The 57,671-nt window shown below is 47.6% G+C and carries 44 protein-coding genes (1 of these 44 running past the window's edge); 11 read left to right on the top strand and 33 right to left on the bottom strand.

Annotation, left to right across the window (positions count from 1 at the left end; translation table 11 throughout):
* Together KVT36_RS03315 and KVT36_RS03310 are read left to right on the top strand one after the other, a co-directional pair.
* Positions 1 to 1,832, top strand: the 3' portion of a protein-coding gene (locus KVT36_RS03315; protein ID WP_217602081.1) for an FUSC family membrane protein. The gene continues 382 nt to the left of window position 1, outside the view; the window shows 1,832 of its 2,214 coding nt (coding positions 383–2,214); the start codon falls outside the window, past its left edge; its stop codon occupies positions 1,830 to 1,832.
* Positions 1,833 to 1,906: 74 nt separating this feature from the next.
* Entirely contained in the window at positions 1,907 to 2,086 is a 180-nt protein-coding gene (locus tag KVT36_RS03310; protein WP_217602080.1) for a DUF3606 domain-containing protein, read from the top strand.
* On the opposite strand, the gene bshC is transcribed toward KVT36_RS03310, so the two are convergent.
* On the bottom strand, positions 2,075 to 3,694 hold the full coding sequence (bshC, locus tag KVT36_RS03305; RefSeq protein ID WP_217602079.1) for a bacillithiol biosynthesis cysteine-adding enzyme BshC: 1,620 nt from the start codon (positions 3,692 to 3,694) through the stop codon (positions 2,075 to 2,077). The genes KVT36_RS03310 and bshC overlap by 12 nt on opposite strands.
* 283 nt (positions 3,695 to 3,977) lie before the next feature.
* Between bshC and KVT36_RS03300 the strand changes: the two genes are divergently transcribed.
* Positions 3,978 to 4,994 carry a glycosyltransferase family 4 protein gene (locus KVT36_RS03300; RefSeq protein WP_217602078.1) on the top strand — a complete coding sequence of 339 codons (1,017 nt, stop codon included), beginning with the start codon at positions 3,978 to 3,980 and terminating at the stop codon, positions 4,992 to 4,994.
* On the opposite strand, the gene KVT36_RS03295 is transcribed toward KVT36_RS03300, so the two are convergent.
* The 3 genes from KVT36_RS03295 to KVT36_RS03285 form a co-directional block, all read right to left on the bottom strand.
* A complete protein-coding gene (locus KVT36_RS03295; RefSeq protein WP_217602077.1) occupies positions 4,978 to 6,444 on the bottom strand; it encodes a glycoside hydrolase family 130 protein in 1,467 nt (488 codons plus the stop codon). The genes KVT36_RS03300 and KVT36_RS03295 overlap by 17 nt on opposite strands.
* A gap of 150 nt (positions 6,445 to 6,594) precedes the next feature.
* A complete protein-coding gene (locus KVT36_RS03290) occupies positions 6,595 to 7,866 on the bottom strand; it encodes a glucose-1-phosphate adenylyltransferase (RefSeq protein WP_217602076.1) in 1,272 nt (423 codons plus the stop codon).
* A gap of 165 nt (positions 7,867 to 8,031) precedes the next feature.
* Entirely contained in the window at positions 8,032 to 9,462 is a 1,431-nt protein-coding gene (locus tag KVT36_RS03285; RefSeq protein WP_217602075.1) for a glycogen synthase, read from the bottom strand.
* A gap of 76 nt (positions 9,463 to 9,538) precedes the next feature.
* Here KVT36_RS03285 and KVT36_RS03280 point away from each other — a divergent pair, with 76 nt between their 5' ends.
* Both KVT36_RS03280 and KVT36_RS03275 read left to right on the top strand, forming a co-directional pair.
* A complete protein-coding gene (locus KVT36_RS03280) occupies positions 9,539 to 10,444 on the top strand; it encodes a DUF72 domain-containing protein (protein WP_217602074.1) in 906 nt (301 codons plus the stop codon).
* A gap of 151 nt (positions 10,445 to 10,595) precedes the next feature.
* Positions 10,596 to 13,526: an FAD-binding and (Fe-S)-binding domain-containing protein gene (locus KVT36_RS03275; protein WP_217602073.1), complete on the top strand. Its 2,931-nt coding sequence runs from the start codon at positions 10,596 to 10,598 to the stop codon at positions 13,524 to 13,526.
* A gap of 6 nt (positions 13,527 to 13,532) precedes the next feature.
* Here the strand turns inward: KVT36_RS03275 and KVT36_RS03270 are convergent, their stop codons facing one another.
* Positions 13,533 to 14,489, bottom strand: coding sequence for a glycosyltransferase family 10 (locus KVT36_RS03270; protein ID WP_217602072.1), 957 nt, complete (start codon positions 14,487 to 14,489; stop codon positions 13,533 to 13,535).
* A 91-nt stretch (positions 14,490 to 14,580) separates the two neighbouring features.
* Here KVT36_RS03270 and KVT36_RS03265 point away from each other — a divergent pair, with 91 nt between their 5' ends.
* Complete coding sequence (locus KVT36_RS03265; RefSeq protein WP_217602071.1) at positions 14,581 to 15,894, top strand: PA2928 family protein; 1,314 nt, start codon at positions 14,581 to 14,583, stop codon at positions 15,892 to 15,894.
* A gap of 41 nt (positions 15,895 to 15,935) precedes the next feature.
* Complete coding sequence (gene idi / locus KVT36_RS03260) at positions 15,936 to 16,448, top strand: isopentenyl-diphosphate Delta-isomerase (RefSeq protein ID WP_217602070.1); 513 nt, start codon at positions 15,936 to 15,938, stop codon at positions 16,446 to 16,448.
* Positions 16,449 to 16,523: 75 nt separating this feature from the next.
* Here idi and KVT36_RS03255 read toward each other — a convergent pair whose 3' ends face one another.
* Complete coding sequence (locus KVT36_RS03255) at positions 16,524 to 17,405, bottom strand: inositol oxygenase (RefSeq protein ID WP_217602069.1); 882 nt, start codon at positions 17,403 to 17,405, stop codon at positions 16,524 to 16,526.
* Positions 17,406 to 17,818: 413 nt separating this feature from the next.
* Positions 17,819 to 19,450, bottom strand: coding sequence for a sodium/sugar symporter (locus tag KVT36_RS03250; protein WP_217602068.1), 1,632 nt, complete (start codon positions 19,448 to 19,450; stop codon positions 17,819 to 17,821).
* 113 nt (positions 19,451 to 19,563) lie between these two features.
* On the opposite strand from KVT36_RS03250, the gene KVT36_RS03245 reads away from it, so the two are divergent.
* A complete protein-coding gene (locus KVT36_RS03245; protein ID WP_217602067.1) occupies positions 19,564 to 20,601 on the top strand; it encodes a DUF2157 domain-containing protein in 1,038 nt (345 codons plus the stop codon).
* A 98-nt stretch (positions 20,602 to 20,699) separates the two neighbouring features.
* Here KVT36_RS03245 and KVT36_RS03240 read toward each other — a convergent pair whose 3' ends face one another.
* The gene (locus tag KVT36_RS03240; protein WP_217602066.1) at positions 20,700 to 21,641 is read right to left on the bottom strand and encodes a terpene synthase family protein; all 942 of its coding nucleotides are present in this window, start codon (positions 21,639 to 21,641) and stop codon (positions 20,700 to 20,702) included.
* Between the two features lie 677 nt (positions 21,642 to 22,318).
* Between KVT36_RS03240 and KVT36_RS03235 the strand changes: the two genes are divergently transcribed.
* Positions 22,319 to 22,792, top strand: a complete 474-nt coding sequence (locus tag KVT36_RS03235) for a GAF domain-containing protein (RefSeq protein ID WP_217602065.1) — start codon at positions 22,319 to 22,321, stop codon at positions 22,790 to 22,792.
* 28 nt (positions 22,793 to 22,820) lie between these two features.
* Here KVT36_RS03235 and KVT36_RS03230 read toward each other — a convergent pair whose 3' ends face one another.
* Positions 22,821 to 24,338, bottom strand: coding sequence for a gliding motility-associated C-terminal domain-containing protein (locus tag KVT36_RS03230; RefSeq protein WP_217602064.1), 1,518 nt, complete (start codon positions 24,336 to 24,338; stop codon positions 22,821 to 22,823).
* 328 nt (positions 24,339 to 24,666) lie between these two features.
* Here KVT36_RS03230 and KVT36_RS03225 point away from each other — a divergent pair, with 328 nt between their 5' ends.
* The gene (locus tag KVT36_RS03225) at positions 24,667 to 25,362 is read left to right on the top strand and encodes a tyrosine-protein phosphatase (RefSeq protein WP_217602063.1); all 696 of its coding nucleotides are present in this window, start codon (positions 24,667 to 24,669) and stop codon (positions 25,360 to 25,362) included.
* On the opposite strand, the gene KVT36_RS03220 is transcribed toward KVT36_RS03225, so the two are convergent.
* From KVT36_RS03220 to KVT36_RS03140, 17 genes are all read right to left on the bottom strand, one after another.
* Complete coding sequence (locus KVT36_RS03220) at positions 25,359 to 26,918, bottom strand: glycosyltransferase family 39 protein (RefSeq protein WP_217602062.1); 1,560 nt, start codon at positions 26,916 to 26,918, stop codon at positions 25,359 to 25,361. The two genes, KVT36_RS03225 and KVT36_RS03220, sit on opposite strands and share 4 nt — an antisense overlap.
* 65 nt (positions 26,919 to 26,983) lie before the next feature.
* A complete protein-coding gene (locus KVT36_RS03215; RefSeq protein ID WP_217602061.1) occupies positions 26,984 to 28,114 on the bottom strand; it encodes an aminotransferase class I/II-fold pyridoxal phosphate-dependent enzyme in 1,131 nt (376 codons plus the stop codon).
* Positions 28,115 to 28,152: 38 nt separating this feature from the next.
* Positions 28,153 to 28,770 carry an acetyltransferase gene (locus KVT36_RS03210; protein ID WP_217602060.1) on the bottom strand — a complete coding sequence of 206 codons (618 nt, stop codon included), beginning with the start codon at positions 28,768 to 28,770 and terminating at the stop codon, positions 28,153 to 28,155.
* Positions 28,767 to 29,381: a sugar transferase gene (locus KVT36_RS03205; protein ID WP_217602059.1), complete on the bottom strand. Its 615-nt coding sequence runs from the start codon at positions 29,379 to 29,381 to the stop codon at positions 28,767 to 28,769. Before KVT36_RS03205 ends, KVT36_RS03210 begins: the two co-directional genes overlap by 4 nt.
* A complete protein-coding gene (locus KVT36_RS03200) occupies positions 29,368 to 30,633 on the bottom strand; it encodes a glycosyltransferase family 4 protein (RefSeq protein ID WP_217602058.1) in 1,266 nt (421 codons plus the stop codon). Before KVT36_RS03200 ends, KVT36_RS03205 begins: the two co-directional genes overlap by 14 nt.
* Positions 30,630 to 32,525, bottom strand: coding sequence for an alginate lyase family protein (locus tag KVT36_RS03195; RefSeq protein WP_217602057.1), 1,896 nt, complete (start codon positions 32,523 to 32,525; stop codon positions 30,630 to 30,632). The genes KVT36_RS03200 and KVT36_RS03195 overlap by 4 nt, the downstream gene beginning before the upstream one ends.
* Positions 32,522 to 33,640 (bottom strand): non-hydrolyzing UDP-N-acetylglucosamine 2-epimerase, encoded by a 1,119-nt coding sequence (gene wecB / locus KVT36_RS03190; protein ID WP_217602056.1) that lies wholly within the window; start codon positions 33,638 to 33,640, stop codon positions 32,522 to 32,524. Before wecB ends, KVT36_RS03195 begins: the two co-directional genes overlap by 4 nt.
* Before the next feature lie 12 nt (positions 33,641 to 33,652).
* Positions 33,653 to 35,824, bottom strand: a complete 2,172-nt coding sequence (locus KVT36_RS03185) for a bi-domain-containing oxidoreductase (protein WP_217602055.1) — start codon at positions 35,822 to 35,824, stop codon at positions 33,653 to 33,655.
* Positions 35,825 to 35,833: 9 nt separating this feature from the next.
* Complete coding sequence (locus tag KVT36_RS03180; protein ID WP_217602054.1) at positions 35,834 to 36,850, bottom strand: glycosyltransferase; 1,017 nt, start codon at positions 36,848 to 36,850, stop codon at positions 35,834 to 35,836.
* A gap of 28 nt (positions 36,851 to 36,878) precedes the next feature.
* On the bottom strand, positions 36,879 to 37,808 hold the full coding sequence (locus KVT36_RS03175) for a glycosyltransferase family 4 protein (RefSeq protein WP_217602053.1): 930 nt from the start codon (positions 37,806 to 37,808) through the stop codon (positions 36,879 to 36,881).
* Between the two features lie 165 nt (positions 37,809 to 37,973).
* Positions 37,974 to 39,194: an O-antigen ligase gene (locus tag KVT36_RS03170; RefSeq protein ID WP_217602052.1), complete on the bottom strand. Its 1,221-nt coding sequence runs from the start codon at positions 39,192 to 39,194 to the stop codon at positions 37,974 to 37,976.
* Position 39,195: 1 nt separating this feature from the next.
* Positions 39,196 to 39,846, bottom strand: a complete 651-nt coding sequence (locus KVT36_RS03165; RefSeq protein ID WP_217602051.1) for a hypothetical protein — start codon at positions 39,844 to 39,846, stop codon at positions 39,196 to 39,198.
* Between the two features lie 355 nt (positions 39,847 to 40,201).
* Entirely contained in the window at positions 40,202 to 41,767 is a 1,566-nt protein-coding gene (locus KVT36_RS03160) for an oligosaccharide flippase family protein (RefSeq protein ID WP_217602050.1), read from the bottom strand.
* A 21-nt stretch (positions 41,768 to 41,788) separates the two neighbouring features.
* Entirely contained in the window at positions 41,789 to 43,108 is a 1,320-nt protein-coding gene (locus KVT36_RS03155) for a nucleotide sugar dehydrogenase (protein WP_217602049.1), read from the bottom strand.
* A gap of 21 nt (positions 43,109 to 43,129) precedes the next feature.
* Complete coding sequence (locus KVT36_RS03150) at positions 43,130 to 45,523, bottom strand: tyrosine-protein kinase (RefSeq protein WP_217602048.1); 2,394 nt, start codon at positions 45,521 to 45,523, stop codon at positions 43,130 to 43,132.
* A 3-nt stretch (positions 45,524 to 45,526) separates the two neighbouring features.
* The gene (locus KVT36_RS03145; protein WP_254639825.1) at positions 45,527 to 46,234 is read right to left on the bottom strand and encodes a polysaccharide biosynthesis/export family protein; all 708 of its coding nucleotides are present in this window, start codon (positions 46,232 to 46,234) and stop codon (positions 45,527 to 45,529) included.
* 176 nt (positions 46,235 to 46,410) lie between these two features.
* Positions 46,411 to 48,336 carry a nucleoside-diphosphate sugar epimerase/dehydratase gene (locus tag KVT36_RS03140; protein ID WP_217602046.1) on the bottom strand — a complete coding sequence of 642 codons (1,926 nt, stop codon included), beginning with the start codon at positions 48,334 to 48,336 and terminating at the stop codon, positions 46,411 to 46,413.
* A gap of 1,064 nt (positions 48,337 to 49,400) precedes the next feature.
* Between KVT36_RS03140 and KVT36_RS03135 the strand changes: the two genes are divergently transcribed.
* On the top strand, positions 49,401 to 50,423 hold the full coding sequence (locus KVT36_RS03135) for a GntR family transcriptional regulator (RefSeq protein WP_217602045.1): 1,023 nt from the start codon (positions 49,401 to 49,403) through the stop codon (positions 50,421 to 50,423).
* A 21-nt stretch (positions 50,424 to 50,444) separates the two neighbouring features.
* On the opposite strand, the gene rhaM is transcribed toward KVT36_RS03135, so the two are convergent.
* From rhaM to KVT36_RS03100, 7 genes are all read right to left on the bottom strand, one after another.
* Positions 50,445 to 50,756: an L-rhamnose mutarotase gene (rhaM, locus tag KVT36_RS03130; protein WP_217602044.1), complete on the bottom strand. Its 312-nt coding sequence runs from the start codon at positions 50,754 to 50,756 to the stop codon at positions 50,445 to 50,447.
* Between the two features lie 129 nt (positions 50,757 to 50,885).
* A complete protein-coding gene (locus tag KVT36_RS03125) occupies positions 50,886 to 51,476 on the bottom strand; it encodes an LUD domain-containing protein (RefSeq protein WP_217602043.1) in 591 nt (196 codons plus the stop codon).
* Positions 51,473 to 52,843 carry a lactate utilization protein B gene (locus KVT36_RS03120; protein ID WP_217602042.1) on the bottom strand — a complete coding sequence of 457 codons (1,371 nt, stop codon included), beginning with the start codon at positions 52,841 to 52,843 and terminating at the stop codon, positions 51,473 to 51,475. The genes KVT36_RS03125 and KVT36_RS03120 overlap by 4 nt, the downstream gene beginning before the upstream one ends.
* Before the next feature lie 109 nt (positions 52,844 to 52,952).
* Complete coding sequence (locus tag KVT36_RS03115) at positions 52,953 to 53,687, bottom strand: (Fe-S)-binding protein (protein WP_217602041.1); 735 nt, start codon at positions 53,685 to 53,687, stop codon at positions 52,953 to 52,955.
* Positions 53,688 to 53,847: 160 nt separating this feature from the next.
* Positions 53,848 to 55,224 (bottom strand): FGGY-family carbohydrate kinase, encoded by a 1,377-nt coding sequence (locus KVT36_RS03110; RefSeq protein WP_217602040.1) that lies wholly within the window; start codon positions 55,222 to 55,224, stop codon positions 53,848 to 53,850.
* A gap of 212 nt (positions 55,225 to 55,436) precedes the next feature.
* On the bottom strand, positions 55,437 to 56,711 hold the full coding sequence (locus KVT36_RS03105) for a TIM barrel protein (protein ID WP_217602039.1): 1,275 nt from the start codon (positions 56,709 to 56,711) through the stop codon (positions 55,437 to 55,439).
* Between the two features lie 173 nt (positions 56,712 to 56,884).
* On the bottom strand, positions 56,885 to 57,671 hold a 787-nt coding region (locus KVT36_RS03100; RefSeq protein WP_217602038.1), incomplete at its 5' end, for an SDR family NAD(P)-dependent oxidoreductase.

Genomic DNA, 57,671 nt, shown 5'->3' with positions numbered 1-57,671 from the left:
TGGGCGATCCGCAGGAAAACCTCACAGAAACCCTGCGCTACAGCGGGCTGGTGCTGCTGGGCGGCCTGTGGCATGGGCTGCTTGCACTGGTGCTTTGGCAAATACGCCCTTACCTGAACGTACAGCAAACATTAGGGGAATGTATACTGGAAACAGCCCGCTACCTGGAGCTGCGCGCCGGTTTTTATATAAAGGATACGGATCTTGATGAAACGTATAAATCTGTACTGGAACAGCAGGTGCTGGTAAATGAAAAACAGGAAGCCGTACGGGAGCTGCTGCTCAAAAGGCGCTCAGCCCAGCAGGGCACCAGTACCATCAGCAAAAGCATGGTGCTCATTTTCCTGGACCTGGTAGACCTGCAGGAGCAGATCATGGCCTCGCAGATCGATTATAAAGCGCTGCAACAGAACTTCGGGGAACAAAATATCCTGGAAAAATTCCACCACCTTATCCTGGAATATGCACAGGAGCTGAAAGATATAGGCCTGGCCGTTATGGCCGGGCAGCGTTCCATGCCCCGCGCCAACCTGCGGCACGAAATTGAAAAGGTACAGCAGGCCGTTGGGGAGATCCGTAAAACCCTGCCCACCCTGCGGGAGCGCACCCGCCTTATTACCCTCACCAACATTCTGGACAACCTGCAGGATATGGCAGAGCGCATGTACAACCTGCACCGCCTTACCCGCCTGGAACGCCTGAAAGATACTACCATTGACCCGCGGTTAGAGCTATCCCGCTTTACCACCAGCAACCGGTACGATTTTGAGACCTTCCGCGATAACCTTACTTTTCAATCGCACATTTTCCGGCATGCCGTACGCGTAAGCCTGGCTACTGTAACAGGTTATATACTGGGATTGCTGCTGCACCTGGACCGCGTGTACTGGATCCTGCTCACCATAGTGGTGATCCTGAAACCAGGTTTCGGATTAACGAAGTCACGCAGCTACCAGCGTATAATCGGTACCGTTATAGGGGCTTTGTTTGCTATAACCGTATTATTGCTTACCAACAACCCCACCACTATTTTTATTATTATGCTGGTGTGCATCCTGGGCGCTTATACGTTTATGACGTACCAGTACACCATCAGCGTGATCTTTACCACCCCCTTTGTTATTTTCCTGCTGCATTTCCTGCACCCTGCGGATCTGCGGTATGCCACCCAGCGGGTGCTGGATACCTTTATTGGCGGCAGCCTGGCCTTTGTGGCCAACCTTACCCTGTGGCCCAGCTGGGAGCATAAGTACCTGCCCAGCTATATGGAGAAAATGATAACGGCCAACAAACAATATTTTGAGCAGGTTATAAAGCTCTACACCAATCTGCAAATGTCCGTTACAGAATACAAGCTGGCCCGTAAAGACACCTATGTACATACCGCCAACCTCATGGCCGCCTTTCAGCGTATGCTGAGTGAACCTAAGAGCCAGCAGAAAAATAATTCCAAACTGTACCATTTTGTGGTATTGAACCACACCCTTACCTCCCGTATTGCTGCGCTGGCAGCCTATGGTTTGGGCCAGGGCGTGCGTTTTCCGCGCCCGGAATACCAGCTGATAGCCCATTACCTGCTGCAGTACATGGAGCAGATCATACAGCTTACCCAGCAACCCGGCGCAGCTCTGCCCGAACTCCCCGGCAATATTGAAGCCTTTGAAACACTGGATATTCATGTGGAAAGCCTTATCCAGCAACGGCAAACAGAGATCAACCAGGGAAAGGGGGAAACGCCGGTACGGGATGAGATGCTGGAAACCAAACAGGTGCGCGACCAGCTGCACGGTATCCTGGTGGTGCTGAAGGATATGAAAAAAGCTATGAGCTAAGCGTTGTCATCCGCAATCCGCAGGCATTGTATTTGTACGTTTACAGGTATTCAACAACCTAAAAAGAACTGATCATGCCTGACAATAATCCCACAAGTTTCCAGGATCTTAAAATTATTGATCCCCTGAGGGATGACCATGTGGAATACCTTTCAGAAGAGCTGAAGGTTACCAAGGAAGAGATCCTGAAAACAATAAACGAGGTAGGTGAAAAAAGGGAAGATATTGAGAATGCCATCCGGTCAAGGCAATAGCTCCTTATTATCCTGTTCATAAATGATCTGCAGCTGGTCCGATAAAGGCTGCATATTAGCCAGTATCCTGTCAAACAGTGCGCTGCCTTCATGAATATACCAGGGCATAAAGTTCTCTTTGCGCTCCTGCAGGGAATTAGCGGGGAATAATTTATCGCGCAGCTGCCTGATCTGGTCTGTTTGCCAGGCAAACTTTTTCTTCTCTGCCCGCAGGAATTTATGTTCCAGGCGTCCAATACTTTTAAGCGCTTTTTGCCTTTCAGCACCCACACTGGATACCAGCGTTACATCTATACTACGCGCTTTAGCTTCCAGCTCATCAAACAGCTGTTCCAGCGCATCGTATTCCTTTTTCAATACCAGTGTGGCATTGGTATGCTGCAGCACAAAATTATTTACCAGCTCATTTACATTGCCAAACAGGTCTTTAATACATAAGCCCAGGTTCTGCAGCCATTTACGGGATACCGCATCTACCAGTAAAAAAGAGTTACGCATCACCAGCATGGGGTACGGCACACGGTAATGGGCAAACAAAGCCTGCAGCTCAAGCCAGTAAGCAATTTCACCTCCACCGCCAATAAAGGCAATGTTGGGCAAAATGGTTTCCTGCAACATCCCGCGCAGGATCACATTAGGGCTAAAACGTTCCGGGTTGCTGTGCAGCTCTTCATCCAGCTCTGTAGCAGTGAAGGCAATATTGGAGTGTAAAACCTTCCACTGCTCCCCTTCTTTCACAATCCGTTCCCGGCTATTATCTGTAAGGTAGAACAGGTTTATTTCCCGGGGATTGGCCTGTACTTTATAATGTTGTGATATTTTCTCAATGGTATCGCTTACCAGCTTATAAGAGGTTTGGTGTAACAGCTCCTCTTTCATAACCGGTATGTACTGTTTCTTAAACAACGGGGTATCAGGTATCAGCACTATTAGTCCAAAACGGCCAAATAAGGCATTTACCAGGTACAGGGTAGCCTGCTGAATGTCATCATGCTGCCCATAAGCATTTCGTAACAGCTGCACCAGCTCTTCTGCATGTTTGCCATAACCCAGCAGGGATTCTATCTGCACAATCAGCTCCTCCAGCCCTTCCGGACGCATACGCCCTACAGCGCCGGCCTGCCTGGTAGGCCAGGTAAGCGTTTTACCGTTCAGGTAAATGCTGCCCAGTTCATCCAGGTCATTATCCTCACTCCCCATGTAATACACCGGTACAAAGTTGTACTGGGGGCGTTGCTGTTTAAAATCAGCCGCCAGCTTTACGGTTTGCAGGATCTTATAAACAAAATAAAGGTAACCGGTAAAAATATTGGGTTGGTGGGCCGTACAAATGCTAAAGGTGCCTGGCTGCTCCAGCAGGCGGATGTTTTCCGTTACTGCGTCATGCACCTCTAAACCGGCATATTGCGCCTGCAGGGCTTTTACTAACACATCCCTTTGCAGGGGCTGCGCTTTTTTAGCGTGTATCAGCGCATCCAGGTCGGGACGCAGCGGCGGGTACGTATAAAAAGATCGGATATGCGGATGTTCTGCCAAAAAATCGAGTACCAGTTGGCTGAAATAGCCGGTTTCACTGTAGGGTACACTGTTGCATACTGATTGATCCATGCTCCTTACTTCCTTTGAAGGCACGAAGGTATAATAAATAACGAATTAGGAATTACGAATTACGATGAACGGCAGGAGGCGGTTACGAATTGGGGCCCCTGGTTAGGGGTATTGCGGGAAAAGGTAGTTTGGATCCATGGCCTGCCCCGGCTTAGGCGGGAGAATATTATTGAAAATCAAAATGATAAATAATTGTGTTTAATGAGAGTTGGTATGAAACGTGCTGAACCTAGTTCGTATTTATTAATCGTAGTCCTCATTCGTAATTCGTAATTGATAATTCATGAAAATAGCAGTACTCTCCCCGGTGGCCTGGCGCACACCACCCCAACATTACGGCCCCTGGGAACAAATGGCTTCTAACCTGGCAGAAGGGTTAGTAGCTAAAGGTCAGGAAGTTACCTTGTTTGCCACCGCCAATTCCGTTACCGGCGGTACCCTGGCTGCTATTTGCCCGCAGGGGTATGAAGAGGATAAAACCCTGGATGCCAAGGTACAGGAGTGTATGCATATCAGTTACTTAATGGAGCGGGCCGGGGAATTTGACATTATTCATAACCACTTTGATTTTTTGCCCCTTACCTGGTCGCGGTTAATACCTACGCCTATGGTTACCACCATTCATGGCTTTTCCTCCCCCAGGATCATTCCCGTATATGCCCGGTTTAATGATGTGAACCATTATGTATCCATCAGCTATGCCAACCGCAGCCCGGAGCTGCAATACGCCGCCAATATATATAATGGTATACGCACCGCGGAATTTTCACTGGAAACCCAGCCGGAGGATTACCTGCTGTACTTTGGGCGCATTCATCCTGACAAAGGCACATTTGACGCTATCCAGATTGCCCTGGCTACCAACCACCGCCTGGTAATTGCCGGTATTATACAGGATGAAGGGTATTACCGGGAAAAAGTGCAGCCGTTCATTGACGGGAAAGATGTGGTATTTGTGGGCGCTGTGGGCGGGGAGGAACGCAACCGGGTATTAGGCCGCGCCAAAGCCCTGCTGCACCCTATTTATTTTGAGGAGCCTTTTGGCCTCAGCGTAGCAGAAGCCATGTTGTGCGGCACGCCTGTAATTGCCTACCAGCGCGGTTCCATGCCGGAGCTTATCCAGCACGGCAAAACCGGTTTCCTGGTCAATAATATGCAGCAGGCTATTAACAGCATAAAAACGCTGCACACTATTGACCGTAACTATTGCCATACCTACGCCAAAGCGCAGTTCAGCCAGGAAAAAATGGTGGAAGCTTATCTTGCGTTATATGAGCACATCCTCACCCATCCTGCTTAATCCTGTTCAGCAAATGTTCCAGGTTTACCGTGGCAAAACCGGTGGCATAATCAGAAAGGCCGTAAGGGATGATCAGCTCCTGGTTATGGATCATAGACCCGCAGGAGTATAATACATTGGGCACATAACCTTCCCTTTCTTCTTTGGTCGGTACCAGCAGGGGTTCTTTCAGGCGGCCTATTTCTTCTTTAGGATCATTGAGGTCCAGCAGGCTGGCGCCTATACAATAGGTACGCATAGGCCCTACCCCATGGGTAATAAGCAGCCACCCTTCAGACGTTTCAATGGGCGATCCGCAGTTGCCGATCTGTACAAACTCCCAGGGATATTTGGGTGTTTGCAGGATCTCCGGGTTTTCCCAGATGTTGATCTTATCGGAGTACATGATGTAGTTATTAATACCGTCAATGCGGGATAACATCACATACTTACCATTGATCCTGCGGGGAAACAGCGCCAGGTTCTTATTCTGCGCGCCCTCGCCATACAGCGGCAATATTTTAAAGTTGTAAAAATCTTTGGTTTGCAGCAGCTTGGGCTGAATGGTAATCCCATCATATGCCGTGTAGGTGGCGTAATAGATAATATCGCCATTGTTATCGGCAAACTTTACAAAGCGGGCATCTTCAATGCCACGCGTTTCAGACTCTGAATAAGGAAATATAATACGGTCAGAGATGTCTGTATCCAATGAAAAGTTCACTTCGTAGTAAGAATCTGCCAGCCATAACAGCCTTTCCAATGCCTTTTTGATCAGGTGGTCTACCTGGTAACGCTGCTGCATATCACGGATCACACGTTTCAGCGACAGGTATTCAAAGGTATCTGACAGGCTGCTCTGCACTTCCCGCATCACGGAGTCCGGCAGGCGGATGGATACTGCATTCTGGAAAAAGCCCTGTTTCTGGTAAAGGGAGTTGCGGATAATATCTGCTTCCTCTACATAGTTACCCGGGGGTGTCAGGAAGATCTCGTTTTCCCGGTTAATAACCCCATGGCGGAACGCAATGGAGGAAATATGCCCCTCGCCTACTGCGCGGAAGCTGATGATCACACGTTTTTCTCCTTCTTCCAACCCGCTCTGGTCCAGGTCTTCGATCAGGGAAGGATTAAAGAACGCAGCTGATTCAATGGAATATTCATTGGTAAAATAAGAGCCGATCAGTAGTTTCTTTTTGTAATCCACCTCATCATAGTTGATGCCCTGGGAGGTGAACAGGTGTTTTACCCGGTCGCAATGTTTGTCAAAAATGCGGGTTATGTTACGGTGGCGGCGGGAAAACTCGCGGAGCAAAGGCGTGAGCGTGGCGGCAACTTCTACATCCGTCATGCCGCCTACCTGGCTTATAATGGCTTTGGCGCGGGCATCGCCGTTAAAGAAAAAGCGTGCTACTACTCTCTTTAGATCAGGATAAATTTTCGTGTTTTGTCGTTCTATGGTCAGTCGCATACTTCGCCTTTTAATGCTGCAATTTTTTTATAATGAAGGTGTAAAGGTACTAATACAAAAATGTGCAAATAAATATGCGCGTGATTATATTATCAATTCCGCGCAAATTCATTTGCACAACAAATTAGCCGGGGTGGCCCTATCGGCCGCTTAGATCACAAATCCATCCTCCAATACCATACCCTTTTTTATTACCACGATCCCATCCTTCACGGTATATTTTTCATACTCGCCATCCGGCAGGCGTTCTCCCACATTGATCTTCACCCCGTTGCCAATGCTGCAGTTCTTATCTATAATAGCATTACTGATATGGCAATCATCTCCAATGCCCATGGGCGGGTGGCCTTTTGCCCTGGCCTTTTCCAGCTCGTCCAGCGTTTGGTAGTAATCGCTCCCCATTATGTAACAGTTTGTGATCACAGATCCACGCCCTATACGGTTACGGATACCTACTACACAACGTTCCAGCGTACTGTCCAATATAATACAGCCGTCTGAAATAACGGTTTTATGCAGCTTGGCAGATATCTTGGCCGGCGGCAGCATACGTGCCCTGGAATAAATAGTATGTGATTCATCAAACAGGTTAAACTTGGGGATGTCATCCGTTAACCCGATGTTGGCTTCCCAGAAAGAGCAGATGTTGCCAATGTCTGTCCAGTACCCGGTGTATTGATAGCTTATTACTTTATAGTCTGCATTAATGGCATACGGGATCAGCTCCTTACCAAAGTCGGTGGAGGTTTCCTGCCCGTTCAGCAGATCGTACAGCACCTGCCGGCTGAACAGGTAAATACCCATGCTGGCCAGGTAAATACGGCCTTCTGACTCCATTTCCTCACTCACGGGCGATGACCAGGGGCCTAACACGTCCTGCTTGGGCTTTTCTGTAAAGGAAGTGATCAATCCCTTGGGGTCTGTTTTTAAGATCCCAAAGTCAGAGGCGTCCTTGGCGCTTACCGGTATGGTGGCAATGGTGATCTCTGAGCCGGATTCTACGTGAAACTGCAGCATGTCCCGGAAATCCATCTGGTACAGCTGGTCGCCGGAGAGAATGAGCACATATTCAAATTCAAAATTATCAATATGGTGCAGGCACTGCCTCACCGCATCTGCCGTACCCTGGTACCAGGTAGGGTTATCAGGGGTTTGCTCTGCGGCCAGTATATCCACAAAAGCCTTGCTGAAATGGCTGAAGTGATAGGTATTTTTAATATGCTTGTTTAAGGAAGCAGAGTTATACTGCGTCAGCACAAAAATACGGTTCATATCAGCATTCAGGCAGTTGGAAATAGGTATATCCACTAACCGGTACTTACCGGCCAGGGGTACCGCCGGCTTTGAACGGCGGCGTGTAAGGGGATACAGCCTTGTTCCGGCTCCTCCGCCCAATATCAGGGAAATGATTGCGTTAGACATATATTATGTTCAATTTTTCATTGTAAGCAAGTGGCTGGCGGTCAACGGTTCAAAGTTAATGCTTAATGCTGAACGCTTAATACTTCGATAGCTAATCTGATCAATAAAGGCTTATGCATTGACATATAATCGCTTCAATCAGCGTTAAGCTTTCTGCGTTAGGCGTTAAGCACTCAGCGTTAGGCTTAAATAAACATCCAGATATTCCTGTGCTGCGCTGTCCCAGGAATGGTCCAGCTGCATGCTGTATTGTCGTATATGCTGCAGGGTTATAACCTCCTGATCTTCGTACAGGGATACTGCCCGGCCTATTGCCCTGCATACATCCCATACTGCTGCATGTATAAAACGTATGCCAAAACCGTTTTTATCGCCAATATCCGTAACCGTATCTTTTAATCCGCCTACACTTCTTACAATGGGCACGGTGCCATAACGCAGGGCATAAAGCTGGTTAAGACCGCAGGGCTCCACACGGGAAGGCATCAGCAAAAAATCGCTGCCGGCGTAAATACGGTGTGATAAAGCTTCGCTATAACCAATATATACATTAAGGTGATCTTCTACATATTGCCGGGTTTGGTGTAGAGACCATTCCACATGGGGGTCCCCGCTTCCCAGCACCAGGAAATTTACCCGCCCCGTCAGCTCATACAGGGAGCGGCCAATAATATCCGGTAACAGGTCGGCGCCCTTTTCCCCTACCAGCCTTCCAATAAAGGAGATCAGCGGTAAAGATGGGTCTAATCCAAACTCACGGCACAGGGCCTGCTTATTTTCCTCCTTACCGGTTACCAGCGTAGAGGCGTCATAGTTAGCCGTTAACATAGGGTCTGTTGCAGGGTCCCATACCTTGGTATCAATACCGTTCAAAATACCTATACACTTGCCGCGCTCATAATTAAAGAGGCTTTCCAGCCCGGCGGCGGAATTAAACATTTCTTCCAGGTAATTGGGCGATACGGTGGTTACCCGCCAGGCGCATTTAATAGCTGCTGCCAGGGGGTTAATAGCACCGGCCCAATCCAGCAGGCCGCCTTTCCAGGAATCAAAGGAAGGCAGCAGGTATTGCCGGTCCCAGCCAAACTGACCCTGGTATTGTGCATTATGAATGGTAATAACTGAAGGCACATTTTTAAGCCGGGCATACTTATACCCATTGCTCATCAGAAAGGGAATTAACCCGGTATGGTGGTCATGGCAATGGATTACATCCGGACTATGCCGCCACTCGTTGATCCAGTCCAGCGTAGCTATCTGAAAAGCTAAAAAACGTTCTGTATCGTTGTAATACCCGTATACGCCGGCTGTATCCAGCAGGCCTGGAATATCTACCAGGTAAAGGTCAAAACCTAAAGTGTTGTGCTTTTCTTTCCAGACATTAAAGTGGTACCAGTATGGACCCAGGTACATGCCAGCCTGGTGTACGATCTCAAATTCGTGGGTTTCAAAAAAACGGGTTCTGTATGCGGGGATCACTACTTTGGCATAACAGCCCGCCTCAAACTGATATTTGGGCAGGGCGCCCACCACATCCCCCAATCCTCCAACCTTGGCTACCGGGTAACATTCCGCGCTAACGTGTATAACTTCCATGCTATTTATTTATTGATACATACTTTTAAGTTACCTTAGAAAAACTATAAAAACAAAGAACTCTCAAAATTAATTTATGGACTTTGGACGTGTAGACGAGGCCCTGCTGAACGACCTAGATTTCAAGTTGGCCGCAGAGCCTGTTTTTAACAAAAAAGTACTGAAAGGCCAGCCGGTAAAAAAGCCACAGATCTATGTGGGCTGCGCCAAATGGGGCCGTAAGGAATGGATCGGTAAGATCTATCCCAAAGGCACCAAGGAAGCTAATTTCCTGGATGAGTATGTGCACCACTACAACAGCATTGAGCTGAATGCTACCCACTACAAGATCTATGAGCCGGATGCCATCCGCAAATGGGATGCAAAGGCCAGCGGACATAAATTCAAGTTCTGCCCTAAAGTGCCGCAGGCCATTAGCCATTATAGCCAGCTAACCAATGCCGGACCGCAAACCACCGCTTTCCTGGAAGGGGTGCTGGCGTTTGAAGAACACCTGGGGCCCATTTTTTTGCAGGTAAGCGATAAGTTCTCCCCTAACCGGAAAGACCAGCTTTTTCAATACCTGGACTCCCTTCCCAAGGACCTGCAATGGTTCCTGGAAGTGCGGCACCCGCAGTGGTTCAGTGATGAAGGCATTTGGCTGGAGCTGCTGCAAACACTGCAAAAGCTAAAGGTAGGCCTGCTGATCACCGATACTTCCGGCCGGCGCGATTGTGCGCATATGCACCTGACCGTGCCCAGCGCATTTATCCGTTTTGTGGGCAACAGCCTGCACCCTACGGATTATACCCGTATTGATGACTGGGTGAACCGCATCCGCTACTGGCTGGAGCATGGGCTTAAGGAGCTATACTTTTTTATGCATATGCATGATGAGGCCTACTCCCCGGAACTGAGCGTGTACCTGGCAGATAAGATGAAGGAAGTGTGCGGGATTGAGATACTGCGGCCGAAGTTTGTGAATGACAACAAGCTGTTTTAGAATTAACCGCTGCGCAATTAGATATTTTTCATTTACACCAGCTTTCTTTTGAAAAAAATCTATTGATATCTAGCTCATTCGTAATTCCTAATTGATAATTCGTAATTAATAATTGGTAATTCATAATTTCGCGGCGGAATAATGGTCTGATATGCGAGATAAGCTCCGGCAACTGGCCCTGGAACTGGAGGGCACCCTTTATGATGATGATACGATGCGTACCTTATATGCCACGGATGCTTCGGCATACCGTGAGCTGCCCCTGGCAGTAGCCATCCCGGCGCATGAAAAAGATATAAAACGCCTGATCACCTTTGCCCGTGAAAACAAAACCTCCCTGATACCCCGTACAGCAGGTACTTCGCTGGCAGGCCAGGTGGTAGGCAACGGTATTATAGTAGATGTATCCAGGAATTTTACCCGCATACTGGAAATAAACCCGGAGGAAAAATGGGTACGTGTGCAGCCCGGCGTAGTGCGCGATGAGCTGAACATGTTCCTGAAACCTTACGGCTTTTATTTCGGTCCCGAAACATCTACGGCCAACCGCGCCATGATAGGCGGTATGGTGGGCAATAACTCCTGCGGCTCCAACTCCGTAGTATATGGCAGCACCCGCGAGCATTTGCTGGAAGTAAAGGCTTTGCTGAGCGATGGTTCTGAAGCAGTGTTCAACACCATTTCCCCGGATGAATTTCATGCCCGCTGTGAACGGGGCGATGGTTCCCTGGAAACCAAAGTTTACCAGCAGATCCGCTCCATTTTAGGCAACCACTCCAACCAGGAGGAGATCCGCCGGCAGTTCCCCAAGAAAAGCATTACCCGCCGTAATACCGGTTATGCGGTAGACCTGCTGCTGGAAACAGCACCCTTTACCGCAGGTACAGAAGATTTTAACTTTTGCAGGCTCATTGCCGGTTCAGAAGGCACACTGGCCTTTTTAACGGAAATAAAGCTCAACATCTCTCCCCTGCCGCCTAAAGAAACCGGGCTGCTGTGCGTGCATTTTAATACCATCGACGAATCACTACGGGCTAATATTATTGCCATGCAATACAAGCCCAGCGCCAGTGAGCTGATCGATCATTATATACTGGAATGTACCAAGGATAATATTGAACAAAGCAAGAACCGCTTTTTTGTGCAGGGCGATCCCGGCGCCATCCTGGTAATAGAGTTCCTCCGCAACACCCGCGAAGAGATAACGGAAATAGCTACACGCCTACAGCAGGAGCTGCAGGCCGCCGGCCTGGGTTACCACTTTCCGCTGCTGTTCGGGGATGATACCAAAAAGATCTGGACCCTGCGCAAAGCCGGCCTGGGCCTGCTCAGCAACCTGCCGGGCGATGAAAAGGCCGTGCCCGTGATAGAGGATACCGCCATTGCCATTGAGGACCTGCCGGAATACATCCGCCAGTTTAACGAGATCTTAAAAAAGTACAACCTCTACGCCGTGCACTATGCACATGCCGGCAGCGGGGAAATACATTTACGCCCTATCATTAACCTGAAAACGGAAGAAGGCAACTTACTGTTCCGTAAAATAGCAGAGGAAATTGCCACGCTGGTAAAGCAGTTCCAGGGCTCCCTCAGCGGGGAGCATGGGGATGGCCGCCTGCGCGGGGAGTTCATCCGCCAGATGATAGGCGATAAAAACTATGAGCTGTTACGCCAGCTGAAATACACCTGGGACCCGGAGAACATTTTTAATCCGCACAAGATCGTAGACACACCTTCTATGAACAGTATGCTGCGGTATGAGCCGGGCCAGCAGGTACCAGCGCTGCAAACCATTTTCCACTTCCCGGACCAAACCGTGCTGCAGCATGCGGAGCAATGTAACGGATCAGGCGACTGCCGTAAAACACAGCTGAGCGGCGGCACCATGTGCCCCAGCTACATGGCTACCCGTAATGAAAAGGATACCACCCGTGCAAGGGCCAACATCCTGCGCGAGTTCCTGACGCATTCCAACAAGCAGAACCGCTTTGATCATAAGGAGATCTATGATGTGCTGGACCTGTGCCTGGCCTGCAAGGGCTGTAAATCAGAATGCCCCAGCAACGTGGATATGGCCAAGCTGAAAATGGAATTCCTGCAGCATTATCATGATGCCAATGGCGTGCCTTTCCGTTCTAAAATGATCGGCAACTATACCAGCCTGAATGGCCTGGCAGCTATCACTCCCGGCATCTATAACTGGCTGGTGAAAAATAAAGCTACCAGCAGCCTTATTAAAAAGGTATCCGGTTTTGCGTTAGACCGCTCCTTACCGGGCCTGCATAACACTACTTTAAAAAGCTGGTTCAAACGGCAATGGCCTAAGGAAAGAACAGCCCTGCCGGCCAACGCACCGGCCGTGTACCTGTTCTGCGACGAATTCACCAACTACAACGATACCAGCATTGGCATTAAAACCGTGCAGCTATTGCATAAACTAGGGTACGAGGTGCGCATGACCGATCATCCGCAAAGCGCCCGTGCTTTAATGTCCAAAGGTTTACTGCGCAAAGCGCGTGTAATTGCAGAACAGCAAATACGTATATTCAAAGACGTTATTACGGAGCATACGCCCTTGCTGGGCGTAGAACCCTCTGCTATCCTGAGCTTCCGGGATGAGTATCCCGACCTGGTGCAGGAACCTTACCGCGAAGCAGCCAAACAGCTGGCAAAGAACGTGTTCCTGGTAGATGAGTTCCTGGCACTGGCAGTGGAGCGCGGCACACTGCGCCCGGAGCAGTTCACGCAGGAAAAAAGGCATATTAAGCTGCACGGGCATTGCCAGCAGAAAGCATTATCTACTCCCCTGCACAGTAAAAAAATACTCTCCCTGCCCGCTAATTACAGCGTGGAAATTATTCCTTCCGGCTGCTGCGGCATGGCGGGTTCTTTCGGGTATGAGAAAGAGCACTATGACCTTTCTATGCAAATAGGTGAGCTGGTATTGTTCCCGGCGGTACGCAATGCCACGGATGATACGCTCATAGCCGCCCCCGGCACCAGCTGCCGGCACCAGGTAAAAGATGGTACGGGCAAAATAGCGCTGCACCCGGTGGAGATTTTACATGCGGCCCTGGTATAAGCCCGGCTACTGCAATAGTTTTTGCAGTTTGGTATGAAAGCCGTTGAACAGCTCCGCTACATATTCTGCAGCATGTGGCTGAAAGCGTGGCTGCTGCATAAATTCATGGTATAATCCGGGATCAGTATGTAAGGCTGTTATCTGCTTTTGCAATGCAGGCAAGCTCTCCGGCCCCTCATAAAATAAAATGGCGTTCTTATTCAGCACATCCGGCTCCGGGTTGTTGTTACTGCCCCAGTAAACCGGTATGGTGTTACTCCTGATGGCTTCAAATACCTTTTCTGTTACATATCCTTCCCGGTTAGTGTTTTCCGGGCAAATGCTGAATTTATAATGGCCGTTGAACCGGATCTTGTTATCCTGGAATTTTTCCTGCAGGTCGTTGGTATTACGGAGGTAAGCCCCTGCGCTATCTACCCGGTCTACCTGGCTAAGGGCGTCGAATAATATGGTACGCAGTCCGTTCTTATCATGCCGGCAGATCAGTGAGGCAAATTTTTTCTGATCATCCGGGCAAATATTTCCCTCTGTATAATGATCCAGCCGCCTCCGTATTTCCTGTTCATCTGCAGTGGCATCAAAAGAATAAAGGATCCATAAGGGAAAGCGCTGATAGTCTTCACTTACCAGGTGATCAAAACCCAATGCCAGGTCCACCAGGCGTTTGCAATGATCCGTGTACTCCGGAAAGTTCACCACATTCTCACCGGTATAAAACAGCTTTATGCGGCTTTTGCTGGCCCCGATCCTGTTCTTAGGCCCAAACACAGAACTGAGTAATAATGAATTCTGCGGGCCCAGTTGTTGGGAAAAATGATGCAGCAGGTATTGGTAGAACCACAGCTCTTTATTTTGCTGCAGGGTCCAGAAATTCAGGATCTCAATATGGTTTTCATCAGGCGTGTAGGTATAATCAACCGGCGGTTTGGATAGTCCTATCTTTTGCAGCAGCGATTTCAGCATCCTTTCAATTTGGCGAAATATATAAAATATTTAAACACCTTCAAATTGCACTCAGGGGTACAATCCTTCATAATTTTCATTAAATTGTTATATGATCAGGCTCTATGTCCTCCCTATTGCATTCCTGTTTTTGCTTAGCAGCTGCTTTTTCAAATCAGATAAAACCGGCTCCGCAGATGGTATTATCTGCGAGTACTTGTATACTGACAGTGCCGGCCAGGTGCTGATAACACACGAAAAAGTATTTCATGCCACTTCCAAAAGCACCGGCAACGGTTATACGAGCATAAGCGGTTTTACCAATACCCGTCTTTCTGCCTATGATGTAAAGGATGGCCATCTCCTGGCCCGCACTATTTTTGGCGGAGAATCGGAGGATGCCAGCCTGCTGCTGGCCCTTACGGGCAACCAGCTGTGGTGCGTGAGAAAAAACGAGCAGGTAACCCTGCAAACCTATGATCCGCGTACGCTGAAAGTAAAAGCCAGCGCTGATCAGCTGCTGCTGCAGGCCTCTTTCCTGAAAGAGCACCTGGCTAACCCGGAATGGTACCAGCTGCCGCAGTTCTATGGTTATGATGCCGGCCGCGGTATTATACTCAGTGATGACCAGGGTTTTCATTATGCGCTGAACCCCGTTACCCTGAAAGTGGAAAAGATCACGGATGTAAGCTACGAGCTGCCCCCGCTCAACGACCCGGACATTACAGAATTACGCACGGCTTATAATGATTCTGTTTCACTGCGTCTGGATGGCAGTCCGCGGAATTACCTGGTAATAGAAAATGGTAACCGGCGCCTGGAAAATGATCCCGGTTTTCTGAAAGGCCGTTTCCTGGCAGATAAGAACCTGAGCCGTTTGCAGCAAATGCAGTCGGGGCAGATGCAGGAGGTAAGATCGCTCATCAGCCAGCAGAAAAGCATGGTAGATTCCCTGCAAGTACTGGCCGACAGCCTGCGGCGTAATAAAACGGGCGCGAATATACGCAGTATGGAAACCGCCATACGCGATATGCAGGATCGTATAGACAACCTGGTTAGAAAAGCTGCTACCTCCGGCAGCCTGCACGGCGGTACCGACCGGCTGCTGCTTGCCGGATCTGATAACTTTTTTGTGCTGCAGGCATCCTCTACCAATAAAGATGCAGGCCTGCGGCTTTCTTCCCTGCAATGGGCGCCGGGACAACCCTTACGCCTACACTGGCAAAGCAACCTTACCGGGTTATTTTTTGATCCATCCAAGGCCAAAGAAACCAATGCTTTTAAAGAGGTGTTTTCCAGCGGCAACCCGGAGTTCACCTTCCGCTGGGCCGATATTACCCGGCAACAGCTGCTGCTTACCTGGATGCTGCATACTACCTGCATTGATGTAAGAACAGGTAAAGTGGTTTGGCAGATAAAACATTAATCCCTACCTTACCTCACATTTTCCCTCAAACCCTTTGGCATATGAGATCTAACCATATAATCCTGGTCAACGAACAAGACGAGGCCCTGGCTACCATGGAGAAGCTGGAGGCACATCAGAAAGGGCTTTTACACAGGGCTTTTTCTGTATTTATTGTAAATAGCAAAAATGAAATGCTGCTGCAGCAACGCGCCAGCGGCAAGTACCACTCCGCTGGTTTATGGACCAATGCCTGCTGCAGCCATCCTATGCCGGGCGAGGAAGTAGAGCAGGCCGCACACCGCCGCCTGCAGGAAGAAATGGGATTTGATTGCCCGGTTAAAAAACTGTTCACCTTTACTTACCAGGCATCCTTTGATAATGGCTTAACAGAGCATGAATATGATCATGTGTTCCTGGGTACTTTTGATGGCGCTGTGATCCCGGATGAGGAAGAGGTAGAAGCATACGCATTCTATCCTTTGGCTGAAATAGCCCGCCAGATCAGGGATACGCCGGATCGTTTTACCTACTGGTTTAAAGTGGCCTTCCCAATGGTAACAGAATTATTATAACACTGAAACTAATCAGCTATAAAAAAAGCAGCGGTCAACTGGCCGCTGCTTTTTTAGTATCGTTATATATCAAACCTACAAACGGATAGTATCCGGCAGGTACTTGGCGATCAGGTTTTCGTAATAAGACTTTAGCTCTGATACCACAGGTGGTTTCGGGCTTTTGGAATACAGATCGTATGGGTTAAATTTCTTTACCCATTCAAACATTTCCTTGTCATGATCATCCATCAGGTGCTCATAAGCGCCTTCCCTGTGCTGTGAGTAAAAGGAGTGATAACGGATCATATACAAAGCCGGCTCCGGCAAATAGTCCTTAGTAATGTGGTACAGGTATTCATCATGCCCCCATGACATATGCACGTTCTTTAAACCGCAATTGGGGGAATATACACCGTACTTGGTATTGTAACGCTCATCGTTAATATCCGGGTTGTTGGCAAAAAATTCCGGGTACACGATCTTATCAGAGAACTGGCAGCCTACCGGGAAGGTATCGCCGACTACAGCCCATTGCGCTTCCCCGAACAGGCATAACACTTTGCCCATGTCGTGGATAAAACCGGTTAGCACAAACCAGTCAGGATGGCCGTCTGCACGAATGGCTTCTGCCGTTTGCAGCAGGTGCTGCAGCTGGTCCAGGTCTATATCCGGATCTGAATCATCTACCAGGGTATTCAGAAATTCCATTGCATTCCAAACCGGCATTTCCTTGCGGTTGAACTGCAGGAACTCTTTTTTCTTTTCCTGCACAAAGTCGTATGTCTGGTATTTGTGGTTCAGGCGGTAAAACTCCCGCACTGTATCCCGTTGGGGATTATCATAATTGCGGTATTCTTCTTTTGCTTTGGAAGGCTCTACTCCTTCCGGATAACGTTGCAGCACATCATCTTCCCATTGTTCAATGCTGTTGAGTGGCTGTAGCTCTTTTTCGGAGAATTGATCTTGCACTTTCATACGTGAGCGTTTAATTTTTCATTGGCCGTATGGAATCTTTGATTTCATACGTGATGATTTAATCTTTTACGGGTCGTATGGAACCTTGCGGTTTCATACGTGAGCTTTTAATTTTTTCATTGGCCGTATGGAATCTTCGATTTCATACGTGATGATTTAATCTTTTACCTGAGTAGTTTAATTTTCATTGTTCGTATGAAACCTTACGATCTCACACCTGAGTACTTATTTACAGGGCAGTTGGTCTTACCCCGTTAATTACGTGAATTATGTACCCTAAATTAAACTTTTAAATTGGCTTTTCAAGCTTTTTTTGCAATCGATTAGCAAATTCACAAATTGTTTATAATGAGCGAGTTGCAATTAGCCCTAAAAACATCTTATCCAGCCAGGTTGGCTGTTCCCCGGAATGCCTACCAGAAAACAGTATACAACGCGGTCAGGATCCCAACAATAATAACAGATCCTACAATGAAAGCCGGGTTGGTGCGGAACATTGTCTTATCAATTTGTATAATGCGCGGCAGGTACTTACTGTTACGGTCCAGGAGGGTGATCAGGATCATCAGTCCTATCAGCACCACAAACACAATACTCATACGGTCCAGGAAAGCATAGTCCGGGAACAGGCCATTGGTCCATACCGGCAGGAATTTAAGAACAGTAGACAGCGGGATGGTAAGCACGGCAGCCACCAGTGCAGCGGTAGAGGTAGTGCGCTTCCATATAAAGCCCATCAGGAAAATGGCCAGCACACCAGGCGCAATAAAGCCTACATACTCCTGTATGAACTGGTAGGCCTGATCCAGGGAACGCAGGGCCGGCGCTACCAGGCAGGCTATGCCCATTGCAATGATCACGGTATAGCGGCCGGCACGTACCAGCTGTTTTTCCGTAGCTTCTTTATGAAAGTAACGTTTGTAAATATCCAGTGAAAAAATGGTGGAAATACTATTGGCCTTACCTGCCAGCGACGCTACTATAGCTGCCGTAAGGGCTGCAAAGGCCAGCCCCTTCAGGCCCGGGGGCAACAGGTTCATGAGCGTGGGATAGGCCTGATCAGGTCTTACCGCTCCGGCAGCATCCGTCATTTCATGGGTAAATACGCCGTTCTTGTACAATACATAAGCTGTAATACCCGGCAGCACGGCAATTACCGGCACCAGCAGCTTTAAGAAAGCGGCAAACAAAATACCTTCCCGCGCCGTCTTCAGATCAGCGCCCAGGGCGCGTTGTATAATATATTGGTTACAGCCCCAGTAGTTCAGGTTATTGATCCACATACCGCCTATAAGCACGGAAAGGCCCGGCAGGTCTTTATAATAGGGATGCGACTTATCAAAGATCATGTGAAAATGTGTGGGCGCCTGGTCCTTGATAATGGCCAGTCCTTTCCAGATGTTCCTGCCAAAACCAAAATGTTCGGATACCAGGTTCAGGGCCAGATAAGTGGTTACCAATCCACCCAGCACCAGTACAAATACCTGCACTACATCCGTATACCCGATCACCTTCATACCACCCAGTGTTACAAAAACCGCAAACACTGCCAGCCCTCCTATACACCAGAAAAAGTTGATACCTGAAATAGCATTTATCGCTAATGCACCCAGGTAAATAATGGAGGTAAGGTTCACCAGCACATATACCAGCAGCCAGAAAATAGCCATGACAGTACTTACAGTACCGTTATACCGGTTCAGCAGGAACTGCGGCATGGTATAGATCTTATTTTTCAGGTACACCGGTATAAAGAACACCGCTACAATAATGAGCGTGGCGGCCGACATCCACTCATAGGTGGAAATGGCCAGCCCCAGCGCAAAGCCGGACCCCGACATACCAATGAAATGCTCTGCAGAAATGTTGGAAGCGATCAGGGAAGCCCCGATGGCCCACCAGGTCAGCGATCCCTCTGCCAGGAAAAAGTCTTTGGTGCTGGTAACATTCGCACGCTTACGGCGGTAGATGTAATAGCCATAACCCGCTACCACAATGAAATAGACCAGAAATACCAAGTAATCGGATAAACGAAGATGATTCATAACGGGTGTGCTAAGTGTACAAATGTGCAGATAAATGTGCATATATGCAAATGGCCCGGAGAATGGGCCTTATTTTTGAGTACCTTGCCATACATCAGCTTTTATACCTCCTTATGCTGGAATTAGATAAAAGGGAAGCCCGTTTGCTGCAAAAAGCCATTGACCAATGGCAGCAGGATCAGCTCATAAACCCGGAACAGGCGCAGCAAATGCAGCAAAGCTACCAGGTACGGGAAAATAATATTGAATGGCAAACCATTACCCTCTATATTTTCATTGCGGCTATTTCCTGCGCGCTCATGGCTTTTGGCTCCCTGGTGCTGGATGAAAAGTGGATTGAAGTGATCCGTAAAAAGCTATCGCTTACAGATGGTATTATAGCATTGCTGTTTGCCCTGCTCACTGTATTCCTGTGTTACAGCGGCTTCCGCCGGCAGCAGCAACAACGCTCCTTTTCCCTGAACCAGGAGCTGTTTTGGCTGCTTCCCATACTCAGTACAGGCGTTACCGTAGTATATTTTGGTAAAAGCCTGCAATACCTGGATGGCAATTATGGTTTGTTCTGGTTGCTGGCTACCCTTACCTATGGCGTACTTGCATTTATGTTATCCTCCCGCCTGTTATGGACCGCTACGCTGTTATGTTTAATACCTGCTTATGTAAAGCTTACTTACTTCGTTAGCCACGATGCTTCATGGTTCCTGGGAATGAACCTGCCCTGCCGTTTGTTTGTGCTGTCGGTGATTATGCTGCTGTTACACCGGCTGGCGCTGCGCAGTAAAAAATATCATGCCTTACAGCATATTACCTGGGGCGGTGGCTGGCTGTTGTTATTACTATCTGCCTGGCTGATCTCTGTTTTTGGTAACAGCGGCACCTGGAGCGAGTGGCAGCTGCTGCGCCAATACCAGCTGTTATGGTGGGTGGCTATCTATACCCTGTTATGCGCGGCTGTGATATGGCTGGGCATTAAGCTCCGTGATCCGCTGGTGCGGGACTTTGGCGTGTTATTCCTGTTGCTGGATATGTACACCCGCTATTTTGAATATTTGTGGGACCGTACACACAAAGGTATTTTCTTCAGCATCTTAGCGCTGTCATTTTGGTGGGTTGGGAAAAGGATGGAGAAGTGGAGCAAGAACCGGAAATGATTACGAATTACGCTAAACGCTTAATGCTAAACGCTAAACGCCTAAAGCAAAACACAATCAGCGTTTAGCATTAAGCGTTTAGCGTTAAGCGTACTTCCCTATTTCACCGTCACGCTCTCTACCTTATACCTTCCTGTATCCTGCACGCTCCAATCATAATTACCGGTCATCCAGGTACGTAATACGGCTACATACTTAGTGAGCTCACGGTCTGTTACGCCATCAAAGGAAGGTAACAGGTTTTCCAATGCGGCAAACAGTCTTACTTCCTCATTATGCATGCGGTGCGCTTCATCAACAGCAGCCTGGAAAGAAAGGCCGCGTTCTTTTACCAGGGCTAATACCAGGTTATGTACATCGCCCTGCTCCGCTTCTTTTGCACAGGAAATAATGTCGTTGGTCCAGCATACCACGTTATTACAGGCCAGGGCTAAACGCTGTACCATGGAATGCTGCAGCACCTCGTCCGGCAGGTCTGTTTTTTCACTGATGGCAATAAGCTCCAGATCAACAAACAGCGCGCCGGTGTAAGGCCGCATAATCACATAATCCGCTACGGGCGGGGCTTTGTGGCTGGCCCTGTTATTGGCTTCCCAATGGCAGGCCCTGAAATATTCCTGCATGGTGCGTATAAAACGCAGGCGCCAGGCAGGATGGCTCATGGGTAATAAACGCTGCCATACATCTGCCAGGGCCATTGCAAAAGCACCGCCCTTTTCAGGTTCGGCTATCTGCTGATGCAGGATCTCTAAAAAATAATCGGTCACTTCCTGCAGGCTGCTGGCTTGCTGCCCAAGCTGAGCCTCATCGCACAGGTCATCATGCAGGAATAACCAGGTGTTAAAGTTGGCAAGGACGCACAGCTCTTCATAACCCGCATTGGGAAAAGTACGGGCTACCAGCCAGGCAAACTTTGACCTTTTAAAGCGCGCCAGCGCCACTTCTGTTTTAAGCAAGCCAAAGGTTTGGGCCCATAGTACATTCTGCTGCTCGGCTAACTCTGCAAATTTGTTTACAAGAGAGGGAAACGGATACGACATCCGAGGGAGATGGATCTGTTGCATAATCAATCAGGGATTTAATGGTTAAGAGAAAAAATCGGTTTAGTACATGTGAATGCAATACCAACGGGCACTCCAAAGGGCGGTGGTTTGCAGATAAAGGCTATTTACCCCGGGCAAGCCGGAGGCGCTCCTCCCTGGATAGTGGGAGGGTCAGCAGGTTATCGTCGTGTAGGAAACGCCGTTATAACGGGCACGGTTGGCACAATAAACGTTGAACATAAGATATAGCCATACCGCCTACTCCCTTACTGTTGGCATACAGATATACGGGTATACAGCAGGCGGGCCACTCATGCCCGGGTTGGCACCTGTGGTGTTTCCATATTTTAATGACATAATAATAGCTGTGAAGCCGGGGCGTATTAACAACGAAACAGTATCCTTTGAATATTACAGCCGGATAGGTGGCGCATGAATAGGAGGCATATAAGTCGTGTGTCTTTAAAGAATAAAAATAAAAGGGGAAGCTAAAATAGGGTTAATTGCCTTACGGTAGAAGGTGCTTCTGATACTGCTCTAAAAACATTCTTCTGCTAAATCAGACCATTTCCCCCCTGGGCATACGTTATAAATTTACAAAACTTTTAGTTGATTTTAGCTGACAGCCTTAAATTAGCTGTCCATAATCGCTATTTCCAATTTAACTTTGCGGCATGGCAGAAGACCTTCACATAGTAAGCGGCGATAAAACAGAAAAGTACTATTCCCTGTTACCGCAGATCAAAGGCCTCCTGGAAGGAGAACCTGACCTGGTGGCTAACCTGGCCAATGTGGCCGCAGCATTAAAAGAACAATTCGGCTGGTTTTGGGTAGGCTTTTACTTAGTAAAACAAAATGAGCTGGTGTTAGGCCCCTTCCAGGGACCCGTAGCGTGTACCCGTATACAACGCGGGCGCGGCGTATGCGGCAGCAGCTGGGCACAGGCCAAAACGCTCATTGTGCCGGATGTTGAAAAGTTCCCCGGCCACATTGCCTGCAGCAGCTTATCCCGTTCAGAAATTGTAATACCCATTATACGTAACAGTGAGGTTGTTGGTGTGCTGGATGTGGATAGTGAGCACCTGAATCACTTTGATACCACTGATGCAAAATACCTGGAAGAAATAATTGCCCTGATAGAAATATAGGTACTCACGCTTACCGCTATACGAAGCGTTAATGCACCAGGGTTACATTACCCGACATTTGCTGCGGTACATTGTTCCGGCCGGTAAAGATGCAAATGTACAGGTAACCCTGCGCCTGCTGCAAAATGCCCTTATACATACCATCCCAGCCCTTTTCAGGATCATTGGTCTGGAATATTAATGCACCCCAGCGGTTATATACACGCAGGCTATAGTTACGTATATCATCGTATATTTTAGGGCGGAAAAGATCATTGCTGCCATCTCCGTTAGGACTAAACGCCGTTGGCAAAACCACCATACAATTTTTAAAAGGCGAAGTGATCTCCCCAGAGCCGCTTACACTGCAGCCATTATGGTCCTGGATCTCATACTGGTAAAAACCCGGCTGCAGCTGCCCCATTAAACTATCCGGCTGCCACATACCGCCATTTACCCGGTAGGCATAAGGCGGTGTACCACCCTGCATTAATGGAATGATCTTGCCGTTCTGCGTTTCACTGCAGCTGCAGGGTTTAATGACCGTTTCCCGGATCCGTAAAGGCGGCGGTTCTGTAAGGGCTATTGGCGGCAGCACAGCCACACAGCCCTGCTCATCTTTCACTATCAGCTGGTATGCTGCCGGCGGCAAATGTTCCAGCACCGGTGTGTAGCTGGCATTGTTATTATTCACATAGTAGCGGTAAGGTGCTAAGCCACCGCTGGCATTAATGGTTATTTGGCCGTTCCGCTCCCCGCTGCAACGGGATGGTGTAACAGTGGCATCTGCTGCCAGGTCAGATGTTTGTACGGTGGTGCTGCCTTCTGCAGTAATACCTTTACTGTCTGTAACGGTAACGGTGTAGGTACCTGCCGGCAGTTGCCTTAATTGATTATTATCAGGTGCGTCATGTCCCCAATTGTAATTAAAAGGCGGCGTACCACCGGCCACGGTGAGCAATACCGCACCGGTATTGCTGTTGGCGCAGGTAGTGGTAGTGCTGAATGAAAGTTTCAGCTGCTCATAAATAAAGTTGGAAGTATTATCCAGCAGCACGGCTACGCCATAATCGCTTTTAGAACAGGGGCTGGCATGGTAAGCGCAAAGGGTAATATAAGTATAATCGGCAGAGGGACTGAACAAGGGGCTGTACCGCTGCCAGGTGGTGTGTACAAACTCCCCTGAGCTCCAAAGCAGCTCTGCCGTGTCGCCCGGGGCATGGCCGCCGTAAATAGCCAGGTTACCATAACAGGTGCTATAGGCATAAAAAGCAGTGTACGCCAGGTCAAAGTACATGCTGTAAATATGATCTTTACGCAAAACCCCGTTCAGCTGCTGGGAAATACCTTCTGTGTACTGATCGCCACTATGCAGGCCCACATAACTGTTGCCTTCTGCAGCAGCTAAGCGCACGCCGTAAATGCCGGGTTGTACATCTGCGGTATTCATCCCCAACCATCCGGCAGGCGTAGCATTCATTTGCGGCGTACCGCTCAGGGCTGGGTTGGTAACCGGTATATGTTGTGCAAACAGCTGAATGTGAAGGCATGCGCATACCAGGTACATGCATATAAAGGTTATGCAGTAGCGCGTATTCGTAGTTCCGGGTAGCCTCAAAAGCCTTTCAGCCATCGTACTCATAGGATGTTGGTATGGTCGGTTTCGTAGGATAGCAGCTAATTTCAGGCCATTTCGCCTTTCATTAGTTAGGTGTAATAAGATTACTTTCTAAAGGTATATATATTTTGATTTTCGTAATAATATTATTTTTTTATGAAATCCAGTTAAAAGGAATAAAATTTGCAAATACTTTGGGGTTTAAAACAAGCAGCAAACAATGTTCTTTTTCAAGAAGCGAGCGTCCGAGGCATCCCATACTGGCATCCTGGAATTTATGGAAACAGATATTCATTCACACCTGGTACCTGGTATAGATGATGGCGTGAAAGATCTGGAAACCTCCCTGACCTTTATTGAGCAGTTACAGGAAATGGGTATTAAGAAAATTATTACTACCCCGCATATTATTCTGGACCGTTATCCCAATTCTGTTGATACAATTACCCCGCCTTTCTCCGGTGTAAAAGCAGCTTTACGGGAAAAAGGCAATGACATTGCCATTTCCTTTGCAGCCGAATATTATATGGATGAGCAGTTTGAAGAGCTGATCCCCTCCACTCCCCTGCTTACCCTGCAGGATAAGCTGATACTGGTGGAAATGTCGTTCATGCAGGCGCCGCCCCAGCTGCACCAATGGCTGTTTAAGCTGGCCTCCCATGGTTACCAGCCGGTGCTGGCCCACCCGGAAAGGTATAACCACTATCATGACCAATATGATCAATATGAACAGCTGCGGGAATGGGGCTGCCTGTTACAGGTGAACTTATTATCCATAACCGGCTATTACGGCAAACAGATCCAGAAGGTAGCAGAGAAGCTGCTGGCCGATAAAATGATCACCTTTATTGGTACAGACCTGCACCATCACAAACATATGCAGGCTATACAAAGTATCGGCAAGGATAAGAAGCTGATGAAATTGCTGGATCAGTACGGGTTTAAGAACCGGGAGCTTACACAATTAAGCTAATTTATTTTGTACACGGCTGCATCGGCCGACAGGTAAAGCAGCTGGAAATTGTGGGGTATGCGGGGATCGCCGGGCTGCATCAGGAAAGCATACTGCGGCAAACAGCCGGCCGCTACCCGGTCATATACCAGGTAATTGGCCTTTACATTATTTGCATCAATATTACAGGGAAAACGGGGCGCCTGTTGCCTGGCCCTGGCATTCAGATCCCGATATGTTACCAGCCCGTTCAGATCCCCGTTATAATAAAGCGGCAGCATCAGGAATTTAGATCCCAGATGATAAGCCCTGCCGGGATGATAACACATCAATAGCTTTTCTCCAATGTCAGGATCATGCTGTTTTAAAACCGCCATTATTTGTGCATTATCTTCTATGCCATTGGTATTGTGTAAATAAGCCCTTAGCTGCCAGGAAGCATAAGCAAGATCAAAACAAACAGCAAACAGCAGGATCATCATCAGCGAGCGTTTGCGTGCCGATCTGAATTGGTAGAACAGGGGCCGCAGCTTATAACCTGCAACTGTTCCGTAAATGATAAGCAGCAACAACCAGCTTAAGAATACCTCACTAAAAACAAAAGCCTGGCAAACCAATAGCAGGTAACAGGCAAAGGCTGTCACCAGGGGCAGCACCCTGCGGCTGCGCAGCAATAGGTTGCGGCTGTAATGCTGGGCAAGGTAAAGCAATATGGCTGCTGCACAAAGCGTGCCTGTGACCTGCCCGCGGTAAATGATCAGCCCAAAGCTTTTTATTACATTAAAAAAGAAATTGCCGATGTATTTACCCGGCGCCTGCAAAAAGATATCCCCAACAGAATTGAACCGGTTAATAGCAGACCAGGACCAGGACCACCTTGTTTCCGAATTTGAAAATACTCCCAGGCCTATATTCATATACTGCCAGGTGGCAAGCGGGGAACCGTTCCGCAGGTAATTGATCCACCACCAGGGGCATGATACCAATACAAAACCTGCCAGTATACAACCTCCATAAACTGCTGCCCGCCTGAAGGGATAAAAGCAGAACATGGTAAGCATAAAAGCCGGTAATAGCGAATAGCTGGTATACCTTGTAAGCCCTGCCAGCCCGCAAACAAGGCCAATAAGAAAAAAATGGTAGCCGTTCCCGTTATTCAGATACCGCAGCAGCAAAAGTATAGCCAGCAGGTAAAACAATGTGTCCAGCATATGATTTTCCACCTGCACGCTTAGCTGCAGGAACATAAAGTTGGTAACTACCAGCAACTGCGCCAGGCAGGCTACCAGCCTGTTTGCCACCAGCCTGTAAACAAATTGATATACTATCAGCAGCAGCAGTACGGCTGCCACTACGGAAACCAGCCGGCTTACTTCAAAGCCCGGGTTTACCTGGGCCAGCGTCCCTAATAACAACGGGTATAAGGGTGGCCAGAAATGGGATGCCCATCCATTATAACCATTTCCCCGGAAAATATCTATGCCGGAAAAGTAGTGCATGGTAGCATCACAGTCTGCCAATAAATGATAGCTGCCGGCAATAATAGTCATGGGCAGCAGGTACACAACGGGGATCAAAAAACCGCTGTATAACCAACTTTTTAAGCGTCGCCCTAGAGCGTACATGGAAGATGGGTTTAAACTTAGTTCCATAATCCGCGGATCAATGCCGTTATGCGATGCAGCTGTTCCGGTATAAGGTTAGAGCCGCTGGGTAAGCAAAGCCCCCGGTTAAACAGGTCTTCCGACACATCATTTACATATGCCGGGGCATCTGCAAATACCGGTTGTAAATGCATAGGCTTCCATAAAGGCCTTGAATCTATATTCTCTTTTTCCAGTACCAGCCGTATATCTTCACGGCTAATACCCCCGTTTTCCCGGGGATCAATAAGTATAGTGGTCAGCCAGCGGTTGCTGTAGCTGCCTGCCGGCTCCTGTGAGAATTGTATACCCGGCAGGCCCCCTAAGGCCCTTACGTAATAATCAAATGCAGCGCGGCGCTGGGTAATACGGCAGGGCAATACCTGCATTTGCCCGCGGCCTATGCCTGCACATACATTGCTCATACGGTAATTGAAACCAATATGCGTGTGCTGGTAATGCGGGGCCGGGTCACGGGCCTGGGTGGCCAGGAAGCGGGCATCCTGTATAAGCGTTTCATCGTCGCTGATCAGGGCGCCGCCGCCACTGGTGGTAATGATCTTATTGCCATTAAAGCTTAAAATGCCTAATGTGCCTAATGTGCCACAGGCATTACTGTTATAAACAGATCCCAGCGCTTCTGCCGCATCTTCCACTACTGGTATGTTATACCTGGCGGCTATGTGCAGTATCTCTTTCATTTTTGCAGGCATACCGTACAGGTGTACGGGAATAATAGCTTTCAGCTTTTTGCCTTTGACCAGCCGGTCTTTAATGGCGGTTTCCAGTAATACGGGGTCCATGTTCCAGGTATCAGGCTCACTATCTACAAACACCGGTGTAGCGCCCTGGTACACAATAGGGTTGGCTGAAGCGGAGAAGGTCATGCTCTGGCAGATCACTTCATCCCCTCTTTCCACCCCCAGTAATATCAGCGCCAGGTGCAGCGCAGCTGTACCGGATGATAATGCGGCTACATGCCCTGCGCCGGTGAACTGCGCCAGGTCTTTCTCAAAACCATCTACCAGCGGGCCCTGGGGGGCTATCCAGTTAGTATCAAATGCTTCCTTAACAAACTCAAATTCCTGCGCTCCCATGTGTGGGGAGGATAACCATATTTTTTCTCGCATACGCGTTTGGGATTATAGCTATGATCAATTACGCCTGCTTACTTTTTAGTATACCTGATTATTTTACCGGGGTTACCTACTACTACGGCATGGTCCGGCACATCTGTGATCACCACGGTACCGGCGCCAATAATAGCCCAGCTGCCAATGTTCATACCCTGTATCACACAGGCGCCTATACCTACATGCGTGCCCTCCCCTACCTTTACATTACCGGCCAGCGCTGCGTTTGGGGATATGTGCACAAAATCGCCCAGCTCACAATCATGATCTACAGAGCAGTTGGTGTTCAGGATCACATGCTGCCCCATTACCACGCTGCTGTTCACACTTACACCGGCCATTATTACGGTGCCTGCGCCAATGCTGCTTCTTACAGATATACTGGCAGCGGGATGTATGGCCGTGGCAAATTGCACACCGGGTAATTGCTGCGCTATTTTTCTCCGGATGCTGTTGTTGCCAATGGTAATGATCAGCTGCGCATCCGCCGGAAAATTATCCGGGGCAAACGGCCCTGGCACCGGGTAATCCAGCAGCTGGGTGCCGGCAGGGTTATCATCAAACACCGCAGGTATGCTGCTGTTATTTTTTTCCAGTATTTCAGCCACTACTTTCCCGTGACCGCTGGCGCCATATAAGTACACTTTGTTCATACGGTAGTTCCTTCAAATTTTTGTGCAGTTGCCTGCCCCTGCTGGCTAATACCTTCTGAGCGGGCAGCTTTTAAAATAGTGAGCCATATAATTTTCAGATCCAGCTGCAGGCTTACATGATCTGCGTACCACACATCATACTTAAACTTTTGCTCCCAGGTAATAGCATTACGCCCATCCACCTGCGCCCAGCCGGTAATGCCAGGCCGCACGCTGTGCCGCCGTTGCTGCTCCGCATTATATAAAGGCAAATACTCCACCAGCAAGGGGCGTGGCCCTACCAGGCACATATCGCCCTTCAGCACATTTATTAATTGCGGTATTTCATCCAGCGATGTTTTGCGCACCAGCTTTCCCACAGCGGTTAAACGTTGTGCATCCGGCAGCAGGCTGCCATTAACATCCCGTTTGTTGTTCATGGTGCGGAACTTAATGATGCAGAATATTTTTCCGTATAGTCCCGGCCGTTGCTGCAGAAAGAAGGGGCGCCCGTTATTGGCTATTCCCAATAACAGCACCAGCAGCAAGCCCAGGGGCAATAGCAACAGCAGCAGCATAAAAGCTGCTATCCTGTCCAGCAGTGGTTTTATGTTATACTTATACCCAGGCATTTTCAGGTACCCTGTTCTTAATTACTTTTTGCTGTATATGATCCAGGTAGCGCAAGGCAAGCACCTGCCGGTCAAAATTAGCTTTGGCATACCGGAAACCATTTTCACCTTCCTGCTCCAGACGTGCGGGATCATTCATGTACTGGCGGATGATGCGGTTATACTCCGCCGCATTTTCCGGTTCCACGTAACAGCCTGCTGCAGCGGTTTCCACCAGCTCGCGCGAAACCCCGTCTATGGCCATGAGTATAGGTTTTTTACAGGCCATATAGTCAAATGTTTTATTGGAGTATACTGTTTTAAAAGTATCTACCTTCTTTAACACAGAAGCCCCCATATCTGACGATAGTATATATTTAAAAACTTCCTGCTTGGGCACCGGGTCTAAGAACACCACGTTAGTGACCTGGCGTTCTTTAGCCAGCTGCTGCAGGCGGTTCTTTTCCATTCCCTGCCCTATTAGCTGAAAAAGCACAGGTGTATCTTCCAGCAGCTTACCAGCATCCAGCACCTGTTCCAGGTGGTTAGCCACGCCATGCGCGCCCACATAGGTGATCACAAAACGGTCCTCCAGCCCGCGCATACGGCGAAAACGCACCGGGTCAAAGGTGTGCAGCAAGTGATCTGTTAAGGAAAAATCTGCAGCGTTGGGAATAAATATCAGCTTGTTTTCCGGCACCTGCTTCTGATCACGCAGGGTATTATAAAAGGCCGGTGTTAATACATTAATAAGCGCAGCCTTGCGGTAAATGAACTTTTCAAACCAATATGCCAGCCGGATAATAAACCGGTTCTTCAGTACCCCGGTATCTATGGCCGATTCCGGCCACAGGTCCCGCACCTCAAATACCAGCGGCAGGCGCTTTAAACGGGAAATAAGGTAACCGGAAAACCCTACGAACAAAGGGGGCGAGGTTACGATCACGACATCATGCTTCCCGCTTACTTTAAATAAACCGGCCCACAGGGAAGCGAACATAAAAGAAAAGTAACCCCATAAACGGCCTATAAAATTTTTGTTATAGGATTCCGATACATGACAACGCCATACGGTTACAGTGCCCTGCTGCTTCTGTTTAAAATACCGGCCTTTGTACTCTGCTCTTTTTCCCGCTGCATTGGCGTGTATCATACCTGCAAGTACGGTTACCGAATGGCCGGCTGCTGTCCAGGAGCGGGTGATCTCATTCCAGCGGGAGCCGCCCGCATCGTCTTCTTCCAGAAAATACTGGTGCACTAAAAGAATATTCATAGTACCGTTATTTCAGTGATGATCTTATTATGCGGAGTTGTAAATACAATCTCGCTGCTTTCTTCCATTATACCGTACAAGGCGGCATGGCGGCCGGGCTGCTGTTGTGGCAGCAATATATTCCCTGCACCATCATGCACCCGCCATTGCAAACGTTGCGGTGAAAGGGTGTGCCAGCGCTGGTGCATTTGTACAGCAGCGGGCTTGCGCCGTACTTCATCCTCAACGATCCATACTGGCCGGCCTTTTTGCTTGCATACACGGCGGTAATGCTGTATGCCTTTTCCTACATGGTGAAAAGCTGTGATCAGGCCTTCCCATATGTATTCATATGTTGATTCGTATAAAACGGCATGCTCACATTGCGTCCAGTTGTACCAGATAAAGCGGGGGCCTTTTTCCATCTGGTCATAGTTATCCAGCATTACGGTATTATGTGAGGCAGTGCCCATAAAATACCGCAGGGTATCTTCATCAGTATTGTACTTATAGCTGCCGGCATCCAGCAGTATATTCTCACCCTGGTACCAGATATCCAGGTGCAGGTTATCGGCCTGCGATGGGCGGTCTTTATGCACACCGCATCTTAAAAAAGTAAGTGTATCCGGCTCCCGGCATATATAATACCCGCCAGCAGGGAACCGGTAGCAGGCATCGCCGGGGCGTAATACCGGTGTTTGTCGTGCAGCGGGTGCTTTCCCGTACCAATACACATCTTCATAAGTATCTGTAAAACCCGCATCCTGCTCCAGTATAGCTGCCAGTGCCTGCAGCTGTGGGCGGTAATCGCGGTAATGCTGCTCATTTAACCGGAAAAACAGCGCACCGTCATTAGCACCGTAATTAGGCAGCCAGCCATTGCTATCGTTCATGCATATACGCAGGAACTGCAGTGAGCTGCTGGCCTGCCCGTTCACCCGGCTGCTCCATGTTTCCCCGTTCAATGCTGCCAGCCGTAAGGCCCAGGTAAGCAGCTGTATCACCACCCGGTTGTAGTTCATGGAAAATTGCAGAAAGGTGCCATCGCTGTATACCTGATAAGCCATCTCCTGCTCAAACCACTGCTTTCCGGCGGCCTTCCATTGGGCGGCGCCGGGTAAGGATGGGTACAACAGGCCGCCCAGGTACAGGGCCAGGGTTTCTGTAAGCGCATGATTATTACGTACTGCTATGCGCGAAAAATGTATGTTGTTGTATACATGATGCAGCTGCCAGTAAATGGCATACTGGATCTTATCAAAAACAGCAGGGGTTAATGCAGGTGAGTTACGGTAATAGAACAGGGCAAAGGTCCAGTTCAGCACACGCAGGCTTATTTCCTGGCTGCACTTGTAGTGCGGGCCGCAGTTGACCTTATTGGTATTGATCCAGGAAAGTATTTCTTCCAGCGCATAGGCAGCGCAGTCTTCCCCGAAATGATAGTCGTAGCGGATAATATCATACAGGTAGGCAAAACGCGCCTTTTCCCATACAAACTTAATATCCCCTGCTTCGCTGGAATAATCATTCACAATGGTCCAGTGCCGGCTGCCGTCATAAACATGCCCGGAGTCCGGGTTTTGCAGCCAGTTAGGGGCGGTGCCCAGGTTACGCAGCGGACCGCTGAAAAAAGATAGCTGTCCTTTACGCAGCTGCCGGTAACGCTCCTGCAGCGCAGGCTGCGGCTGCCGGGGGAATGTGATCTGCTCCCGGCTTTGAAAAAAGAACTGTACGGGCTGCGCCTTCCATTCTTCCAGCGAAAGATATTGCCGGAAAGGGGGCGCCTGCGGAAAACGCTTTTTAAGCCAGCCGCTTTTCCGCTGCAGCTCGTAGGCTGAGCGGAAGGCGATATAACGCCAGCCCATATTACGTGCTACGTGTAGCCCTTTGCGTATTGTATGCAATGTGCTCATGCTACCTGTGCGGTTTGGGTTTGTATGCTGAGCAGCGCTACCAGCGCATCTGCAATACGTTCTGCCGTATGCCCGTCCCATAAAGGCGGTATGCCCCCCTGCTTCCATTTACCGGCAAATAGCAGCTCCATAGCAGGGCCCAGGGCTGCAGGATCTGTACCTAATAATACATTGGTACCTACCGTACAGGTTTCCGGCCTTTCCGTACTATCCCGCAGGGTCATGCAGGGCACGCCCATTACTGTTGTTTCTTCTGTAATGCCGCCGGAGTCGGTGATCACTGCTTTTGCATGCGCTACCAGGTAATTAAATTCCAGGTAGCCTAAAGGCGTGGTGAAATATAAATTGGGATGCGCCAGCGCTATACGTTCCAGCTGTTTGGCCGTACGCGGGTGTACGGGGAATATTACCGGCAGCTGCCGGCTGTTAAACATAATCTCATTGATCAATACTGCCAGGTGATCTTCTTCATCTACATTAGCCGGGCGGTGCAGGGTCATTACCAGGTATTGCTGCGGTTGTAAACCGGCCTGCTCCCAAACAGGGGGTGCATAAAATCGGGAGCGGTTCTTCAGCAGCGTATCTATCATAGTGTTGCCTACAAAGAACAGCTGCGCGGCTGTTTTACCTTCCCTGCGCAGGTTTTCATTGGCTATTTCAGAGGTTGTGAAAAAATAATCTGCAATAGCATCTGTTACCATGCGGTTTATTTCTTCCGGCATAGTTATATCACCGGAGCGGATGCCCGCTTCCACATGCGCTACTTTTACGTGCATCTTTTTTGCTACGATAGAGCATGCCAGCGTGGAGGTTACATCGCCCACCACCAATACCAGGCTGCTGGGATGCGCCATCAGCTCCTTTTCAAAACGTACCATAATGTTGGCGGTTTGCTCTGCCTGTGTGCCGCCGCCTGCTTCCAGGTTGGCATGCGGTTCCGGTATGCCCAGCTGCTCAAAGAACGACTGGCTCATGTTGGCATCATAATGCTGACCGGTGTGCACCAGCCGGTAGCTGATGTTATATCCCTGCTGCTGTTTATTATGAAGGGCGGCTATAACCGGGGCTATTTTCATAAAATTGGGCCGCGCCCCTGCAATTATAGTGATCTGCATATACACAACATTTTACATTACATCAATATGGTTTAATACCACCTGTGGCTGCAGCTCAGGCTGCGCCTGCTCCTGCAGGGAGATCCATTTGCCCTGCTGCATACTTTCTATGGCGGCAAAACTGGCCAGGGTGGTATTTATTATTTCATCAAATGGTATAAGCGCCGGGCCACCTTTACAGATGCGTTCATTGAACAACCGGCATTGGTTGGCATGGCCTTTATTCAGCGGTGTTTTCAATTTTGAAAATCCTTTAAAGCCATATGCACGGGTAATGCGGAAGTTATCTATGATGGCGGTACGCTCCTGCGTATATACCTCTATTCTTTCTTTTGCATAAGCTTTGGAGCCGTTGGAGAAATAGTTGATCACCCCTGTGGAGCCGTTCTCATACTTTAACAGGATGGTTGCATTATCCGTTTGTGCAGTGGGATGGCTGCCCATGGCATTCATACATACAGCTGTTACCCTGCTGCCAGTTAAATAGGTGATCAGGTCTATAAAATGACAGGCCTCACCTATAATACGGCCGCCTCCTGTTTTACTGTCATGCACCCATACATTCAGCGGTATAAAGCCGGCATTCATGGTGGCAATTACATTCATAGGCGCATCGCCCACCAGCTGTTTTACTTTTTGCGCGTGGGGCGAATGGCGGCGGTTAAAGCCTACGGTAAGGGTTACACTGCCATCGTACGCCTGCTGTATAGCTTCCAGCTCCTCCCGGTTCAGGGCCAAAGGTTTTTCTACAAACACATGCTTGCCTGCCTGCATGGCCTGCAATACCATAACAGCGTGGGTATTATGCCGGGTGGTGATCAGCACTGCATCTACCTCCGGGTCCGTCAATATTTCCTGGTGGTGGGTGGTGCTGATGGGAATATGATGTTTACGGGCCAGCGTAGTACCCGTAACGCCGCTGTTGCTGGCAATGTATTTAATGCGGGCGCCGGCTTTTTGTAATGCAGGCAGCAGGGTCATTTTAGTAAAGTTACCGGCTCCTATAATGCCCATTACCCCATTTGCACCTGCAAATGAAGCAACAGGCATTATTTGTACGGAGGACCGGTGTGCGGTATTAAGAGGATAAATAAGAACAGACGCTATAGAACGGCTTTGCCCAATGTGTGCATAGATCTCCTGGTAGTCCTGCAGCGGCACACGTTCCGTAATTAACGGCAATACCTGCAGGTGGCCGGCGGCCATGGCCTGCAGCACGGCTTCAAAATTCCGCTGTTCCGTCCACCGTACAAACGGTAACGGATAATCGTAACCTTTCTGCTCATACTGCTCATCATACCTGCCGGGGCCATAGGAGCAGGATACCTGGAAGCTGAGCTCTTTTTCATAAAAGGCTGCACGGTTTATCTGCAGTCCCACTACGCCTACCAGTATAATACGGCCACGTTTACGGCTCATATGCGCGGCCTGTGTAATAATCTCATCTGATTTTGCAGAAGCGGTGATAATAACACCATCTGCACCGGTACCATTGGTAAGGGTGGTTACATATTTAACTACATCCGTACCTTCTGAAGGGTTAATGCCGGTAATGCCCTGCTGCCGGGCCAGGGCTATTTTTGCGGGGTCAAGGTCCACCCCAATTACCCGGCAACCATTGGCCTGTAATAATTGTGCGGTCAGTAATCCTATCAGGCCCAGGCCTATTACTACAATGGTTTCCCCAAAGGTGGGGTTACAAAGACGTATGCCCTGCAGTCCAATGGAGCCTATTACGGTAAATGCGGCTTCTTCATCTGTTACATTATCCGGTACCAGTGCAGCCAGGTGTTTAGGCACACATACAAACTCCGCATGCGGCCCGTTAGAGGCTACGCGGTCGCCTATCTTAAATTCGCTCACCCCTTCCCCTACTGCTATTACATTGCCTACATTACAATAACCCAACGGCAAGGGCTGTTCCAGCTTATTAAAAACAGCTTCCAGGGTGGGCATCAATCCATCTGTTTTAATTTTATCCAGCACCTGCCGTACTTTATCCGGCTGCTGCCGGGCCTTTTGCACCAGGTTGGCTTTGCCGAATTCTACCAGCATACGTTCTGTACCAAGTGATACCAGGCTGCGGGTGGTTTGAATAAGGATGCTGCCTCTGCTCACCTGCGGCGCCGGCACTTCTTCCAGGATGGTAGCTCCTGTCTTAAACGATTGAATAAGCTGTTTCATTAGTGGCTTTTAACTAAATATTTTCATCAGGTCATCTATCTGATCTTTGACCAATATCTTGCTGTAAGTGTTATCCTGCTTATTGATACAATGCTTCACACGTGCTGCAATGGCATCCGGGTTTTCCGGATCAAAACTTGCCGTGGCCTGCACCACCGCCCGTGCATAAGGCAGATCTGCTGCTATAATTTTACAATTGAAGAATGCACCCTCTATTAACCCCAATCCAAAACTTTCATCGGTGGATGGATAGATCAGGTATTCACAGCGCTGATACAGTGGCGCGGGATCAATAAATCCGTAGTTCACAACATTTATTCCCTGTTCCTGCATGCTGCTTATCTCTGCTATTCTTTCTTTGTATTCCTTTGTTACTGTAAGGTTCAGCTCAGGATTAATTCCTTCCGCATGCAGCGTTCTCCATGCCTTTAAAAGATTATCATGATTTTTATGGGGATTCCCATTACTGATGTATAAAAAGGTGTTAGTTATTTTGTTTTTTCTAATCTCAGCTTGCAGCGGCTGTTTGATCTCAAAGAATGGTATCACCAGGCATTTATCCGGCTGGCATAAGCGGCGCCGCAACAGCAGCTCCCTTACATAGGTAGATTGCACAATAAAAAAATCTGTGTTCCGCCGGACACTGCGGATATAAGCCCCCTTTAATTTCTTCAACAGCCTGTTTTTTAAAGGATAGCGGGCAGGTTGTTTAAGTAACAAAACATTATGAAAATAAGTGTATACCGCTCCGCTGCATTTTACCGGAGGCGGAATGTTTCCAAAGCAAAGTATTTTCTGAAACTGGTTCTGGTGCTGTATGTAAAACTGTTTTCTGTTTTTCAGGGAGGCCTTCAGGAATAGCACATTTTCCTGATCCCGGTAAATCTTTTCATAACCGGGTCTGCTTCTTTCATCCAGCAACAGGAAGCAATCAACAGATCGCTTTCCAAGCTCACTAAGTAAATAATCCAACAACACTTTCCCTCCGCTGTTGTGCACATATAAAGCATCTATCAGATTTTTCATCTTGTTGGCATTTATAACCCTTACATAATTACCCGGCACTACTGTAGCTAATAGCCGCAGCAAATCCGCTTACCATCTTTTCCATATTACATTCATTGTTATACGTATTTTGCGCCGCTGATGATCTTTGCTGCCACAACGCCCTGTTATTAACTACCTGCAGCAGTGACTGCGCTAAATTTTGAATAGTAGCTGTTTCATCATCCTTATTCATATACAGGTAACTGTTCTCATTATTACAATAGGTAAATTCTGGTCCATGGTCAATATTGGCGGCTGTAACTACGGGTACGCTGTATGCAAAACTTTGAACAACCCCTAATCCTACTGCACCCGGAGATACATAGGCTGCTGCCCTGCTGTAATATTCAGCAACCAGAGCCTCATCATACGTGCCGGGCGCAAAGGTTACTGTATCTGTTATATCCAGCGTTATAGCCAGCTGCTGCAGGCCCATGGAAAGCGTATGGTCTCCACTGCCTATAATAAGCAGCGGGTGTTGCTGCCGGATAGTTACGCTTAATAAAGCATATGCCTTTAACAGCACGTTTATACATTTTCTTGCCTGCAGACGGCCCAGGTACAGGAAACAATTTTTTTCCTGCTGAAGTGGACCGTTAGCCAGCTGTTTTACCAGTATCGTATTGTTGGCTACAAAGCATTTATTATCCTTTACGCCGGTTTTACTCCTGAAAAGCTCTTTTGTTTCCTTTGTATAAAATATAAGGGCCCGGGCTTTTGCAGCAATTAAACCGCGTACCAAAGTGGCCGGTTTTAAGCCATGCGTTCGTCCTATGCCGTGCCCCCATAATATAGCGCGGGTACGTTTGCGATCAAGCATAAAAGGCAAGAGTGCCAGGTTCAGCCACCACAAGTCAAACATGATGATCACACAATCGTACTTCTTTGCAATGCTGTATACACCGGGCGTATAACGAATAAGCTTTAGGTGATACATAAATCCCTGATACCGGATCTTTTTAAATCCAGTGGCACCCGGCTCTCCCGAAAAATACAGTACGGTTATATTGTACCTTTTGCCCAGCTCTTCGAAAAAGGGCACTCTGTAAGGTGGTATGTGAGGTTGAATAATTAATATTTTCTGGTCTTTCCCTTCCATATTTTAACTTATAGTTGGTTGCTTTTTCAAAGAGAACTCGAATGAAAACAATAACCCCAACGATAACCAGAACCAGCTTGCTGCATACAAAGCGCCGCTAAACATATTCTGCATAAAACTTTGCAGGAACAATACTCCTATCCAGGCATACTGCGGATAGTTCCGGAAGATATTAATAGTGGTTTTAAATCCTCTGAAGAGTAATAATATAAAAGGAATAAATCCGAGCAGGCCGGTAGACAGCAATACTTCTATGAAAAGATTGTGCGGGTAGAACTGGTATTTATCTACTTCCAGGCTATTGCCAAAAAGAGGGTTATTCATAAACTGTTCCAGGCCTTCGCGCCAGAGGCTTAGCCGTATGGCGGACGTGCTTCCTTCTTCAATATCAGATTGTATGCTGGTAAACCGATCTACAATATTGCTGCCGAAATATACGCTCAGATACACGCCTGTTACCAGCAATATGGCTACCACTATTAACAGCCGTATGCTTTTACCGGCATTTTTTTTACAAAGAAAGATGAGTAAAAAAGGCAGGAATAAGGCGAAGATGGAGCCTCTGGAAGATCCCAGATAAAAAGGCACGAGCGATAATACCATGGTATTTATTAAATATATTTTCTTCCGGACGCTAACCTTATTCTCCATCATATAACTCAGCGCAATACCTATGGCCAGGGTACTGCAGTAGGATAATGCCAGCGGTGAAACATAATTATCTTCCCGGGTTACTGCCTGGGAAATACGCCCAATGGTACCGATGATCTTATTATAGTAAAAAAGAGTAAACAAGGACAAGATAAGACTGGAAAAAAGAATGGCAGACCTGATCAGGTTATAATGACCTGCGTTAAACCGCAGGCCGCTGATCAGTAAAAACGGAAGTGCTCCGAATGATATAAAATATAACAAATACTCTACCGGTGTCTGGTGAAATACTTTACCGGTGCCCAGCAACTCTACGAATATTCTTGCCATATATACCAGTGCAAAAACGATAAATATTTTTGCAGGTGCATGTATAAATATTTTACGGCTTAAAAATGCCACCCATAACAAACAGCCTACAATTAACAACCTTAATGGCACGGTAAGCACCCTTGAAAAGGCCATCAGCCCAAAATTGGTTAAGATCATCAGGAACACTGAGTAACCTGCAAAACTCAGGAAATGTGCCACATAAATAAGGTATGCCTGTATTTTTCCGTGGGTCAGCATCATATCATTTACGGTTATTGCTAAAGGGTGATGTATAATTAACCAATACGCTATCCCTGTTAACCTGGGGTATTATCCTCATATCCTGGGCACTAAACTGGTTTTTATCCTTTGCGGGAGTTTTGTCTGTACCTTCCCACCAGATCACTCCGCTTATTTTGACGCCTTGATAGCTGTACGCCGCTAAACACTTCAGGTATGCCTGCATTTCGTTTTTTGAAATAGGCTGCATTCCAAATTTCTTATTACCAGGATGCACTCTATACCAAAAAAAAGGCAGCACGGGCTTGCCCAGTTTTTTCCCATATTTCAATGCTTCCTCTGCATTATCACGAATGTACTGGAGATTCTTTTCCTGTCCCACCTGCTCATCGGTATAATAAATGTATAAAGAAGGTGCTATCACATCACATGCGGCCAGCACTTCTTCATATTTGTCCTGTGAATTAACCAGTCTCTGTGTTGGATTGTAAAATCTAAAAGGGAGCCCATAAATACCGACTTTTATATTAGGCCGCAATTTCTTAATCAGCTTAACCAGCTCAATATATGTTGAGGCAGCGGCTTTGAACCTATCATCATTCTTATCATACTGTCTCAGATCATTAAAGGGTTGCGCCTCCCAGTCAACTATACATAAACCACCAGCATTCACCTCCGGGTAAAACTTATCACAGAACCGGCCAACCGCATCCGGGTTAATCTTTGAATCCTTATCATTATCTATAAATGCCTGCATGATCACCCTAACTGTATCATAATTCTTCTGCAGCAGATCTTGTTTGGTTGAGGCACTGTAAAACCCGGGGAAAATGTAAAACCTAAACCCATTTCCTTTACCGGCATTTTGCCCTAAGGCCCCTGGTATCAGCAATACCACAAATGTTATTGTAAGCATCCAGTATTTGAGCAACTGTATACAACTTTGATTGAGCCATAGCGGGTTGCTTTTCTCAACTACACTCCTTGAAACAGGAGAAACTGTGCGGCTGAATAATGTTGATGAAAAGTTATTCATGAGCTTCTTGTTTATTTAAAATCGCTGTTGCCTGTGCCTGTATAACATATTTCCTGTAATACCGGATGAATAGCAGGAGGATCATTGTCAATACCACTGCCAACATTCCCATTCGCACAATTAAATTTTCAGCATACCTAAAATATAACAGGAAAAAACTCGCTAAAACCAACAGCCATATGGCGATTGATTCAGGCGAAGCAATAAAATCCCGGTCGCAAATCTTCTTCCTATAGTAAAAAGGGATAAAGATCACGGTACTGCACACATAAGCTATTCCAAAGGCAGCAGCCCTACCCTCCGCCCCTTCATCTTTAAGAAGATACATTACCAGCAAAGCGATCAGTCCCCAAAAGGAATTGTTTAACATATTCCACCACATGTAGCTGCCGGCAGCAATATTCCTGATAATTCCCTGCCGGTGTGAGATGACAATAGTGCTAATCATAATGATCATGATGGTGGCTCTCAATTCACTACCAGAGAAACTTTTACCAAACAGCACGTCACCCGCTTCCGGTATAAACATGCAAGGCAATGCTATCAATATACCGATAGCCCAGGGCATCATGCTATTCAGCATTTCAAATTTCCTGCTTCTTGTTTTAAAGTTCATTACTGCATAAGGCATCAATACTTGCCCCAACATGCTGTTTACAACATTCACCATCAGCATAATACTTAAACCGGCATTATATACTCCCAATTCTTTAAAGCCATCTGGCTGTTTAACCAGTATGGCATTGCAAAACCAGGTTACCGGCAGTATAAGCATGTTGCTTAATACGGCAGGCAAACTGAAATGTGTAAGCACCTTGTATTCCTTTAACGCCCCGGTTTCGTTTACATTGATATTATACTTTGCTGCTACCTTGCGCACTTCAAAAAAACCCAGCATAGCTATTATTACGGCATTAGTAGCAAGGCCTATCACGGCACCTTCTATCCCAAAGTACCAGACAAGCACAATGGATATAGGAAAGTTTACTGTACCGGCGATCATATTTATCCTTGCAATGCTCTTAAATGCTTCAAACCCTGCCAATGTTCCGTTCTGTGCGCTGTTAACAGAATAAAAAAGAATAGCCAGCGCACCGTATTTGATGTCGTTTGCAAGACCTGGCGCGTTCAATGAGCGGGTAGCCAGCACATCTGCGCTACTCATTAATATAAGCCCTACAACGGAACCAACCGTCCAGGATACAATAGACGACAGCTTAATGATGCGGCCTGTTCTGGCCTTATCAGTAAGCTTACATTCTGCTACAAACCTGGTGGTGGTCATGCCTAATCCAAATCCTGCAAAAGCTACAAACATATCTACTGTGGCTCTTACCATTCCAAACTCTCCAAAGCCTTCCCTTTTCAGTATCCTGGCAACACAAACAGCAGTTAAGAAAACGATGCTTCTAAATACTATGGTGCTAAAAAAGGTCCATATAATGCCTTGTGATATTTTTTTTGCAATGCCTGATCTTAAATCCACCTGTAAAACCGTGCGTATCTTCCTGGAAAAAAAAGGAACGATACGCGCCTGTAAGCCTTGTATATCATGCATATATCTATCCTTAAACTTAGTTTAAAGCCTTGCATCCACCAACCTTCTGTCCAGGCAGGCTTTTGTATCAAATATTACCCCGTTATTACGTTTCACCTTTTCATAATCAAAATTCAGGAACTCATTGTGCGCCACAGCTACTACAATGGCATCATATACGGTATTGCAATCCAGCTTGCTCAATATATCCAGGCCGTATTCATGTTTTACCTCAGCAGCATCTGCCCAGGGGTCATAAATATCTACCTGCAGGCCAAACTGCTTCAGCTCATAAAAGATATCCACTACCCTGGTATTGCGCACATCCGGGCAATTCTCCTTAAAGGTTATGCCCATGATCAGCGCCCTGGAGCCTTTTATTTTATGATCTTTTTCAATCATCAGCTTTACTACCTTATTGGCTACAAAGTGCCCTACATGGTCATTTACCCTTCTGCCGGAAAGTATTACCTGCGGGTTATATCCCAGGGCTTCTGCCTTATGCGCCAGGTAATAAGGGTCTACCCCTATACAAAGGCCGCCTACCAGGCCTGGTTTGTATTTCAGAAAATTCCATTTGGTGCCGGCTGCTTCAATTACATCATTGGTATCAATACCAATACGGTCAAAGATCAGCGCCAGCTCATTTACAAAAGAGATATTCAGATCCCGCTGGGCATTTTCAATGGCTTTGGATGCTTCGGCCACTTTTATGCTGGATGCCTTGTGCGTGCCCGCTTCAATAACGGAAGCATACAGGCCGTCTACCCGGCAGGCTATATCCGGCGTGGAGCCGCTGGTTACCTTTTTAATTTTCGTAAGGGTATTGATCTTATCGCCCGGGTTAATGCGCTCCGGGGAGTACCCTACAAAAAAATCCTTATTGAATTTTAACCCGGATATTTTTTCCAGCACGGGTATGCATTCTTCTTCCGTACATCCGGGGTATACGGTAGATTCATAAATAACAATATCACCGGTTTTAAGTATGGAGCCCAGCATTTCAGATGCCTTTAATAAGGGCCGCAGGTCGGGCGCCTTGAACTGATCAATGGGCGTAGGCACTGTAACAATAAAGGTATTATAGCGGTTAAGATCGTTCTTATCAAAAGACAACATTAGCCCTACCTGTTTTTTACCTTCATGTTTTAATGCCAGCACTTTTTTCAGGTCTGTTATGCTGGCTTCCTGTGTGCGGTCTTTTCCCTTCTGCAGCTCCTCTACCCGGTCCTGGTTAATATCAAACCCCAGGGTATCATATTTTTTGGCAAACTCCAAAGCAAGCGGCAGACCAACGTATCCCAGGCCTATAATGGCTATCCTGGCGTTCTCCACCTTATTAAATTTCCCGTTGTTATTCATATTGTAAGGAGGTATTTATTGTTATTTCCGTACCAGTGTATTCCTTATTCTTGTGAATACATTTACAGTGCCCGTTTCCTCGTAACCGTAGCCATATCCATAACCATAGCCGTATCCATATCCGTAACCATCCTTTGCTTTTATGTCATTCACTACTAAGTTGATCTTAGGCAGCTTCCGCTGTTGATATAGTTCCTTTGTTAACTGCACCTGTTGTTTAAATGTGTAGCCCTGCCTGATCAGGTAAAGCGTTGTATCTGCAAAGCGCCCCAGGATCTGAGCATCGGTAACCAGGCCAATGGGGGCTGTATCTATGATCACATAATCAAACTGCTCTTTCAGCTCCGCGAAAAGCTGCTCTGTGCGTTCCAGCAGCAACAGCTCTACCGGGTTAGGCGGAACGGGCCCGGAAGGTATTAACCAGAAATTGTCGTGGATACCGGAAGGTTTTATCAGCTCATCCAGCGATACCTTTCCAATAGCATAGGTGCTGAACCCTACCTGGTTGGGAAGCCCCAGCATCTGGGATATTTTAGGCTTGCGCAGGTCCATTTCCATTAATACCACACTTTTGCCCGACAGGGCCAGTACGGCCGCCAGGTTGGTGGCTACAAAGGATTTACCTTCCCCGCTCATGCTGGAGGTAAGCAGTATCACCTTCTCTTTTTTACCGGAGAGTATGAACTGCAGGTTGGTGCGCATAGCCCTGAACTGCTCTGCAATAGGGCTGCGGGATTCTTTTTCCACCACTACCCTTTCATGGTTTGCATTATGTCCTATTTCTGCCAGGATGGGTGCGGGAGTATTTTTAGTAATATCTTCCTTATCAGTAACACGCCGGTTTAAAAGCTCCCGCAAATACAGCCAGGCGGACAATAAGAGGATACCGGCTATCAGTCCCACCAAATAGGTTAATGTACGCTTGGGCTTAAAGGGCAGTGGTTCGCTTTTCCCACGGTCTATGATCCTTGCAATGGCTATATTGGATGATTTGGAGATGGCGGATTCTTCCCGTTTTTTCATCAGGAATAAATATAGCTCCTGCTTTACAGTTTGCTGCCGCGAGTAGTCCAGGAAAATACGTTCTTTACCCGGTACACTGCGGATCTCACTGCTAACTACATTCGCATTACGTTGCAACCCTGCAAGCCCGGCCTCAATACCCTGTTTCAGTGATGCCAGGTTATTCTGCAGATCAGTGCGCAGGCCCTTCAGCTGCTGCGTTAAATTCTGTACAAACGGGTTGGATTCAGTATTAGACAGGAGCGCTCTTTCCCGCTCCAACTGAAGGGAATTATACTTATCAATCAGGCTTATAAAAGTAGGATCCTGGACTATTAAGGAAGAGGGTACTACCCGCTTATTATTCTGTTCATCCCTGATATATTGTTCCAGCGTTTCTACTATGCTCAAACGTACCTGCTGTTCGGTAAGCTGTTTGGAAAGATCGCCGGTGGTGGTTACCAACACCCTAGACTGCTCTTCCAGGTTAGCCAGCTGGTTGGATTGTTTGAACTGCTGAATATCTTTTTCCACGCCGGCCAGCTCAGCGCTTACTATTACCAGGCGGTTATCTATAAAGGAAATAGTGCTGTCTGCTATCCGGTTCTTATCTTCTACACTGGCCTGCAGGTAGGCATCCAGCAGCTTATTCAGCACTTTCTCCCCTTTTGCGGGAATGGTGGCTGTTAGCCCCAGATCAATGGTGCTTACCTGTTTATTGGGAATATCAATACCCAACAGCTGCTGATACTGACTAACCGTATTATCTATTGACTGTACTTTTACATGGTATTCATTACTCAGCAATGGAAAAATATCCTTCCGGCTGATCCATACAATACCTTCCGGCAGATGCACAGTATCATTCCATGCGGCCTTCCGGGAAAAGTCTTTGCAGCTTAGCGCAAACTCTTTTTCATTTAATGGCTTCAGCACATAATTTACTTCATCCAGCGTATCTTTCTGGGCAAGCCAGTGAAAAGTGAAGGGCAGCTTTACAAACTGTTCTGTCCTTTTTACCCGGCCTTCTACAAAGTAAGTGGTATTCAGCTCCATATCCCTTACTACTTTTTCCATCAGCGAGCGGGATTTCAATATCTCCACTTCATTGTCCACGCTGTTTTTACTGTTGAACATCTGCAGCTGGCTTAGTATTTCCTCTCCGGGCAAATCGCTCCCTTTCTGATCATCCTGCACCAATAGTTTTGCTTTTATTTTATAGCTGGGTGTTGTGTATCGAAGGTATAACCAGGAAAGAAAAAGGCCCAGGATGCTACACAACAGGAACCAATACCAATGACGGATAATCCGGTCGAGGGTTTTCCTAAAATCAACAGCCGTATCCTGTGCATCATCGTTATGGAATATGGCATCCATGCCATTCACCCCGTTAACCTGTGTTTTCTCATTCATAAACTAAAACTTAACTCTTGATGCAACTACTATTAAAAGGGTTAATACAGTTGCCATAATAGATATTCTCTTTACCTGAGCCATGTCTGTAGACGCTATTTTTGACTTATTGGGCTCTACGTATACCACATCGCCCTGTTGCAGATAGTAATAAGGCGAGGTAAATAGCTGGCTGTTATTGAGATTAAAACGTATGAACTCCTTTTTGCCATTATTATCCCTTATCAGCAATACGTTTTCACGCCGGCCGTAGATGGTAAGATCTCCGGCAGCGCCAATGGCATCCAGCAGCGTTATTTTTTCATTTGGCATTACATAAGAGGCGGGCCGGGTTACCTCACCCAGCACCGTGATCTTAAAGTTTGCAAAACGTACATTCACTACCGGGTCTTTATAAAATTCAGCGGCTTTGGTACGTACGGCATCCCGTACCTGGTCAGTGGTTTTATCTTTTACCATTACCTTCCCGATCAGGGGTAGTATTACGTACCCCTCCTTATCCACCAGGTAGCCGGCCACCACACCGGCACCCGTGCTGCCACTGGGGCTGGTTGCCGACACAGACCAGTTGGCGGTATTCTGCTGGTTTAACAGCGCTGTTGCATTAGGGTCTAGGGTTTGTATGGATACCTGTAGTATGTCATCCGGCTGTATAACCGGGGTATTAAAGGTGGCCATGGTCACCGTCCTATATTTTGCGGTATCCGGCATATCCTGGAAGTAAGTAACATTCTTTGGAGTTGAACAGGATGAACAATACAAACAAAATATTAATCCAATAAAACGCTGCATCCATATTTTTATGCTCATGCCTAAGCTATTACCCTGTCTAATCATGCCTCTTTTTAAATTAACTTATTGATGGGTGGGTTATTACACCTGTTACGTTATAATTTCATTTTGTCCAGCTGCTCAAAGGTGGAATTGCGGCTTATGAACTCCGGCACCAGCTTTTTCATGAGGGTTACCGTAGGTGTTATATAATGTTCATGTGCGGTATTCAGCAATTCTTTGATCAGCTCCGATACTTCCACAAAATCATATTCCCGCACGCTGGCTATCATTATTTTATCGTGATAGGTAGGACGGGTATTTTCTGCTGTATTTAACAGCTCTTCGTACAACTTTTCGCCGGGGCGTAAACCGGTGAAAAGGATCTGGATATCTTTATCCGGCTCACGTCCGCTCATCCGGATCATTTTTGCTGCCAGGTCGGCAATCTTAACGGGCTTGCCCATATCAAAAACAAAGATCTCCCCGCCCTCTCCCATTGCGCCGGCCTCCAGCACCAGCTGGCAGGCTTCGGGAATGGTCATGAAGTAACGGGTTATTTCCGGGTGAGTAACCGTAAGCGGGCCGCCATTTTCCAGCTGCTTTTTAAAGCGCGGAATAACAGAACCGTTAGATCCCAGCACATTGCCAGAACGTGTGGTAATAAAACGGGTAGGCGGTGTAGTTCCTAAAGTACCATTCTTCTGAAAGGTATCGTGCAGGTAACGGTTGTAGGATTGTATAAAGATCTCTGCTATTCTTTTAGAGGCGCCCATTACGTTGGTGGGATTCACTGCTTTGTCTGTAGATACCATGATGAACTTTTCCACTTCATATTCTACAGACAGCTCTGCCAGTATTTTCGTACCTCTTACATTGTTAGTAACGGCAATGGATGGATTTTTTTCCATCATGGGCACATGTTTGTAGGCCGCGGCATGGTATACCACTGTGGGCGCATACACTTCAAACAGCTGCTGCATGCGGTTACGGTCACATACATCTCCAATAAAGGGCACCACAGGTATTTCCGGCGCAGTTTCTGCCACTTCCAGCTCCAGCTCATGCAGGGCTGATTCTGCATTATCGCACATAATAATAGCGGCAGGCGTATTCTTGATCAGCTGTCGGACCAGCTCACTGCCAATAGAGCCTGCAGCGCCGGTTACCAATACGTACCGGCCTTTTAAGCTACGGCTAACCTGCTGGTTCTGGATATTAATAACGGACCGTTCCAGCAGGTCTTCAATATTGATGTCTTTTAATTGCGTATTGTTCCAGCCGCCGCTGATCCACTGATCTACGGGTAATACCTTTTGCACACGTATGTTCAGCGCCGCGCACTGGTCTACCAGCTCATTCAGCAATGCCGGTTCTATCTGCTCATCTGCTATAATAAGCAGCTTAATACGCTCCTGCGTTACCAGCTTCTGTAAAGAGGCGCTGCAGGCTGCATAAATAGGTAACCCTTCCAGCCGCCTGCCGGTAAGCACGCTGGTATTTTCAAGAAAGGCTACTACCCGGATGTTCGCATTATTATCTTCATTGATCATTTTGCGCACCATTACACCGGAATGGCTGGTGTTATAGATGGCAGCCCTGAACTTATTTTCATTACGCTCACGCCAGTAGAACCGGAAGAACCATTTAACTATTAAACGATAAGATAACCAGGTAAAAATGCTGATAAAGAAGTTAATGACAATCACAGACAAGGGGAAGATCATAGCCCCTTCATTTAATAGCTTAATGTTCTCTATATTATAATACACTAACGAACACACGAAGCTTAAACCGGAGATGCGGCCTATATCTGCTATGCTGGTGTAACGCACTACGCCCTTGTAGGTACGTAACAACAGAGAGAATACGAATGTAACGCCGACGACTATGCTGAAAATATCCTTTAAAGGATAGTTCCTGAATGCATCCAGGTCAAAGTTTAATCTCAACAGCAAAGCAAATAACATTGCTGCGCCTGCGTACATAAGATCCAATAACAGTATAAGCCATGAAGGGGTGATCCAAGACTTTTTTACCATTTTTAAATAGATGAGGTTAGAACTATATTTTGATCATAGCTATTTCTTATTGGTATACATAGAGTGATTGTGACATACCCCATGTTATATCAATAGTATTTCAATAATCAAGATTTAGTTAACGAAACTTTTTTGCTTGCCAACATTGTAACAGTATATATCCCTTTTTTTCATAACCAGGACCCCATGCTAAACTCTCATAATGCCCTGTAAACGTGGATTGGGGGCCAGTATTCCTGTTTGCAATACTACGTATTAAAGTTAAAAGTTTCGTTAATGAAATTGATCACTGATAAATCTTTTAATTTAAAATATCTATTAAATATAATATCAATGTTAGAGCAAGGGGCATTCTCTTTACCAAGGTGCATCATTACTCACTTTGCGCATTATGTACACTAAGGCGCAAATTGCCTGATAGCCCTTTTAACATTTTTTGACAGTAAGTATAATCGGTAGGGAAATGGACAATAGGTTGCTTGCAGAAGAGCGTCATCTTGCTAAAACAACACCCGTCAGCTTTTCACGTGGCTTAAACTTGTACTCGGTAGTTAGCGTATCGGTAGTTATAACAATACTAATTTACTTATTGTTTAAAATAATAACAACAAAAAAAATTTAAAGCTATCACACCAAAGCACATTTATAGCTATTAGGAATAATAAGTGTGTTGTTGGGTTATAGAAGGAGTGCCTGCCGGGTGTTATAACAGGGTTACACAACCAGTTTATACTCAGTTGTAATCTTATTGAAAATACCTTATCCGGTGTTATAACATGGATCATGCTACTGCTATCTACCTGCACTAAACTGTTTTTAACAGCCGCTTGTTCTATTAACCGTTAACAACTGATTAAGATATTTACAAGATTAGACTTTCACCTTCACTGTAAAACGGTCTGTTTCTTCAGAAAAACATTCCCGATCCTTATTGCCGGTCATGCTTAACTGCTGATCCAGGGCCCGATCATCATAATGATAATTTTAATTATATTAAGACGATCGAAAACCCGAAAAGTGAAAGGCGGCTTTTCCCCTTTGGCGCTTTTCACTATATTTCAACCATGAAACCGCTGCATATAGATACCAACAGCAAAGTTCCGGTGTACCTGCAAATTGTAGATTCCATTATGGCTGCGGTACGGGACGGCGATCTGCGGAGAGATGAACAGATCCCCTCCATCAATGAGTTCAGCGAACAATACCTGCTGTCCCGGGGTACGGTGGAAAAGGCCTATAAAGAGCTGCGCGATAAAAAAGTGATCCTGTCCGTAAAGGGTAAAGGCTATTTTATATACCGTACGGATGTAAATATGCCGCTACGGGTGCTGCTACTATTTAATAAGATCAGCAACTATAAAAAACAGATCTACAATGCTTTTGTAAAAACCCTGGGCGAAGGGGTGTTTGTAGACCTGCACATACACCACAGCAACGTACAGCTATTTGATAGCCTGATCAGCAACCACCTGGGTGATTATGACCATTATGTGATCATGCCGCATTTTTATGAGCAGCCGGAAAGGGTGCTGCAGATCATCCGGCAGATCCCGGTGCAACAGCTGGTACTGCTGGATAAAGACCTGCCGGAGCTGGGCGGCAGATATGCCGGGGTGTTCCAGAACTTTGAAAAGGATATTTACGAAGCTTTATATGAGGCCCTGCCTTCCCTGAAAAAATATAACAGCCTGGTATTTGTGAACCCCGGCAACATTATGCCTTACCCGCCGGAGATCCGCAAAGGGTTCCAGTACTTTTGCCGTATGCATGATTTCAATTTTTCCGTAATGGAAGATGGCCTGGAAATGAGCGCTCCTGTTAAAGCCGGACAGGCTTTTATTGTAATAGAGGAAACGGACCTGGTGAACCTGGTGAAGATATGCCGGAATAATTCCTTAACGATCGGTAAGGATGTAGGGATCGTATCCTATAATGAAACGCTGCTGAAAGAGGTGCTGCTGGATGGTATTACCGTGATCTCTACCGATCATGAGCAAATGGGCATCACTGCGGCGCAGATGATATTGGAGAAGGGTGCGGAGCGGGTAAAGAACCCGTTTAAGCTGATATTGCGGAATTCTCTTTGAGAGTTGGCTCCCGCGTTATGCTTACTCCATATGGAACATTTCTATTAAGGGAGTACTGATAGGCGAATTATCTGAATGGGTTTCCATAATGTCGGCCATGTAGGCCCACCAGCGTTGTACGATGGGATTGGTGCCCAGATCCTGGGAGGAGCCGGTACCGGATTGTTGCTGAACGGCGAAGAGCGTATGGGTAGCTTCATCCAGGAAAATGGTGTAATCGTGGATACCGCTATGTTTCAGCAATTGTTGCAGCTCCGGCCAGATTGCATCATGGCGTTTGCGGTATTCCTCGGCAAAGCCGGGTTTAAGCTGCATTTTGAAGGCTGTTTTCATAAACGTATGGAATGAAGAGTGAAGCATAGAAACTGGAACAGGAAAAACGGCCTGTGGACCCTACCCTTTTGCTTTTTAAAGCATCCTGCAATTACTGCTACTGTTTACTGATTTCTTTACTATTTCTTACTATTTCTTTATAATGATCGTCAGGCTTTTTGCGCCATGTGCGCCCAGCACCAGTGATTGTTCTATATCGGCTGTTTTGGAAGGGCCGGCTATAAATACGCCGAAGCCGGTTTGCGGGCCGCCTATTTTTTCATAGGCATGATGCATGGTAGGTACAATGGTATTTATGTCCAGCACTACAGCCAGGTGCTGCGCAATAAAAGGCAGTACACGCACCTGCAGCTCTTTTTCTGTGAGCCATAAGGCCCCGTTCTCTGCCACGCCCAGCTGCGCTCTTACAATGGCCAGGTCGGCCTGCTGCAGCTGGCGGCCATCACCGGTTAGCCAGTCAAAAGTGGCGGCGCGTGCATGTAATAAGGGATCGGTGGTGATCACCTGCTCCATATCCGGGTAATGTTCCTGCAGCAAGGCCGGGATCTCTGCTTCATCGGTAACTTCCAGCAGATGGCTGCCCATGCCTTCCGCTACTTTACGAAAAGCTTCCAGACTGGCTGGTGCACCGCTTATTAAAGGCGCCAGGTCAGGCAGCTGGCTGGCTGGTGGCTGATTTTGTTTTACGGCGGCCATTATCTTATCTCTGCTGTTACTCATCGGTTCTTTTTATACCACGTTTCAAATGATTCTGCGGGCGGTGGCGGCAGCTCACGTTGTTTGTACCAGGGATTAAAACGGTTGTTCACCATGCCAGGTGCAACACGCATTACCCAGCGCGCCATTTTACCTGCAAACTTATACAGGCCGGGGCGGGAAAGCACGGTGGTCATTATTTTCATGCCCGCAGTTTTAGCCGCCTTGGTTTGCCCATCCTGCACCAATACCTGCCGCCATTTATACAGCTGCTGGTGAATATCTATTTTCACCGGGCATACATTGGAGCAGGAGCCGCATAAGGTAGATGCAAAAGGCAGATCAGCATACTGCTTCATATCCAGGTTGGGCGCCAGTATAGCCCCGATAGGACCTGCAATAGCATTATGGTAGCTATGCCCGCCACTACGGCGGTACACGGGACAGGTGTTCATACAGGCCCCGCAGCGGATACACTTCAGGGAGTTGCGGAAATCCTCGCGCCCCAGCTGCCGGCTGCGGCCATTATCTACCAATACAATATGTAATTGCTGCCCCGGTTTGGGTGTGCGGAAATGACTGCTGTAAGTGGTAATAGGCTGGCCGGTTGCACTGCGGGCCAGCAGCCGCAGAAATACGCCCAGGTGTTTGCGCTGCGGTATCAGCTTTTCAATACCCATGCAGGCAATATGTACATCGGCCAGGTGAGCGCCCATATCAGCATTACCTTCATTGGTGCATACTACCATCTCCCCTGTTTCTGCTACTGCAAAATTAACCCCGGTAATAGCTACGCGGGATTGTATAAATTCTGAGCGCAGGTGCAAACGGGCAGCAGCAGTAAGCAGCTGCGGATCAGCATTACCGGCCGGTGTGCCCAGGTGAATATGGAACAGGTCCCCTATCTCCTCCTTCTTTTTATGGATACAGGGCAGCACAATATGGCTGGGTGGTTCCTTCGCCAGTTGTACAATACGTTCGCCCAGGTCTGTATCAATTACTTCAATTCCATGATCAGCGAGATAGTGATTTAAATGACATTCTTCCGTAAGCATGGATTTACTTTTTACCATGCGTTTTACGCCCTGCTGCTGTAACAGCTCCAGCACAATACGGTTATGCTCCTCTGCATCTGCGGCCCAGTGTACAATGGCGCCGTTCTGCTGCGCATTGCGCTCAAACTCTTCCAGGTAAGCATGCAGGTTGCCCAGCACATTGTGTTTAATGAGGGAAGCGGTTTCCCGCAGGGTTTCCCATTCCGGTAAACTCCAGGCCATTTTGTCGCGCTTCTGGCGTACCCACCACAACGTTTCATCATGCCAGTTCACCCGGGGCTCATTGGCATTAAATGCTTCGGCCAGCTCAGCGTGATCTTTTATAGCGGTGTTCATAATTTTTCTAATGTGCTAATATGCTAATGTGCTGAATTTTATGAATGCCCTGGTATAGTATTATGCCTATTGATGGTAGCTTTTTAGCAAATACCGGTGCAGGAGCACATTATTCATTATTCAGGATCTCTGCAAGGTGTAATACTTTCACCGGGCTTTGCTGCCTGCGTAAAATGCCTTCCAGGTGCATCAGGCAGCTTACGTCATTACCAGTAATGTATTCGGCGCCATGATGCACGTGATCGGCTACACGGTCTTTACCCATCTTTACCGATACAGCTTCTTCAAACACACAAAAGGTGCCGCCAAAACCGCAGCACTCATCCTTACGGTCCAGCTCTATCAGCTCCAGACCATCTACCATATTTAACAGCTGCAAAGGTTTGGAAAAGGCCGGGCCTACCAGCTCCGTCATTTGGGATACGTGCAGACCGCGCTGCCCGTGGCAGCTTTGGTGCACGCCTACTTTATGCGGGAACTTAGCGCGCAGGCTTTTTACCTGCAATACATCTGTGAGGAATTCTGAAAGCTCGTAAATGTTTTGCCGTATATGCGTGGCGGCGGTTTCATTATCCGCTACATGCAGGTGGTCCTTAACATGCAGCACACAGCTGCCGGAGGGCCCTACAATATAGTCGTATGATTTGAAATTGTCGGTGAACAGCCGGTTGCAGCCATCGGTAAGGTGCTCATACCCTGAGTTAGCCATGGGCTGTCCGCAGCAGGTTTGCCCGGAAGGGTACCCTACCTCGCATCCCAGCTTTTCCAGTAACTGTAATGTAGCAATACCCACCTGTGGGTAAAACTGATCTATGTAACAGGGAATGAATAATCCTACTTTCATATTTTTTGTTTGAGCGGAAAGCGTAAAGCATAAAGCACAAAGCTGATTGCTTTGTAGCAGAAAGCATAAAGCACAAAGCTGATTGCCGGGTATTTTTGAGCGGAAAGCTAAAAGCTGATTGCCTTATATCCTTTTTGCTTTGAGCCTTTCGCTCAAAGCTTTATGCTTTCTGCTTTGGGCTTTCTGCTTTAAAATACTTCAGCTCTACCAGATCTCCCGGTAAATTGCGGGTATTCCAGTGGCGGTGAATGGCCAGCGCTGCCCCTACTGCCGTAGCCTGCGCCACGGATGCTGCATACACTTCCAGGTCTGGAAATGCTGCTGCCAGCAGGTGCATGTATAATGGGTTTTTGCTGAAGCCACCGTCTACAAAAATACGCTTCACAGCCGTATTGTCAATAACCAGTTGTGTGGATTGTTGCTGAGCAGCCACCAGATCCAGCATAAGCTGGTGATACGCTGTTTCATAATCAGGAAAAGCGGCCAGGGAACGGCCGGCGAAAGCAATTAATACAGGCGCCTCAGGTGCTTGCAGACGGCGTATGATCAGCGGATCAAATTCTACCTGCCGGTAATAATCCGCCGCCACCTGGAAATGGGTAGCCAGCCGTTGGGTTTGCAGCTCATGCTCATTACCGGCAAACAGGCGCGAGGCCTTTACCGGCGCGCCCTGGTAAGCCAGGTAACATAAGCAGTCCTGCTGCAGCTCTTCAGCTGTAAGCGGGCTATCATTAAATGGGTTCAGGGTAATACACCAGGTACCTGTAGATATTAATGCAAAGGGTTCTGTAAAACTGGCCAGGTATGGAATAAGCGCGGCGGAGCTGTCGTGCAGGCCCGCTCCCACCTGGTAAGCGCCGCCATGCAGCTTTACCGGCATTACTTCATCTGAAGGGCACAGGGGCGGCAGCTTATCCGCAATACCTTCCTGCTGCACCCATTGATGGTACTGCTGCTCCCGGAAGTTCCATAACATAGTATGGCAGCCAATGCTGGTAATATCCGTACAGGCATGGCCTGTTACCAGGAAACTCACATACTGCGGCAAATGCAGCGCATACCGGATGTTCTTAAACAGCTCCAGCTGTTTATACTTTAGCCGGTACAACTGCAGGCCAGAGTTCAAACTACCCAGTATAGGCGATGCCGTTATACCGGGCAGCTCCTGCTGCTGGTTATATTGCGCAAAAAACTTACTTTGCAGATCGTCCGGGAAAGGTTTAAGGTAGCTGTATAGCGGCGCTATTACTTTGCCCTGTTCATTGATCAGCACAAAGCTGGCGCCGTAAGTAGAGAAATTGATGGCCTTTACCCGGTACTGCGGCATGGCCAGCATTTCCTGCAAGCTACTGTGCACCCATTGAGTAAGGGCCTGCACATCTTCACAGGCATCCCCATCCTCATCAGTTATTTCAGGGAAACGGCAATTATTTCCCCATATAATGCGGTAATGCTCGTCTATGAGGAACAGTTTTTTATTGGTCTTGCCAATGTCTAATATTGCTATTACAGGTAGCCTTTCTGGTCCCTTTTCCATGCCAATTACATTAAATTACCCTAAGTTGATATGCCTTTCACACGGGTGGAGAACGCTTTTACCTACGCTCTAACTATGCTTTTACCCCGGGTTTCTCCCGAGTGTCTCCCGTGCCGCACTCATGCCGCTCCCTGGTGAATCCCTAGTCTCTCCCTAGTGATACCCTGGTTGCACCCGAATATCACCCGGGTTGCAGCCGAATTGTACCCGAATTACAGCCCTGTGGCTACCGTCTTAGCTCCTCTTTCCTTCACCAGATGCTCGCGCACTTTTAAGCTGCGGTAAAGCTGTACCGGCTGCAAAGCGCCACCATTCAGCATGCGGGCCTGCGCTATCAGCGGGCGTACATCCGTACGGTAAGCTTCCTGCAGAATGTCCTGGGCTGTTACCACGTCATTTGACTGGCGGGCAGCTTCCAGGGCTTTGGTATCTACCAGCAGGGCCTGTGCGTAGGCGATCATAATGGCTTCTACAGATTGCAGCAGGTCTTCCAGCGGATCTTTTACGTTGTGGGAGGCATCGATCATCCAACCAAGGTCTGAAGCGTGGTTCATGCTGCGGGCATCCATACCTTCTACCAGCTCATTGAAAATAAGGAACAGCTGGTAAGGGTTAATGCTGCCTACGGTCAGATCATCATCCCCGTACTTGGAATCATTAAAGTGAAAACCGGCCAGCTTGCCTGCCATCAGTAACAGCGCTACGATCTGCCCAATATTGGCATTGGGCAAATGGTGGCCCAGATCTACCAGGGTAAGCGCTTTGCTGCCCAGCTTATTGGCCAGCATCAGGGATTGGCCCCAGTCGGCAATGGTGGTGGAGTAAAAATTGGGTTCGGAACATTTGTACTCTATGTACAGTTTCCATTGGTCCGGCAGCGCAGCATAAATTTCCTGCAGGCTTTCCAGGGTACGCTGAAAGGCATGGCGGAAGTTAAGCTGTCCCGGGAAGTTGGAACCGTCTGACAGCCAGAGGCTCAGCGCATCGGAGCCCAGCTCAATACCGTATTTTATAACTTCAATATTATGCTCAATGGCTTGTTTGCGCACTGCTTTATCCGTATGGTGCAGGGAGCCGAATTTGTAGCTGTGCTTTTGTCCCGGCTGGTCCTGGAAAGTGTTGGAGTTCACCGCATCAAAACGCAGTCCGTGCTGAGCTGCCAGCGCTTTAATGGAAGGGGCATTTCCCGGGATGTCCCAGGGAATATGCAGGGAAATGGCGCCGCTGGCGCGGGTCAGCGCGTGCAGCAGGCCTACATCTTCTATCTTTTCTTCCAGATTACGCGGCTCGCCTCCGCCGGAAAAACGGCCAAAGCGGGTACCACCTGTGCCCAGCGCCCAGCTGGGAATGGCTACCTGGAATTCCTGCAAACGTTGCAGCACATATTGTATATCGGAAACTTTTTCGGCGGTATAAGCAAAAGCTTTGGCGTGATCTTTCAGAAGATCATCATTAAAAGAGGATATCTGGTGCTGGGAGAGTTTCATAACGAAGCATTTTTATTAAGTTAACCATTAAACAATGAATAATGAAGAATTAATAATAGTGTCAATACTTGCTCGCGTGATTATTAATTCTTCATTATTCATTATTAATTAAAAGCCTAGCGCACAAAGGCGGTAGCTACGCCGCCATCCACATTGAGTACGTTGCCGGTGGATTAATTCAGCAGGCCGCCTACAAAGGCAAAACAGGCGCTGGCAATATCTTCCGGGAGGATTACTTCATTGAGCAGGGTACGTTTGGCATAGAAGCCGGGCAGCTCCTCTACCTTAATGCCATAGGCTTTGGCGCGGCCTTCGGCCCAGGCGCCTTCCCATATTTTACTGTCGGCAATAACGGCATCCGGGTTCACTACGTTTACGCGTATACGATCTTTACCCAGCTCCGCTGCATTCAAACGGCTCAGGTGCAGCTGCGCTGCTTTGGCAGAACCATAACCGGCATTGTTGGGGCCTGACATTAATGCGTTCTTGCTTACAATGTTCAGCACATCGCCGCCAATATCCTGCTTACGCATGATCTCAACGCCTCCCTGTGTTACCAGGAACTGGCCTTTTACCAGTACATCATATAACAGGTCCCAATCTTTCTCCGTATGTTCTTCAATGGGTTTGGATATTGAAAGGCCGGCACAGTTCACCACCAGATCTACCCCGCCAAAGGCCAGGGCAGCGGTTTTAAAGGCATTACGGATATCTGCGCTGCTGGTTACATCCAGTACAGCAGTAGCAAATACATCGCTGCTGTAACCTTTGCCAAAATCTGCTTTGGCAGCTTCCAGGCGGCCTGCATCATTATCATTGATCACTACACAGGCGCCTTCATCTGCAAACCTTTTAGCGATAGCTTTACCAATACCACCGGCGCTGCCTGTGATCAGGGCTATACGGCCTGATAGTGGTTTGGGCTTGGGCATACGCTGCAGCTTGGCTTCTTCCAGCAAC

The organism is Chitinophaga sp. GbtcB8 (assembly GCF_019091455.1).
In the GTDB taxonomy this organism is placed as follows: domain Bacteria; phylum Bacteroidota; class Bacteroidia; order Chitinophagales; family Chitinophagaceae; genus Chitinophaga.
Note: the sequence above shows the minus strand (reverse complement) of the source record. Positions and strands in the feature narration are given on the sequence as shown.

Coding starts and splice junctions, on each gene's coding strand:
- KVT36_RS03300 (WP_217602078.1), top strand. CDS start 3,978: ATGAAAATAGCAGTACTCTCCCCGGTGGCCTGGCGCACACCACCCCAA.
- KVT36_RS03265 (WP_217602071.1), top strand. CDS start 14,581: ATGATCAGGCTCTATGTCCTCCCTATTGCATTCCTGTTTTTGCTTAGC.
- KVT36_RS03105 (WP_217602039.1), bottom strand. CDS start 56,711: ATGAAACTCTCCCAGCACCAGATATCCTCTTTTAATGATGATCTTCTG.
- KVT36_RS03270 (WP_217602072.1), bottom strand. CDS start 14,489: ATGCTGAAATCGCTGCTGCAAAAGATAGGACTATCCAAACCGCCGGTT.
- KVT36_RS03160 (WP_217602050.1), bottom strand. CDS start 41,767: ATGCATGATATACAAGGCTTACAGGCGCGTATCGTTCCTTTTTTTTCC.
- KVT36_RS03235 (WP_217602065.1), top strand. CDS start 22,319: ATGGCAGAAGACCTTCACATAGTAAGCGGCGATAAAACAGAAAAGTAC.
- KVT36_RS03150 (WP_217602048.1), bottom strand. CDS start 45,523: ATGAATGAGAAAACACAGGTTAACGGGGTGAATGGCATGGATGCCATA.
- KVT36_RS03185 (WP_217602055.1), bottom strand. CDS start 35,824: ATGAAACAGCTTATTCAATCGTTTAAGACAGGAGCTACCATCCTGGAA.
- KVT36_RS03145 (WP_254639825.1), bottom strand. CDS start 46,234: ATGCCGGATACCGCAAAATATAGGACGGTGACCATGGCCACCTTTAAT.
- KVT36_RS03205 (WP_217602059.1), bottom strand. CDS start 29,381: ATGCCTGGGTATAAGTATAACATAAAACCACTGCTGGACAGGATAGCA.
- idi (WP_217602070.1), top strand. CDS start 15,936: ATGAGATCTAACCATATAATCCTGGTCAACGAACAAGACGAGGCCCTG.
- KVT36_RS03215 (WP_217602061.1), bottom strand. CDS start 28,114: ATGCGAGAAAAAATATGGTTATCCTCCCCACACATGGGAGCGCAGGAA.
- rhaM (WP_217602044.1), bottom strand. CDS start 50,756: ATGAAAACAGCCTTCAAAATGCAGCTTAAACCCGGCTTTGCCGAGGAA.
- KVT36_RS03240 (WP_217602066.1), bottom strand. CDS start 21,641: ATGTCGTATCCGTTTCCCTCTCTTGTAAACAAATTTGCAGAGTTAGCC.
- KVT36_RS03110 (WP_217602040.1), bottom strand. CDS start 55,224: ATGGAAAAGGGACCAGAAAGGCTACCTGTAATAGCAATATTAGACATT.
- KVT36_RS03210 (WP_217602060.1), bottom strand. CDS start 28,770: ATGAACAAAGTGTACTTATATGGCGCCAGCGGTCACGGGAAAGTAGTG.
- KVT36_RS03195 (WP_217602057.1), bottom strand. CDS start 32,525: ATGAGCACATTGCATACAATACGCAAAGGGCTACACGTAGCACGTAAT.
- KVT36_RS03280 (WP_217602074.1), top strand. CDS start 9,539: ATGGACTTTGGACGTGTAGACGAGGCCCTGCTGAACGACCTAGATTTC.
- KVT36_RS03175 (WP_217602053.1), bottom strand. CDS start 37,808: ATGTATCACCTAAAGCTTATTCGTTATACGCCCGGTGTATACAGCATT.
- KVT36_RS03285 (WP_217602075.1), bottom strand. CDS start 9,462: ATGGAAGTTATACACGTTAGCGCGGAATGTTACCCGGTAGCCAAGGTT.
- KVT36_RS03125 (WP_217602043.1), bottom strand. CDS start 51,476: ATGAGTAACAGCAGAGATAAGATAATGGCCGCCGTAAAACAAAATCAG.
- KVT36_RS03120 (WP_217602042.1), bottom strand. CDS start 52,843: ATGAACACCGCTATAAAAGATCACGCTGAGCTGGCCGAAGCATTTAAT.
- KVT36_RS03310 (WP_217602080.1), top strand. CDS start 1,907: ATGCCTGACAATAATCCCACAAGTTTCCAGGATCTTAAAATTATTGAT.
- bshC (WP_217602079.1), bottom strand. CDS start 3,694: ATGGATCAATCAGTATGCAACAGTGTACCCTACAGTGAAACCGGCTAT.
- KVT36_RS03275 (WP_217602073.1), top strand. CDS start 10,596: ATGCGAGATAAGCTCCGGCAACTGGCCCTGGAACTGGAGGGCACCCTT.
- KVT36_RS03170 (WP_217602052.1), bottom strand. CDS start 39,194: ATGATGCTGACCCACGGAAAAATACAGGCATACCTTATTTATGTGGCA.
- KVT36_RS03140 (WP_217602046.1), bottom strand. CDS start 48,336: ATGGTAAAAAAGTCTTGGATCACCCCTTCATGGCTTATACTGTTATTG.
- KVT36_RS03290 (WP_217602076.1), bottom strand. CDS start 7,866: ATGTCTAACGCAATCATTTCCCTGATATTGGGCGGAGGAGCCGGAACA.
- KVT36_RS03115 (WP_217602041.1), bottom strand. CDS start 53,687: ATGAAAGTAGGATTATTCATTCCCTGTTACATAGATCAGTTTTACCCA.
- KVT36_RS03295 (WP_217602077.1), bottom strand. CDS start 6,444: ATGCGACTGACCATAGAACGACAAAACACGAAAATTTATCCTGATCTA.
- KVT36_RS03200 (WP_217602058.1), bottom strand. CDS start 30,633: ATGAATATTCTTTTAGTGCACCAGTATTTTCTGGAAGAAGACGATGCG.
- KVT36_RS03250 (WP_217602068.1), bottom strand. CDS start 19,450: ATGAATCATCTTCGTTTATCCGATTACTTGGTATTTCTGGTCTATTTC.
- wecB (WP_217602056.1), bottom strand. CDS start 33,640: ATGCAGATCACTATAATTGCAGGGGCGCGGCCCAATTTTATGAAAATA.
- KVT36_RS03225 (WP_217602063.1), top strand. CDS start 24,667: ATGGAAACAGATATTCATTCACACCTGGTACCTGGTATAGATGATGGC.
- KVT36_RS03255 (WP_217602069.1), bottom strand. CDS start 17,405: ATGAAAGTGCAAGATCAATTCTCCGAAAAAGAGCTACAGCCACTCAAC.
- KVT36_RS03155 (WP_217602049.1), bottom strand. CDS start 43,108: ATGAATAACAACGGGAAATTTAATAAGGTGGAGAACGCCAGGATAGCC.
- KVT36_RS03245 (WP_217602067.1), top strand. CDS start 19,564: ATGCTGGAATTAGATAAAAGGGAAGCCCGTTTGCTGCAAAAAGCCATT.
- KVT36_RS03180 (WP_217602054.1), bottom strand. CDS start 36,850: ATGAAAAATCTGATAGATGCTTTATATGTGCACAACAGCGGAGGGAAA.
- KVT36_RS03135 (WP_217602045.1), top strand. CDS start 49,401: ATGAAACCGCTGCATATAGATACCAACAGCAAAGTTCCGGTGTACCTG.
- KVT36_RS03230 (WP_217602064.1), bottom strand. CDS start 24,338: ATGTACCTGGTATGCGCATGCCTTCACATTCAGCTGTTTGCACAACAT.